Raw genomic sequence first — 56496 nt, forward strand, 5'->3', positions numbered from 1 at the left:
ACCATAAGACCCAAGCATCCCTAACCCCCTGATGATCTCCCCATCCGCCCATATGCATCCCCTTTTATTAAGGGCTTTAAGACCGTTATACAATTGGTCTGTCCTTATTGCGTGTCCAATTGCTGTGTTAATGATTAGTTCCCTGAGTGAGTTGTCCACGTTGTGTCCCTCCCCAAAATAAAAAGCACCCCGAAGGATGCTATGAATTATTCAATCTCTGTTTCGCTTCATCAATTAGAGGAAGCATAAGACGTTTGACACTTTCATGTAGCTGCGTATACTTTTCAAAACGTCGTTGTGCGCTTCTATGTGTCGTTGCTTGTTCATAAAAACTGCGGGCCTTTCTCAATTCTCGTAATTTCTGACGGATTACTTTATTTGTAGCAGAAACAACATTCGAGTTTCCACAATAGGGACAGGAGAAGAATTGAATTACAATTCCTTTCGCTTCTTTTATCTCTCTCACTTCCACAGCATAATATGTTTGGCATTTCTCGCACAAAACATCATTCATTTAACTTTCTCCTCATTGATATGAACTACTTCAATGGCATTCTCCTTTAACCATTGAAATTCATAGCAGTTGATTATTGGATTTCGATAATAGCCCGGCAGTAAAATTAAAACTGTTTCGCTAGGATTTACCCCGTCTAGCATTGCTGGGTTCCTTGAAACAAATTGCGGATATTTATATTGTGGGAATTTCTTTTTCAAATCTTGCCATAGCGTTCTTGCCTGACAAGTGTTTGTTCCTACTATGAAAGTACTTGTACGTTGTTTTGAACAGCCTTTTAAGATTAAGAGTTCCAATGCTCTTCCTCCATATAAAAAAGCACCTATCACACAGGCAGGTGCTTTTCAGTCTTAATTATTGTTGTAGTTCAAGAAACGATGTCTTGCTGCATCTTCACTATACGTTCTTGCGCATCTTTGAAAGACATATCCTCAGCATCATAGAATGTATACTCTGATTTAATCCTGTTGCCCTTGTGTTTAATTTCAGCATGTACAACGACATAAGGAACTCGTTTAACAGTTTTAATATGGTTCGTTTCTTGAGAAAAAGATTCTTCTATCTCTTGTAGAAATCGCTCCATAGACATTACAGTAAGTTCAGCCACAACCGACACCTCCATATAAAAAAGCGACCTCCGCAATGGAAGCCGCTCTCAATTTATCACCTAATACCATCATAACCGCTCTCAGACAAAATGCTTTGCCAAGATCGTGCCAAAAGTGTGCCATTTTTACAATGCTAAAAAATAGATAGAAAGTTCATTTTAATCCTAATTTTTGTTTCACCCATTCCTTAGTCATATCTGCGCCTACACTAGAAAGCACCATAAGAGGAATAGCACTTATTTGTTCACCAAATTTCTCTTTTAATTTTGCATATACAGTTTCATTCCTCAAACTATCTAAGAAATCATGACCTTTATGAGTCAAGCTTCTTGCGTACCAGCGGAAATAAGTAGGCTCTCTTTGAGCGTCTTTTCCTTCTATTAGGCCTGCCTGAGACAGCAACTTCACTTGGTAACTAACTTCTTCAAGAGTTTTCCCATCAACCTCAATAATTCGCCACTGTAAAGGGTTTGTATCTTCTTCTAAATAAAGTAATATTTTACGAATTAAATCCATGTCTCTTTTTATCGTAATCATCCCTTCTTCATCTGCTTTATTCTCCGACAAAAAAGCGACCTCCACAACAGAAGCCGCTCATTTAAATGGATCTTATGTCACACGAAGTCTTTTCAATTCTTCTATTTTCATATTAATTTGATCTTCAATGTCTTCCCGTGTGCCAAAGAACAAAGTAAATAGACTCCCAACATTATGAAATCTCCATGTTGATTTCATATATATATCTATCCCCAATGACTCTGCATGTGCATGGGTTGGATAATCAGGAATAACAAATTCTTTGTCTTGTATATAACTTTGTACAAAATCCCTCATGTCTCCAATATTCTCATGATTGAATACTTCATTTTTCATATTTTCCCCCCTCTCTATTTTTTCCGGTCCTTCTTCTTCCATTATATCACTTTATCCACATTATCCACCAATTCACCATATCTAATAGTCTGTCCAACTGGATAAATCGCTGTATCCCTTGCCCCTCTTGCTTTTCAGCTATTCCCTTAAAATGAGTTGGACATTTTCTCATTATGGTTAATTGAAGAAGAAGAACGCAAAAAAAGACCCACCTCCCATTTGAACAGGTGAGTCTTATAAACCGAAATCGTCCATTGCTTTGTCCATAGCGTCTTGTGTAATTCCGATGTATCTCAATGTAATGTCAGGACTTGAATGGTTGAATATTTCTTGTAATAAGGCAACGTCTTTATGTTTTTTATAATTCCAGTAGCCGAATGTTTTTCTGAGCGTATGAGTACCTATACTATCAAGCCCGACATAGTCCGCTGCCTCTCTCATAATGTTATATGCACTGCTGCGGCTGATTGGTTTGTTGAGTCCTTCTCTACTTTTAAAAAGGTATTCTTGATCATCTTTGTCCTTGATATATTGATCTATCGCTTTTCGAAGAGTTTTGTTTATTTTGATTCTTTTTTCTTTACCTGTTTTTTGTTCTCTTAGCGATACATATTGCTTCCTTACATCCTTCACCCTCAATTCCAGCAGATCGGATATACGCAAGCCTAAATTAATTCCGGCCACAAAAAGCAGCAGGTTTCGTTTGTTTCTCTCACCTAAATACTTCTTGATATAATGGATCTGATCAAGGTCCCTTATTGGCTGAACAAAATTCATGATTTATCCACCTGCTTATATACTTCTTCTCTAAGCGCGAATGCCAGTCTATAATATGCTTTGTTTTTAACACGATAATAATTCCTTTGGCTGAGACCCATTTCAGCGTAAATCTCGTAATCATACATTTCTTCATCCTGCATATAGAGCATTACCAAGATGCGACGCTCTTTTTGCGTAAGACGATTAATGCCCCTTTCAATTCGCTTCATGTATTTTTCCCGTTCAATCTCCCAATCCATTTTTTTAAGTGCTGCATCCTCGGTCGATGAATGAAACTGATTGGAAAAGCTAGGCGGCGTAATGGTGTATGTTGTTGTGATCTTCGGAAGAAAGTCTTCTGGCGTTTGAAGCCTTAACATTTTATACTTTTCTAGTATTCTTTCCATCTTTGCTCTAGTTTTTTCCTCATCGATCTGCGGAATGTCTAAAATTGTTTGATTCAAGATAATTCCCCCTTTATTTTCTGCGCATTGCCCCACCTTTGGCTCTTTTTAAACGCTGCATGTTTTGCCCCATCAACTCTCTTAAATCTCTGTCAGTGAGCTTCTGCGTGTTCTTTTTGGGCTTATCTTTTTTCATGGTGCCGCTCCTTTCCGACAAATAAAAAACGGACACCAACCAGCACCCTTAAAAGGTGTTGATCAGTGTCCGCAGGCTCTCCGTCTTGGACTTATTTAATCTTCTAATGGAATGTCGATTCCGTAATTCTCTCCAAAATCTTCAATGTACTCTTTCAGAAAATCATCTAACTTAGAGTGGAAAAGCATGTCGTCTTCTACACCATATATAAACTTCTCAATGTCTTCTTCGTTTAGTCCTAATTCAGTTAGTCCCTCGCCGTTTTCTAGTTGGTATTTCATGAAAGCCCTAAAGGCTTGTCTTGGATCAATATTCATGTTTATTCTCCTCGTTTTGTTTTTAAAGTGCGGTCTATCCGCTCACCTATTGTGATTAAAGCGGTCTCAGCCTTTGCGGTCGTTAATAGAACCGATTTTCTAAGAAGGCACATCTTGTCTGCTAGTTCTTTGGCTGTTTCAGTTGAATTTCGGATTTCTTCTTCGTAATTCATTTCGCTACCTCCATCTTGTTTCTTCCTCATGATTTCCGGATGCCAGATCCTTTGTTTTCCCGATCGGTTTATAGCACTGCTTGCAATAGGCTTTTGTTCCTCCGTGGTGCGACAGGCCGTCATACATAGCGCCTTGTTCTTCTTCGAGATCGCCGGAAGCGTTGTAGTAGATGTGAGCTGAGCCAGTTATTCTCTCTCTCGTGTAAAAGCCATCAGCGCTCTTGCAATGAGGACATACGATTTTATTTGTCATTTCCTCACCTCGAATGACGGCGTATAAATGTTCCCCTTAACGCCTGTCCAATTGCTGTTCTTGTATATGGTCATTTTGATACGGTGCGTGCCAGCAGTGTGATTTACTGTGTAAAACTCTTTTGCTGGCGTGGCGCTTTTAAATGATCCCACTAGACTAAACCGCTGATCCTTCCAAGTACCGCTCACCTTTTTTTGAAGAGTGAAACGATAATAGACCGTTTCAGAACCCGTTTTACGTGCTGTCACGTCGATTGATTTAGCTCTCGGCGTGTATGAATTGGCGTCAGTTGATACGCTTACTGTATGCCCTCCAATTGTTTTATATCCGCTCGTTACTGCCGCAGCAGACGGCGCATAAAGCACCGCCGCAATAATAATAGTTAGTGTGATTAGTAGTTTTTTCATAAAGTTCCCCTTCCTCATATCAAGCTACCGTCTACAGCCAGCATCATTTCTCCGTCGTTGGTTAAATCCTCAAGGACTTCTTCAAATGGTATAAATTCTTTATCTTCTCCAGGAATGCGGCTGAATTTCGCTGCTGCATATAGTCCTGTTACTTCTTTGATGTTCTCTGCAAGTTCTCCCTCTTCATCATCGGCGACAACATCAGTATAGATTGTCATAGCATTCTCTTTGGTTTTTGCTTTGATCAATGCGTAATATGGATCATGCACCTCATAAAACTTCATTTCCTCGTCTTCGCTTTTAACCTGTTCTTCTAGCAACTGAATGGCCGCTTCTAAATATGTTGTAAAATCAATTGCTTCTTGCTGAGCGTGTTCTAACCATCCTTTTAAGTCGTAGGAAGAGGTTTCAACCTCAACCCCGTACTTTTTCAGGCCTTTTTCCTGTTGTTTATGCAATTTCTCTATGACTGAATAGATAATCGGGTTGTTTTCGTTCATCATGCTTCCTCCTTTAGTGTTTCCATATCAACGTTTAAGACCTGTAGCATCCAAATAAGAGTAGCCATTCCGGCGACAGCTTCTTTATCCGCTCCATCCGATTTCACGCCTCTTTCTCCGAAGTCGTTCATTCGTTCTATGATTTGCCGCTGTTGTTTATTGTTGAGTTTCATTGTGCGCCCTCCAATAACTGTTGCTCAATTGGTAATACCGTCAGGTCATAACCTGATTCAATGAAACTAATGCTCAATTCTCTATTAACATCATTTCCCAAGTGAGTATAAACCTTGTCCATTTCTTGTTTAGAGAAGTTAGTCCCTAAAAATTCGTTGAATATTTGAAGCACTCTCTTTTGCCAGTAGTGACCTACTCCTTTGCAACTTGGTCGAGATAACCAAGCTAAAACCTTACATTTTAAATCAAGGTCTGTTTTGACATCCTCTAATCTAAAATAAATATTTTTGGTTGGAACTAAGATCAACTCATTATTGTGATTAATAAATGCTTTAGGTGATACTTTCTCAGTGATCTCTATGAGTCTATTTAATTCAGTTTTTACGCTCGTCATTCAGTACCGCTCCTGCTGCCGCTTATGATTGACGGCGTTCTTTTCCGTGGCTTTCTGCCATTCTCTGAAACTGTATGGATAATCAACCGTTTCAATAAATCCGATTTCCTTTGCTTTTTCTCTTATTTTTTTGCAACCCTCTTCGCTATATGCCCACATTTCTTTGTAATCTCTGAGATCGCCATATCGACCAGTGATGATGAATTCACGAAAGCTGTTGACCAGCTGCCACATGTTACCTCCATGTGAGAATCCTTTTGCTGGACCATGCCCTAATTCATATGGATAGATCCATTCCCCTGTGTAATCGTCTACGAAGAATACTTTTCCTCGTTTTCCAAATATAAAGCAGGCGACCGAATTTTTTGATTCGCAATAAAATGTTCTATGATCAATGCTTGCTATGAGATTAATCAGCGAGTTTATATCATATATTCTTTTCATCTGTTCAGGTTTTGGCATTTTCCGTTTCCTCCTAAGCCGCTAGGCTGATTATAGATGGTGCAACAGTTCAATTTGCACGCCGTTTAAGCGTTTGTTTGCGATCTTTATATATTCAGGATTCAATTCAATTCCGATAAAATTTCTACTATGCTTGAGTGCAGCTATACCTGTTGTTCCTGATCCCATGAATGGATCCAATACAATGCCATCAACAGGGCAGCCAGCTAATACACACGGCTCTATCAATTCCACTGGATATGTTGCAAAGTGAGCGTCTTTAGTTGGCTTGGTTGCAACTGTCCAAACAGAGCGTTTATTCCGCTTATTTCTGATAGCTCTGAATGCTAAGTCACCATACTTCCCTTTGAATGAACCACGGGGCTTGCCTTCTCTTCTTCCTTGTTGTTCTATTCCGAATGCGCCTCGTGATCCTCTTGGTGGATCCGGAAACGGTTTATAAGCAGCTTCTTCTTTAATCGCTTCATGATCGTAATAATATTTTTGTGATTTTGAGAGAAGAAAAATATACTCATGTGAGCTTGTCGGTCTATCCCTTACACTCTCCGGCATGGCATTTGGTTTGTTCCAAACAATGTCTTTTCTCAGGTACCAGCCATCTTCTTGGAGAGCGAAAGCCACCCGCCACGGCAAACCTATTAAATCTTTTGGTTTTAATCCCGCTATTTTGTTCGATAGATTTATAACGCCGCTAGTTTGTCCGACAGATTGCATATGGTTAATACCTGGATGAGTACGGCCGTTCGCAATTCTTCCACGGCCGCTTCCCGCATAAGCGTCACCTAGATTCAGCCAGACAGTGCCATCATCCTTTAAAACTCTCTTAATCTCTCTGAATAAAGAAACAATCTTTTGAATGTATTCTTGAACGGTTTCTTCTAAACCGATTTGCTCTGTCATTCCGTAGTCTCTTAATCCCCAATAAGGCGGGCTGGTGATCACGGTTTGAATTGTATCCGATGGCAGCGACTGAACAACTTTTATACAATCACCTTGAATGATTTGATTCAGGTCCATGCGGCACCTCCTTCCAGCTGTTAGTTTGCTTTGCTATAATATTTGTTCATATGCTCAGGTACACACATCTCAGGGAGGTTAGCCCTCACCAGCTGCTCTGCGAATGGTGGCGGTACAGCATTACCACATCTAGCAACCTGTTTTGTTTTCGGATAAACATTGCCGTCACAATCACGATCAATTACATAATTAGTTGGAAAACCTTGTGCGGCGAATAATTCATGTGGTTGTAACATCCTCATACCGATATCCACTATTTGATATTCTTCTCCTTTTACGGTGACTAACCCGAATCTATCTTTAGTTGTTATGGTGTGTAATGGCTCGTTTATCTTCTGGCCGACATCTGAACCGTAATATTTTGTTAAAAATGCTTTGACCAAGCCGAATCTATTTGAAGTTGGTATTGTTGCAATTGGTTCGCCTAGCGTTTGGCCCCTGACACCGTTTTCTGTGGTTTCAGTATAGTAAGTAGCAAGAAATGGAGTTACTAATGCATGATGACCACCTGTTGTGTTTACCATGAGTGTTGGTGAAACTAAACAATGCTCCTGTTTAGTTGTGATAGTTGTTAACGGCTTAGTTAATTCGTATTGCAGCCTATCACCAGCGAATCCAGTTTGACCGATACGAACAATAAATGGGTTTGGATTATTAACCACAAAGCGTTGGATGCCCCGTGCAATTCGTCTTAAAGTATTATCCGCAAGTGGCTTTTTCCGATTGAAGATGGATGGTGTTCCTATGCTCCAATCAATAATTTCACCAGCTGTTCTCCACGGTTTCAGCTTTCCGACTTGAACAGATAGACTGTTTGGATCGCCATGTGTTGGCTTCGGCCAAACAATGGGTTTAGAATCACAGCGGGCTATCATGAAAAAGCGTTTCCTGGTTGTCGGTGCGCCATAATCGCAGGCTTTTAATTCTTTGAATTGAACTTCATACCCTAACGCCTCAAGTGATTTTACAAATGATTTAAAGGTTTCGCCTTTTTTCTCTTTGATTGGGTACCCTGCATCATCTAACGGACACCATGTCTGAAACTCTTCTACGTTTTCCAGCATGATGACTCTTGGTTTTACAGCAATGGCCCATTTAACTGCAATCCATGCTAGACCACGAATGTTTTTATCCTTTGGTTTACCGCCTTTTGCTTTAGAAAAATGCTTACAGTCAGGGGAAAACCATGCTAGACCGACTTTTCGACCTTTAACAGCTTCTTTCGGTTCAACATCCCATACGGATTCACAATAATGTTCTGTTTCAGGATGATTCGTTTTATGCATTGCAATAGCAGCCGGATCGTGATTGATGGCTATATCAACTGATAACCCTGTGGCAAGCTCGATGCCTGTGCTTGCTCCCCCGCCACCTGCAAAGTTGTCTACAATGATTTCACGGAATAAATTGAGCTGGTTCATTGCATCAACCCAGCGATCACGATAATTGCCATGAACCCAAGCACCGTTAGTATTACAGGCCCGTTTGATTCCCTTTTCGCCATGACGACATTGCCCTCTATGACCAAGTCTGGGCAATAATCAGCAAGCACTGGTACGAAAAATTTCGGCACGCCTAGATGAGTAGCTGCATCATCAATCGTCATCGCTTGATTTTCACAGGCTTTGACAGCCTGTGAAAGCTCGACATGTTTTGGTAAATTCATGGTATTTCCTCCCCCGCAGGGGATAAACCCCTGCTATCGTTTAGTTTTATAACTGAAATCAAATCTAACTCGGTCAAAACTCCCTTTAATCGTCTCAATGATTGTGTGACCGTGTTCGGGAGCCTCTATGTAATGCGCTGTGTTGTTGATCCCGTCCAGCACGATCACTTGTACCTTGCCTTGTTCAACCAATGTTGTGAAAGGCTCGTTTTTTGTTAATGAGATAGTCTGCGGTCTATTCACAATCTTCACTCCAATGTGATATAATTAAGGTTCCTAAGCTTAATTACTCACATTGAACTGATGTGAATTCTTACCGCTGAGACTCGACGGATTGATCTGTGCGCTGCCAACGCCAGTCTTTACGTTTGAGTCTCTTTTTATATGGTTTTGGCGGGTGCTGCTGCCTATATGCTTCTAGTTCACCCTCTGACATAACCCACGATTTAACTGGACCTGCTTTGTATGGATTCACTACAGTTTCCAATATGCTCACCTCCTTTTACTCGTCACGCTGCGGAACGTTGAGATTATAGATTCTTTCTAGTTCTTCGTCTGATAAATTCTCGCAATAATCGCGACCAACGTTTGCGAGACTCAACCACTCGATCATTAACTCTCTATCGTCACTGGTCATCACTTGATGCCTCCCCTCTTTTTGAGGTGGCGCACGGCTGCTGTCTTGATCCATTTTGGACAATCTTCATACCGCGCAATCACTTCCAATTGCCGTGTTGTCGCTTTCTCAAATGGCAACAAGATGCTCTTTTTCTTCATGCTGCTTGTCTTCCTTTCCAAAAACTCCACCTTTACGTGGTTCGATCTTTCCCAACTCTGCTTGATCAAGTATCAGCAACAGGATGTCATCAACCTTGCGTGCTAAACGGTTCGCTATGTGTCTGACCGGTTCATGGTCCTTCCACATCTTCCGAAAAGCTACGATGTCCCTTTCACACCATATAAAATCGTTTTGCGGGCAAGCGTAGTAAACCGGTTGTTGTTCAAACAGCTTGCGTAAATCTCTTTTTTTGTAGCTCATTGTGCATTTTTTGATATATATAGGCTCGTTTGCGCGGACACCGTTCGGACGCTCCTTGATCTTTCCTCTTTTGCTAAAATCAATCATCAGAATTAACACTTCTTCTTCTGGCCTGCGAAACAGCTCGGCCATTTCACTCAAAGACCTGCCTTCGTACCAGTAATCCAAAAATCGTTTGAGGCCAACAATCGTCCATTCAAAATTGAAATCTTCTAATATGATTCTAGTAGCGTTCACTTTGCAATTTCCTTTCTTCGCCCAACCTCTTTATGCACAATGTGCATGGATGCTGCCAGATTCTTTTCAACATGCCGGTAACGAGGGTTCAAACCATTTACTACTAGGATTTTTCTTTCTGAGCGTGTTGGCTTTCTACCGCCTTTTTTCATATTCAGCGCGCCTCCTTATGTTTTTTATATTCGTTCAGACTTATTTCCAGCTGATCTATTAAACTATCAACCTTCTCAGATGTGATTTTGCTCATGTTTTAAACTCCCTTAGAACGGCAATTCTTCGTCTCGCTTATCAAAAGTATCTCTAAACAAAATGTACTTAGACCTTTTCGTCATGCGTGATACAAGTTTGGTGTCGTACATTTGTTTTAATTTGTCCCCAGTTAAATTGGATGTGTAAATCGTTGCTTTATCCTGTCTAGCTGATGTGACTGCATAAAGTATCTTGTGTATAAAGTTGGTGGCTTCACTCTTTGAATGTTCAGATCCCGTCTCAGCCCCTACGTCATCAATCACCAGATAATCCACATCACCTATAAGACCTGTTACATAACCTTGTGTGAATTTACTTTCTTTGTTGTGGAAAGAGTCTTGGATGGCAAAAGCAGCATCCGCAAGGTTTATAAACAAGCATGATTTGCCCATATCCTCAGGGTTGTCTGGATCAGGCGGCACATTGAGAGCTTTAAGTGCGGCATAGGCTAGATGACTCTTCCCCACTCCTGGATGACCCTGCAGAAAAATATTAAACACTTTTCCTTGTTTCAAATAACCGACAAGCTCCATCATGAGGCGTTTGTTTGCCGTTTCCTCAGGCTCGGTCACTTTGTAATTATCAAACGTCGCTTTAGCAATGGTTCTATCTCGGAAGATACTACGCTTTTCAAGCGTGTTGAAATTCTTGGCACGCTGACTAAGTTCAATCTGACTTTCTAAATCTTTTTGGAGCTTCTTTTCATCCGCATCCAGTTCACATCGTGGACAAACAACCTTTCCGTTGAGGATCATCATACGAACAGGCTTTACAACATCTTCATTTCCACGAGTGAACGTGTGTTTATTGCAGTATTCAGAATGGAAGGTCATTCTTGCGTTTAAGGCTCCCGCTGCCACTGATTTGATGCTCTGCACGTTTTATCACCCCCGCACCTTCATTCAGATATCCTTCAAATTTAGTTCCAAACAAAGTCGTTGGCTGCAAGTACTTATTCATTTTGTCGTCTTTAAGCCATTGATTAGTTTTTGTCAGGATCACTGTTTTAAAGTCTTCAAATCTGAATCCGTCATTCCAACGTGCTTTGATTAATCTTTGTGTAGCAGCAGATGTATGTCTGAAAGACTTCCCTGTTACTTTGTTCAAAAGATCAACAATCAGCTTGAATGGAATTTCAGATTCTTGAGTTTCAGGATTAACAGTCGGGTTGCCCGACAATATATCTTTTAATTCTTTATCTATATCTAATTCTTTATCTATATCTGTTGCGTGACTTGCCGTGACGTTGATCGTGACGTCACGTGACATGTTATTTTTTGGTTCTGCAAGACTTAGTTTTTTTCGTTGTTTTTGCTTTCTCAATCGATTCTGTTCCCTAATCTTTTCGAGCGCATCTAGATTTTGATGCTTTTCCCAATTACATATACTGATAAAATTCTGATCATTAATTTCAATCATTCCGAATTTTCTAAATGTATCTAATGCCATGCGAACAATTCCCAATGGCCTTCCAAAGATGTGTGCTAACATTTCGTCTGTATAAGGCACGTTTTCACTTAGATAAATAAAACCAGAAGCGTTAGTTTTTCCTGCTTGAGCAAGTAATTTAACCCATATAATCAACAGAGTGTCAGATTCAGGCATTTGTTCAATGAGTTTAATTTTCTCATCGTCGAACATCTGGGTACTTAATTTCACCCATTTGACTTCCCCCATCGGTTGATCCTCCTATTTTTTTCTTAATTACCTTTTCAGCTTGAGCTTGTCCTTCAAAAAAAGGTGAAACAGAAGTTTCAAGCCTCTTTATTTTTTTTGTTTTTCTCTTTTTTTACTGGAGTGTAGTAAGGTGCGACAGCCTCGGTAAAAAGCTTTTCTCTGTCTTCTGTTCCAAAGAAAATTTCTCCGACAAACAGATTGCTTTTTTTCTTTTTCTTTCTTTGTGCCATAAAATCACCTCGAAACATAATATGCAATGCGGAGGATAGGACTACCCACCAAAAATATTGGTGTTTTTTGTATAAACTCATTCAATATCGAATTTCATAATGTTCCGTACCTCCTCATAATAAATGTTCCTGTAGGAACTTTGTGATTAAAAAAAATAACCAATACTTAAATTCAACTTATTACAGAATTGTAGAACACTCTTAATAGTCGGGTTAATTTTATAATTCTCTATTTTAGAGATATAGGAGCTTGTAAATCCCGTTAATTCAGCAAATTCAGTAATGGACATTTTCTTTTCTGAACGAATTTGCTTTATTTTGTTACCGAAAATAATCTTAAAATCCAAACTTAAACACCACCTCATAATGTTCCTACAGGAACTTACAAAACAAATATAACATCCTGCCTAACGCATTGTAAAGTTGTTTTTCTAATTTTTTTCCCAGAGGAAAAAACATGTTATAATAGTATGTATAAGAAGCACTACAGAAAGGTGATTGCTGTTTATGGATGATATTAATAAAGTCATAGGGCAAAATCTAGCCGATTTAAGAAAAAGCAGGAGTTTAACACTCGCTCAAATATCAGAAGAAATAGGGGTTACTCATAGTTATTTATCGAAATTAGAAGCTGGAAAAATAAAAAAGCCGTCATTTGAAAATTTAAATACAATTGCAAAATATTTTAACGTTGATCTTTCTTATTTCGTAACAAATAAAGAAGAACTTAAAACAATGAGTGATGAAGAAAAAGAACTCGTTTTCTCCAGAAAGTTAAGCCTAGATCTCATTGAGAAGGCAGATATTATAGATAAACATGGTAATAAAATAACAAAAGATGAAAGAGAATTTATGCTTAATGCACTTGAAAATTATCGAGAATCTAAAGCGAAGTTTTTAGGAAGTGCTTCCGTAGAAGAAGAATGAGATGGTTCTTCTTTTTTTGTTGGTTTTGATACCTTTTTAAGTAATTCCTCATAAATAATTGACATAATATCCCCCTAAACAAGAACATATATTCCCATTATATTGTATTTTTTATCTTTTTGAAAGAGTTTCCTGTTTTTAAGATTTTGCAAAACAGGAAACTTCTCTTTAAAACACGAAAGACGTTACCATTTCTGGTAGCGTCTTTTTTACATGCCTACTTTTACATCTTTAGTTTGATAAACAGTTTCTTTTGCTGACATAGTGGTTTGATACCCTGATACAAACAGAATTACACTGGCTAAAATCAGCACTTTAGTAAATTTTTTCATGCATTCACCTCCTGACTATTAGAGTTTATAGTCTAGTTCCAATTTTTGCAACTCTAATTTAGGAATGTTAGCTCTGAAATACTCACGTTTTTCTGAGAAATAGTGAAGTGATAAAAGAATTTTATCTGCTCTAGCTTCTTTAATTCCATCGAATAAGTACGCATATGGTTTAAGACGCTCATCACTATAATAATCAGATAATACACTGTGATTCTTTAATTTACTGGTAAAATCAGAAACGTTATATCTTGAATCTATACTAGCTTTCCAATAATACTGAAGAATTGCAATTTCCTCTTTATTTTGAATAATCTCATCTACTCTTTCTGGATGCTGCTCCATGAGATTTAAAAATATGTTGTAATACGCAATCGATTTTTCATAAGATGTTAAGAAATAAGAGAGTGCCAACAAATGGTTAGCGGTTATCTCATGGCTTTCACTAACTTTATTTTCAAGAAGTGATTTAGCTGCGAGTCTTGCAAGTTCAACATTGTTTTCTTGCTTTAAATATACATTAGCTAATACCTCATCTATTCTTGCACTGAAGCTTTTCCTAAGAAATGGATCTTTGATTTTGGTAATGTATGATCCTGCTTTACTAATATAAAAGTGGGCCATATCGTATTTCCCTAAATTATAGTAACCGTAGGTTTCAAGGATTAATAATAATGCTTTTGCCTCCATGGATTTAAAATTATTATTACGTAACTTACTGATATGTTGCATGTCAAAGTTTCCTCTATAATTTAGAATCCATTTGTAAAGTGAACAAGGTTCCGGTGTAACCGCTGAGTATTCTACAATCAAGTATCTCATAACATCAAACATTTTCTGTGTATAACAATACTCCAAAGCACAAAACAAATATTTTTTATCAATACCGCTTTTGCAGTAATCTCCCATCAACTCTTTTTCTTTCTCTGGAAGTATGCAATTAACAGCCTCTATCACCATCCAGAAAGCAATCTCTTTTCCGGATAAGAATTTGCTCATGTAGCCCTTAGTAATGCCAATTTTTTTTGCGATATCTAACTGAGTCATTTCAGATGAAATTAAACTGTCTTTGAGAATTTCCCCTATTTCTTTTTTTGCAATTACACTCATATGATCACCTTTCAAAATCAATTTAGCACACTAAAGTCGAAAAAGCTGTCATAAATTGTCGAATAAATATGAATTTTTAATAAGAATTGGCGAACTAATGATTGTATTATAATCCATTTGTGGTATAGGTTTACATATGACTTTTGGTGCAATTTTGTTAAATGTTGTTTTCGTTTGTAAAAGGTTTGCTTAGCATTCGAAATATGATTTCGAACAGTCTTTTCGCTAATAAAAAGCTCGCTTGCAATTTCTTTTGTTGTTTTATCTTGGACGAGCAATTCGAATACTTCTCTTTCTCTTTTGGTTAATAGCGGCTTGGATTGAAACTCTTTCTCCTTCAAGTATTGTAACCCTCCTTGCTAAGGTGAGAGCTCTAGTCTCTATAGAATGGGATTCTGTATAGTCGAGATATCATATGCCGGGTACTTGAGGTAGGTGACGTTAAAATCGAGAATTCCCGCAGATCAGCGTCCAATTTCCTCCCCTTCAAACCGCACAAAAAAGGACGAGTCCCCTATAGAGACATCGTCCTTTATCAAACAAGCTTTTAAAATATCGAAATGGCTCCTGTTAAAAGAGCAATAAGTGTTGTAAACAGGGCTGTGAGTACGGTCCATAGCAGTGCGTACTTTTGCAAATCACCAATATCTTTATTCAGCATACTCACAAGCAGTAATGTGGAAGCGACAAGCGGACTCAGTAAATGGACAGGCTGTCCGATAATAGAGGCGCGCGCAATTTCCACTGGATCAATTCCGTAAGCTGCGCCGGCTTCAGCTAAGATTGGCAGCACCCCGAAATAATAAGCATCATTTGAAAGAACAAATGTAAATGGCATACTCGTCAAAGCGACAATGAGTGGAAAAAATGAGCTGTATGAATCTGGAATCATGTAAATGACCAAGTTAGCAATGGACTCCACCATTTTTGTTCCCGAAAAAATGCCTGTGAAAATTCCTGCTGCAAACACAAGGGTAATGACCGTTAAGGCATTTCCTGCATGCGATAAAATCCGCTCACGCTGATCTTCAACTTTTGGATAGTTGATCATAAGCGCAATGACAAAGCCAATGAGAAAGAGTACAGGAATCGGTACGATATCCAATACAAGTGTGACCATGACAGCAATCGTCAGGAAGAAGTTGACCCAAATCAAGTTTGGTCTCTTCATATCAGCTACGCCATCTTCAATTGATGCCGCCAATTCAGGAGAGATCGAGACCTCTTCTTTATACTGAATCTCGGCTACCCCAATGCGCTTCCGTTCTTTTTTTCCAAGAACATACGCTGTAAAAAGGATAAAAAGACCGCCCCCTATCATCGTCGGGAGTAATGGAATGAAGAATTCCGCTGCATCTAAACCAAGTGCAGCAATCGCACGAGTAGCTGGACCGCCCCAAGGCGTCATTCCACTCATAATGCCTAGTGATAATAATGAAATCGTCCCTAAAATCAGTGGGTTCATCCCAATTCTTAAGAAAAGTGGAAGCATAGCTGATACGGTAATCATGTACGTTGTGGTCCCATCACCATCTAATGCAACAAGCATAGACAAAATCGCTACCCCAAAAGCAATTTTGACCGGATCGCCTTTCACAAGACGTAAAATCAGTTTGATCAATGGGTCAAACAATCCAGCATCCAGCATGACACCGAAAAATAAGATGGCAAATAACAATAAAGCAGCAGATGGTGCAACGGTCTTGAGTCCATCAAGCATCATGTCCCCTAATCCGCTGTAAAATCCACCGATTAATGCAAAGATGATTGGCACAACGGTGAGAGCCACCACCGGATGCATACGTTTTGTCATAATAAGAAATGTAAAAGTCACGACCATCAAGATCCCTAAAATAGCTAGCACTTCATATCCCTCCATCCTCTTCTTTACACGATCCACAAGCGCCCCTTTTGCACTTGCGGCCCGAAATGTTAGCGCTTTCTATTTCAAGGATATAATAGCTTTTTTTATAATGAAAATATCGATTTTTTCGTCTATTCAATAAATTTTTTTTATAATTAGCCTTGCTGACTTCTTAAAAACTCAATGAATGCTTTCACAACAGACAAATGAAGGGAATCTGGCTGGTACATGAGCCATGTATCTCTTAAAACAGGCTGTCCATCTTTATACGAAAGACCTTTTACAAATAGCTCATCACTTGGTCTGAGGCAAATTTCCGGGACAATGGCATAACCTAAACCATGCTTCACCATCTCTTTTGATGTATCTTGCCTGTCTGTCTCCATTGTCACAAGCGGAGGCATCGTGAACGTCTCCTGCCACCATCTGTTAATCAATCGTTTTAATGAACTATCCGTGTGATAGTCAATGAGCGGCAGTTTTGGTAGGTCCTTTAGCTGTATTTCTGATTTTGAAATGATACAAAGGCGTTCTTTATCAAGCAAAAATCGCTCTCCATTCCAGTCGTAATCTCCTCTTAAAATCCCTAAATGTACACTTGATGTCCCTAATAAATCCATGACTTTTGTGCTCCATCCTGTGTTCACCATAAATTGAACATGTGGATACTGCTTAGAAAACTCTCTTAAAATTTCCGGCAGTTTATATTGAGCAAAGTTACTCGACACCCCTAGTCGGATCGTTCCTTTGACCTTTTTTTGCATATTGAGCATGCCATCTTTCGTTTGCTGGAGCTGCTTGAGCATGTCATTTGCGTATTTAGCCAAGTATTCGCCCTCTGATGTAAATTCAATGCCTCGTTTTCTTTTAAAGAAAAGCTTCATGTCAAATTCCTCTTCAAGCTGTTTCAATCGATAACTTAAGGCAGGCTGCGAGACAAATAATTTTTCTGCCGCTTTTGTGATGTTCTTCTCTTCATATAACACCTTTAAAAACCGCCAGTCTTTCTCATCCATTGTGTGCCCTCCTTTTGACCTTGTTATAAAAATATTTTATCAGTTTATCTTAAAATAATGTATTTAACTTATTTCTTATTATACTTTACCATTTTGATTAGATAAATAGTAACTAAACAATTGAGGGTGAGAGCAATGAGAAAAGTTCCAATCACAATCATGCGAGGCGGTACAAGCAAAGGGGTCTTCATTCAAGCCAATGATGCACCATATGAACACGATGAGCTCGAAGCATTTCTATTAGACATTATGGGCAGCCCTGACCGGCTACAGGTTGATGGAATCGGGGGCGGCAATTCTTTAACAAGCAAGGTGGCCATTATCGACAAAGCCACTCGTCCAGATGTGGATGTGAACTATACGTTTGCACAAGTCAGCATCAATGAAAGATTTGTCGACTTTAAAGGAAACTGTGGGAATATCTCATCAGCAGTTGGGCCGTATGCCATCATTAAAGGACTTGTCCAAGCAGTTGAGCCTGTCACAACAGTACGTATTCTGAATACCAACACGAATAAAATCATTGTGGCAGAGGTAGAAGTCGAGAACGGAGAAGTAAAATTTGAAGGACAGGCAGAAATTCCAGGAGTGAAAGGAACAGGTTCTCCCATTTATTTATCCTTTGAGAAACCTGAAGGCGCTGTCACAGGTAAAACCTTTCCGACTGGAAACAAAATGGATACGATCCAGACAAAGTTTGGAGAGATTCCGATCTCAATCGTTGACATTGCAAATCCAATCGCCTTTGTCCGTGCCAAAGATATTCAATTAAAAGGAACTGAATTGCCTGAGGAGTTTACAGACGAATTGCTGGATGATTTAGAAGAGATTCGTTCCATCGCTGCTGAAATGTGCCACTTTGCACCAAAAGAACTGGCCACATTACAGTCTCCAGCTGTTCCAAAGCTTGCGATCATCAGCGAGCCTGCTGATTATGTAGATACAAATGGAATATTGAGAAGAGCAGCAGATATGGACATCATCGTTCGGATGTTATCGATGCAAAGACCGCACCAAGCACTTGCCATTACCGGATCTGTCTGTGTGTCAGCCAGCTGTTTCATGGATCAAACGCTTCCGGCACAGCTTTTTCAAGGTCAAGATGATACACTTCGAATTGGTCATCCTGCTGGTATTATGCAAACTGAAATTGATATCTCACAAAACAGAGTGAAAGTCATTCGAACCGCAAGAGAAATCCTAGATGGAGTGGTCTTTACAAAAAAAGACTACATGGTTCAACCTCAAATAAAAAGAGAAGCATAAATGAGACGTCATCATGTCGACAAAGAGCTAAAATGAACTGATTTTAGCTCTTTGTCTTTTTTTCAGTTTGAAGATCTTAAAGCAACTCCGTTCTAACACCGAATGCAACGGTTTGTCTACACACTCATCGAACAAGAAATTGTCTACTTGGGCGGTGCATCAATATCTCCTGCTGAATGGGCTTTTATATGTCCTTGATCATCTTTTAACTGAATATGACCATAACGGTTCACACCACAGCAAATCCCTTCCTGCCATGTTTGCTTTTCACGATCTAATGAAATACGAAGCGGTTGATTCAGCCGATATAATCGTTTGTTATAGAGGGCTATGAGGGCTTCAAATCCTTCCATTTGCCAGCGTGCATGGTATTTTTCAAAGGCCGCTGCCAAATCTTTCACTAGCTGGTCCGCTTTCACCTCAGTCAGTTCTGATAGGCAAACGGTTTTATACGGAACGTGCTCGGGCTTTGTCTCTACATTGATGCCCACACCGATGTAAATGGCGCTGCGGTCTGCTTCAATTAATGTGCCAGATACTTTCGCTTCATTAATCAATAGATCATTTGGCCATTTGATTGCCAGTTGATCCTCTGCTCTCATGAGTGGTTTGAGTACATCATAAATGGCGAGTGCAGTCAGCGGGGCAATCGTTGATAGGGTGGAGATATCTACTGGCGGTTTTACTGTCATCGTGACAGCCACATTCCCTGTAGGCGTTTCCCACGGTCTGCCAAGCCTGCCTCTTCCCGCTGTCTGCTGCCGGGCATATACAGCAAATGAAGGGGTTTCTCCTTGCTGAATAAGCCTTTTCGCTTCATTATTTGTACTATCAATGGTGTCGTATTGAAAAATCTTCATGTGATCTCCTTTTGTTTCTTCTTCATTATGATTCTTTTATTATAACAAAATGAAGCATTCACCCGTGATTCTTTAATGTCGCTGGGCCTGAAAAGTCTCTTTTTCCTCTTCTGTAAACGGTACAGGGGCACCGGTGTCTTTACTTATTTGCACCATCGTGACTGAGCCTGTAAAACACGGTTCTTGCTGTTCATTTTCTCCTAAATAATGAAGGATGAGAGAGCTTGATCCAACCTTTTCTGGCTTTACATACACACGCAGCCTCTCACCGATTTCCACTTGCTTAATGTAATCACATTGAAGGTTTGCCACGACCGTAATCGTCTCTCTCGCTCGCTTCATTCGTTTATCTACAATTCCCGTTTTTTGAAAGAAGGCAATCCGTGCCTCTTCAAAATACACAAACGGGGTGACATTGTTCATGTGACCAAACATATCCGTTTCTGAAAAACGGACGGTTGTTTCCACATAAAAACGAAACGATGCCCTCCACTCTTCAAACGGCTCTTCAATATATGACGGCAGCCTCATTTGATCCACTCCTTATTCGCAAACAAAACGCCTCTCCCGTATTGGAAGAGGCGTTTGTTATGTTTTGCATCCAGCCTCTTGTAAACACTCATCATGATTGGCAAGGAGGACTGAATGTGATGTTATTCTGCGTGATCGCTTCCGAAGAAGTTACGGAAAGCTTGTAAAGTTGTATCTCGGTTAAGTGCTGCAATTGATGTTGTGAGCGGGATTCCTTTCGGACAAGCCTGCACACAGTTTTGAGAGTTCCCGCAGTTTGCAAGACCACCGTCACCCATAATTTCTTCTAAGCGGTCAGACTTATTCATTGCACCTGTCGGATGTGCGTTAAATAGACGAACTTGTGAAAGCGGTGCAGGGCCCATAAAGGAAGACTTATCATTTACGTTTGGACAAGCTTCAAGGCAGACACCACATGTCATACACTTTGAAAGCTCATACGCCCATTGACGCTTTTTCTCAGGCATTCTTGGTCCAGGTCCAAGATCATATGTGCCATCGATTGGCACCCATGCTTTGACTTTTTTCAATGAATTGAACATACGGCTTCGATCAACCTGCAAGTCTCTCACAACCGGGAAAGTTTTCATCGGCTGAAGACGGATCGGCTGATCTAACTGATCAATCAGTGCTGTACATGACTGGCGAGGCTTTCCATTAATGACCATGGAACAAGCGCCACATACTTCTTCAAGACAGTTCATGTCCCAGTTGATCGCCGTTGTTTTTTCACCTTTTTTATTGACCGGGTTACGTCTGATTTCCATGAGTGCAGAAATGACGTTCATATTCGGACGGTAAGGGATTTCGAATTCCTCATCATAAGGCTTGCCATCTGCTGTATCTTGACGTGTGATAATAAATTGAATCGTGTTTTTTTCACTCATCTTATTTCTCCACCTTTTTCTTCGAGTAATCTCGTTTACGAGGTGCAATTAACGATACATCGACGTCCTCATAGTGGAATGCAGGTTTTTGGTTTTTCCCTTTGAACGTAGCCATCGTTGTTTTTAGGAATTCTTCATCGTTTCTTTCTGGGAATTCCGGTTTATAGTGTGCGCCTCGGCTTTCATTCCGGTTGTAAGCCCCAATCGTAATCACGCGTGCCAGCTGAAGCATGTTGTCAAGCTGACGCGTGAAGGCAGCGCCTTGGTTGCTCCATGAAGCTGTATCGTTGATGTTAATATGCTTATAGCGCTCCATTAGTTCTTCGATCTTCTGGTCTGTTTTTAAGAGCTTCTCGTTGTAACGAACCACTGTAACGTTATCCGTCATCCATTCTCCAAGCTCTTTATGAAGCACATATGCATTTTCTGTGCCATCCATGCTAAGGATGTTGTCCCATTTCTCCTGCTCTTTCTTCACGGCACTGTCGAATGTTGCAGATGATAAATCTTCTGCAGACTTTTCAAGACCGCTAATGTATTTCACAGCATTTGGTCCAGCAACCATTCCGCCGTAAATCGCAGAAAGCAATGAGTTTGCACCAAGTCTGTTTCCGCCGTGCATAGAGTAATCACATTCTCCGGCAGCAAACAAGCCCTTGATATTCGTCATTTGATCATAATCAACCCATAATCCGCCCATTGAATAATGAACAGCCGGGAAAATTTTCATCGGAAGCTTACGCGGGTCATCACCCATGAATTTCTCATAGATTTCAATGATTCCGCCAAGCTTAATATCTAGCTCTTTCGGATCTTTGTGAGAAAGATCAAGGTATACCATGTTCTCTCCGTTGATCCCAAGCTTTTGCTCAACACATACGTCGAAAATTTCACGCGTTGCAATGTCACGCGGTACAAGGTTCCCGTATGCTGGGTACTTTTCTTCAAGGAAGTACCAAGGTTTTCCGTCTTTATATGTCCAAACACGTCCACCTTCACCACGAGCTGATTCACTCATGAGACGCAGCTTGTCATCTCCTGGGATCGCTGTTGGGTGAATTTGAATGAATTCTCCATTAGCATAATGAGCACCTTGCTGATAAACGATCGATGCAGCTGATCCGGTATTAATCATAGAGTTCGTTGATTTACCAAATACGATGCCAGGACCGCCAGTTGCCATGATGACAGCATCTGAACGGAAGGATTCGATTTCCATTGTCGTCAAGTTCTGTGCGACAATGCCTCGGCATACTTCCTCGTCATCTAAGACAGCGCCAAGGAATTCCCAGCCTTCATATTTCGTCACAAGCCCCGCTACTTCATAGCGGCGAACCTGCTCATCTAGTGCGTATAATAACTGCTGACCTGTTGTCGCACCAGCAAATGCTGTACGGTGGTGCTGTGTTCCCCCGAAACGGCGGAAGTCCAGTAATCCTTCTGGTGTTCTGTTAAACATTACACCCATACGATCAAGTAAGTGGATAATGGACGGCGCTGCTTCACACATTGCCTTTACTGGCGGCTGGTTAGCTAAAAAGTCTCCGCCATATACCGTGTCATCAAAATGCTCATAAGGTGAATCTCCTTCACCTTTTGTATTGACCGCTCCGTTAATTCCGCCCTGTGCACAAACAGAATGCGAACGTTTCACAGGTACGATTGAAAATAGTTTAACAGCTGTTCCCGCTTCTGCTGCTTTGATAGTTGCCATGAGACCAGCTAAGCCGCCTCCGACAACGATGATGCTAGAATTACTCATTGTAGCCCCTCTCCCTCTTCTACTAATCTATTTCCTCTTAAACAAAAGCGAAAATTGCTCTTAGCCCTACATATGAAAGCGCTATAAATATACCTAATGTCACATATGTGGAGATTCTTTGTGAGCGTGGTGAAACTGTAATTCCCCAGCTGACAGCAAATGACCACAAGCCATTAGCAAAGTGGAAAATAGTAGATAAAACGCCGACAATATAGAAACCTAGCATAAATGGAGAGCTTAAAATATTCGCCATCATGTCATAGTTTACTTCAGCTCCAAGCTGCGCTTGTATGCGTGTTTCCCATACGTGCCAAGTGACAAAAATCAATGTGATGATACCTGTAATCCGTTGCAGTCTGAACAACCAGTTTCTTAAGTAACTGAAGCGAGACGTGTTGTTTTGTGCCGTAAAGGCTATGTACACCCCATAAACAGCATGATAGATCAGTGGTAAGAAAATCACGAACAGCTCAAGTGCATATCTGAATGGAAGCTGTTCCATAAAGTGTGCAGCTTTGTTAAACGCCTCTGGTCCATTCGTCGCAAAGTGGTTAATCACTAAGTGCTGTACTAAAAATAGACCGACCGGAATGACGCCAAGCAAAGAATGCAATCTCCGATAAAAAAATTCTTTGTTCCCCGACATTACTTTACCCCCTAGTAAAAAAAGTGCAATTGCTTGAAAATTGTCTTACCCCCGCTTCTTTCAATTGTAAGCACTTTATTCAAATTTATTGACAATTTCATTTTACTCCTATGTCAAAAAAGCGTCAAGAAACCGCGTACATAAATTAAAATTTTCCGAAATTTAAAAGTTTTAAATCAAAATTCGTTTTACTACAATAAGAATTTCTTAGACTTCAGGGAAAACTCTGTCATCATATGCCCACATAAGCTATAATAAATTGTTGAAAGAGGGGAGCCATACAATGAATAAATTCGAATCTAACTTAGAACAGCTAAAAGAAATTGAAGTCAATGGATTTGCCTACGAGCTGATACGCGAAGTTCTGCTGCCTGACATTCTTGGTCAGGATCATTCATCTATGATGTATTTTGCGGGTAAACTGCTTGCTCGTAAATTTCCTCAAGAGTCATGGGAAAAGATCCCCGAATTTTTCCATGATGCCGGATGGGGAACTCTCACGATGGTCCATTCTAAAAAACAGGAAATTGAGTTTGAGCTCGAAGGTCCACTTGTATCGAATCGACTCAGCTATCAAAAGGAGCCATGCTTTCAAATGGAAGCAGGTTTTATCGCTGAACAGATTCAGCTTCTCAATGAGCACGTGGCTGAATCCTATGAACAAGTAAAAAAGCGTGCTGATAAAGTCATTTTAACCGTTAAATGGGATTTAAGAGACCCTAGCTAACACTGCTTATGAAAGGCGAGGACTTCGTGTCACGCCTTTTTTATATACCCTTCTATCATAGCATACACACAGAAGCTGGATTTCCTTTCATCAGAAAAACATCTACCCCCATTCGGAGTAGATGCTCCTTGTTCATTTTTTACTTTTTTGATATGTCGTTAAGTATCCCTTCACCTTTTCTGCGTCTGGCTTTAACTCATTTTTTGTTTCGACAAGCGGACTGACTGTGGATGAAGCCTTGTTTTTATGACCTTGATAGAAGTTGACGAATTCCTCTTGATTGATTGAGTAAAGGATGGCTTTTCGTAATTCTTCACTTTTTGCCACTTCGCGTTTAGATGTGTTAAATAATAGATAAGCAACCGCATTGCTCTGATTTTTTTGCAAGGCGAGCTTGCTGTCTTTCTCGACCACATCATATTTTGTTTCAGGAATACCATTAAAAATATGAATTTCACCATTTCGAAGTGCAGACAGTGCACTATCAGGATTTTCAATAAATCGAACGGTGACTTGAGAAATGTTTGGCTCGTTCTCTGTGCCTTTCATATATGCAGGGTTTTTATAAAAAACGGCTTCATAATCGTTTTTATACGATAAAATGTATGGACCACTCGCAAACAATTGATTGTTATACATTTTTCCTTCCGTGATTGTACGCTGATCACCATATGGGATATCCTTTGCTGGATCAAAGGCATCCATATCATATGTGTTTACACGCTCTATCTGTTTCTTAGAAACAATTCCTGCTGATTGATGGGCTAAATAATTTAATACTTGCGGGAATGGCTCTGTTGTCGTGATCTTGACCACTTGATACGCACCTGCTTGATTGTCTGCATCTTCTTTATCTTTCACGAGCTTTTGCACCTTCTGTTGCACATCTTTTTCTAATTCTTCTTTGATCGTACCGCCATTACCAGATGTTGCTTTCAGTTCAGATAGATCGGTAACAACCTCTGCGCTTTGAATATGCTCATGCAATGAGTATGTACGATGGTCTGGTACTGCGTTTTTATCCTTCGCTCTGTTCAGCGAAAAAACCACATCATCTGCACCTACGCGTTCACCCGAATCCATCGCTTTTTTATTCTCCACCTTTGCAAAACGGATATCGTCTCTTAATAAGAAGTAATAATGTGTTTTATCTTTTGCTGCGGCATGATTCCAAGAAAGTGAACCTTTTGATGTGACTTTATCATCATCTGTCAAATTCACAAGTCTTACATACATATTTGTATTCAGTGTATTAATTGATCCATCATTGCCTTTGATCGGATCAAGCGATGTAAGGGAAGCCAGTGCCTGCTGCGTGATGAGCGGATCTTTATTTCTTTTGGATGAATCGTTAAAATCAATTGATTCCCATGCAACTGCCCGAGATTTAGCTAGACGAACGGTCTTCTCATTGATCACACCTTTGTTCACACCTTGAGCTTTCAATGAATTGTAAAGCGGCGCAATATAGGCCTTATCAAAGACGAGACGCTTTTCTAATTCTTGATACGTTTGAATGTATTCGACAGGCGTTTCTGTTGCTGCTTTGTCAATCAATTGATCGATTTGTTTATCTGACATGATGCTGTTATCAGCACCGGTTTTAAACAGGCCACGAACCGCATAATCAGGGTTCCCCGTCACAGTCGTCCAACTCGAAAGAACAATGTCATAATTCCCGGCATCCTTTTGAGCTGTATAGCTGCCATAATCAGGCTGAATATTGAGTTTTACTTTAAATCCACTCTTGACCAATTGATCTCGAACAATATTCAGGTCATCTTCACTGCTACTCATTCCAAGTAATTCAATGGTTTCTTTCGACGCTTGACTACCTTCTTCATTTCCTACACTTGACTTCGTATTGACACAGCCTGCTAATACGAGAAGCAATATGATGAGCAATGGTAATACACTTTTTTTCATAATATTTCCCCCTTGTGTTTTTACATTTCATCTAATTTTGGATCTAACGCATCCCGTAATGCGTCACCTAAAAAGTTAAATGATAAGACAAGCATGATAATGGCGAGCCCTGGAAAAATTGCTAGATAGGCATGAGATTCTAGATAGGTACTCCCCGCTTTTAATATATTTCCCCATTCCGGAATATGAGGTTCAACGCCAAGGCCCAAGTAACTCAAACTACTTGTCGCAATCACTGCCGACCCAATTGTCAAAGTGGCTTTCACAATCATCGGCGCGAGTGCATTAGGGACAATTTCTTTAAAAATAATAGACCAATCACTAGCACCTAATGCACGGGCTGAGTGAACATATTCGAGATTAGAAATCATCATGACATTGGCACGCATTGTTCTGGCATAGGTCGGAATCGCTCCTACACTAAGAGCAATGATCAAGTTCACAATATTGGCTCCAAATGCTGCAATGATCGCGATCGCCAGCAATATGCCAGGGATGGCATAAAGAACATCCAGCAGCCGCATAATGACATGATCTATTTTTGGCGTGTAGTATCCTGCAATCGCCCCCAAAAAACCTCCAATGACAGCTGGAATAAGGGTTGAAATGCAGCCAACGAGTAAGGAAATTCTTGCCCCAAAGACAATTTGCGAAAATACATCACGGCCAAATTGATCAGTTCCAAGTGGATAAGCAAGACTTGGTGTTTGCAAAATAGCACCATATTGATTTTCAACCGCCAAGTCATAATCGAAGGTAAACACACTCCACATTGACAGAGAAAAAACAAAAACAATGAACAACAGTCCTAGCATCGCTGCTTGGTTTCTCGTTATTTTCTCCCAGATGGAACGCCATTTTTCAAAACGATATTTTTTGATATGTCCTGTTTTCACCGCAAGCTGTATCGCAAGAAGAAGAGCAAATACGTTGCCCATCACAGATGAAAACACAAGGGCAATAGCAAAATATGTTCCTGCTACCGGTGATACCTTTCTATCCTCCTGCTTGATGACAAACACAAATACTGCCGTATAAAAGAGACCGATGACAAGCAGAATCAGCATAGCAAGTGGAAAGGAATCCGTTACATAGGGTTTGAATAAATTAAGAGCGGACAAAGCCATGATCACGATATGATTGATCAGCATGTAAAAAGCAAATATATATGCCAGAGATTTTCTTTCTTTTATGAGACTAAAGGCAAAAACGGTGATGATGAGATGACCGGCCAAAAGACTCAACAGCTGCACATAACCTAGACGCCTCGTGAAGGTTTGAATTACACCTGTCTTTTCTAGATCATTCTTCATTTTCCATGTAATACTGACTTGAATAAGCGAAAAGAAAAGGTAAATAAAAGATACACTGAACATCAGTGGCTTCACGGTTTGATTCGCAATATCAACGCTATTTATAAAGAAAAGAATGGTCATGACAATTGATGCAACAGATGTGAATTTTGCGCCAATATACTCGATAGACCTCTTTTTCACGTGATGCTGCTCATGAGAATGAATCGACTTCATCGTTGCTGACATTCCTACACCTACTTCAATATTGTTTCATCTTTGATCTAATACGAGGATCAAAAAATGCATATAAAATATCAATGATGACATTCACGACGGAGATGGTAATCGCCACATATACAACCCCTCCCAAAATACTCGGAATATCAGGAATAAACTGCTTATCAACAATATAGCTTCCAATCCCACTAATGTTGAATACCTTTTCTGTAACAGCCGCTCCTCCAAGCATGCCGCCGAAAAGCAGTCCAATGACGGTAATAATCGGAATCATGGCATTGCCAATTCCATGTCGCCATAGAATATACTGCTGACTTAGCCCCTTTGCTTTTGCTGTAATCATGTAATCTTCATGAATAACTTCGAGCATAGATGACCTGGTCATCCGAGCAATCGAGGCAGTTAACCCCGTACCAAGGACAATGACTGGCATGAGTAACGATAACCAATTTTCTGGGGAATACGTGGCGGGAAGCCATTTCCATTTAATCGAAAAGTTCAAAATGAAAATGAGTCCTTGCCAAAAATTTGGAATAGACAACCCAAGTAATGCGATAAACATGAACGAATAATCAAAAAATGAATACGGTCTTGTTGCAGAAATAACCCCTATTGGAATGGCAATCACAATCGCCATGACGAGTGACCAAACAGCTAATGTGAGCGTGATAGGAAATTTACTCGCTATGCTTGTTGCCACTTCTTCATTTCCGGTAAACGATTTTCCTAGATCAAATGTGAAAAGTCCTTTTAAAGCATTCCAAAGCTGTTGGATATATGGTTGATCTAGACCATATAGGTGATTAAAAGCTGCGATTTGCTCCTTTGTTGCGGATTCTCCAAGAATATTTACTGCTGGATCAAATGGAGAGAAATAGAGAATGGTAAAGACAAGAATGACTACACCGATAATCACCAATACACTCATAAGCAGCCGTTCAACAACATATTTCAAGAATGCATGCCGGTATAAAAAAAGCAGAATGTACATTGGTAAGCCTGGAATCAATGTCACCATAAGAAAAAGCCGGTTAGATAATAGTGAAGCAAAAACCGTGTGAAACGTGACTTTCGACTGACCTTGTTTTTTCAGCTCTTCCTCAACCTTCAATTTCACTGTTTTTTGAAAGGCTTCTTCTGTCCACTGGTGAGTGAGGCTGTCGATCTCATGTGGATCTATTTTTTCATGGAAGAATTCTTTTTTCCTCAACACTTGCTGCTGAATATCCGCTCTCATTTTCTCTTTAACACCGGAAACATCTAAACGAGCCTTCACTTCTTCTAATACATGAATATATGTATCTTGTTTACTCTTATGTAAATAATAAAAAAACACAAACAAATGCACGGGTAAACCAACAATCCACAGCACTAATTGATATGCGCGGCGCGATTGAATGTCTTGAAATATTCGACTAACCCAGGATGGATGAGATACGCCGCCAATCTCATCATGTTTTACAGCTACCATTCTCGACAACCCATCGTTCCCCCTTTCACATGAATGTTCGTTCCAAAAAGTTAATTGCATTATTCCGATCTGTATAGTAAAGTTTATGCTAGCTTCATTTGAAAGTCAATATCCATATCATACAGGTGGTGGAAAAAATTGAAGGATTTAGCACCTCTTCTAACAGTGAAGGATTTACATATATCTTTTCACACACGAGATGGCGAATTAGAAGCTGTCCGTGGCATTAGCTTTGAAGTAAACAAAGGAGAAACACTTGGTATTGTCGGGGAATCAGGAAGCGGGAAAAGCGTAACAGCCCGGAGTATTTTACAACTCCTTCCATCACCTCCTTCTTTTTTAAAATCAGGAAGCATCACCTTTCAGGGGGAAGAACTCACAACAAAAACAGAAAAAGAAATGCAGGCTGTAAGAGGGCGGGATATTGGCATGATTTTTCAAGACCCTATGACGTCTCTCAATCCAACGATACGGATCGGCCCCCAAATCGCTGAAAGCTTGATCAAACGCAAGAAGCTTTCAAAAGAAGAAGCCAAACGACAGGCCATTGACCTGATGAAACTTGTAGGAATTCAGCATAGTAAGGAGCGCTATCAGCAATATCCGCATGAATTTTCTGGCGGTATGCGTCAACGGATCGTCATTGCCATCGCTTTAGCCTCTCAGCCAGCCTTGCTTATCGCAGATGAACCAACAACTGCACTCGATGTGACGATACAAGCCCAAATTTTACATGTGATGAAGGATATTCAAGAACGATTTGGGACATCGATTATTTTCATCACACACGACCTAGGCGTTGTTGCCGGAATGTGTGATCGAGTGGTTGTGATGAAAGAAGGAAAAATTGTCGAATCCAATACAACAGAAGAATTGTTTGAAAACCCTCAGCATGAATATACAAAACAGCTTCTCAATTCTTTGCCTCGTTTACATGAAAAGAAAAAAAACAAGAAAGATTTTGATGCCATACATATCAAACATCATCCGCCTTTACTGAAAGTTAAATCATTATCTCAGCACTTTCAAATCGGTAAAGGGCATGTGCTAAAAGCGGTTGATCAGATTGATTTTTTGATTAAACGCGGAGAGACACTGGGGCTTGTTGGCGAATCAGGTTCAGGGAAATCAACCACTGGTCGAGCGATCCTGCGCTTAAACGAACCAACAGATGGAGATATCTTATTTCAAGGCATTCCAGTCCACCGTCTGTCGAAAAAAGAAATGAAAACGATGCGGCGGCATATGCAGATGATTTTTCAAGACCCTTATTCATCTCTAAATCCTCGCTTTAAAGTGCTGGATATTATCGGACAGGCGCTTGATCTCCACAGGTTAAGCACAAACAACACCGAAAGAAGAAAAAGGGTGGAAGCACTGCTTGAGATGGTTGGCCTCAAGCCGTCACATGCCGATCGGTACCCTCATGAATTCTCCGGAGGACAGCGCCAGAGAATTGGAATCGCAAGGGCGCTTGCCGTCGAACCACAATTGATTGTATGTGATGAACCTCTGTCTGCACTTGATGTTTCTATCCAAGCGCAAATCGTACGCTTATTAGAGGATCTTCAGAAAAAGCTTGGGTTGACTTATTTATTCATTGCACACGATTTGTCGATGGTGAAACATATTAGTGACCGAGTGGCTGTGATGTATGCTGGTAAAATTGTTGAATTAGCCGAAAGTGAGGAGCTTTACAACAATCCGCAGCACCCCTACACAAAATCGTTACTTTCAGCTATCCCTATACCTGATCCTAAAGTGGAAGCAAAGAAGGAAAGGTTCGTTTCGGCAGAACAGATGGACGAAGATCCTTATCATTTACAGAATGCAGAGTTAGTAGAAATATCAAAAGATCACTGGGTTGCCATTCCAACAGCACAATAAAAAAGAGGTGTACCCGCTACAATGGGTACACCTCTTTTGTTGTTTAAGAATGAGCAGCGGCGCTCACCTTTGATAATTCAAACGCATCATGAAGGGCTTCTACCGCTTTCACCATATCTTCACGATCAACGACTGTTGAGACTTTGATCTCAGACGTACTGACCATTTTCACTTGAATGTCTTTTTGAGCTAACACAGCGAACATTTCAGCCGCAACGCCTGGGTTTGAAACCATACCAGAACCCACGATGGATACTTTGGCTAATTTGCTTTCTGTCTCAATCTGCTCATAACCAAGCGCACCTTTGTATTCTTCTAATACTTCAACTGTTTTAGACAAATCATCCGTTTTCACAGAGAAAGAGATGGAGGTCTGATTGGTGCTTGTGACAGACTGAATGATGATATCGACATTGATATTTTGCTTTGCAAGTGTCGTAAAAATAGTCGATAGCGTTGTTAAACCGCTTGAAAGGCCGCATACCGTCACGCGTGTCATCTGATCTTCAAATGCAATGCCTCTTACAACTAAATTTTGTTCCATGGATGATTCCTCCTCAATTAACGTACCCGATTCATTTTCAATACTAGAACGGACTTCTAGTGGGATTTGATAATTTTTCGCAAATTCGACCGCTCTCGGATGCAGCACACCTGCTCCTAAATTGGCTAACTCAAGCATTTCATCGTATGAAATTCCTGCAAGTTTTCGCGCAGACGGTACATAACGAGGATCTGTTGTAAACACACCTGGTACGTCCGTATAAATATCACATTTGTCCGCTTTGAGTGCCGCAGCTAGTGCCACTGCTGTCGTATCTGATCCACCACGCCCAAGTGTTGTAATATGTAGATCATCCGCAATTCCTTGGAAACCTGCTACAACGACGACTTTTCCCGTACTCAGTTCTTCTTGGATTCTTGCTTCATCGATGTCCACGATTCTTGCATTTCCGTGCACCTTCTCTGTTTTCACCCCAGCTTGCCAGCCTGTAAAGGAAATGGCATCATAACCTTTTGCTTGGAGCGCCATCGCTAATAATGAAATGGTCACCTGCTCACCAGTTGTCAGTAGCATATCCATTTCTCTTTTGCTTGGATCATCTGTGAGTTCTTTCGCTAGGTCTACTAGAACATCCGTTGATTTGCCCATCGCAGACACAACCACGACCACATCATTTCCTGCCTCGCGTTCAGCGATGACTCTCTCTGCGACATTGCGAATTTTTTCTGTCGATCCAACAGATGTTCCACCAAATTTTTGTACAATTAGTCCCATGTCTACCACCCTTTTTCAAAAGATCACGTGTGAGAGAAGAGGCTGCGGAGACTGCTCTGTTCACTGCAAATAAAAAAGCAATGAGAGAACAAATCTCCCATTGCTTTAAAATCATCATCAACGATGCAAACAATGAGATAGCCCTCCAAGAAATGAATTCTTGACAGCCCTACATTTCTTCAATGTACAGCCAGCGAATAAAATGAGTGGATTTTATTCACTTCGGCGACGCTCCCCTTTCAGCCCTCTTCCTAGATCCCCTCGATCTCTGAAGGCTTACTCTTGAAGTTCGCACCTCTATCTTCAACAAACAACACGTTCATTTATTAAATTAGTCACATCTTAACAGACTTTTGGAAAAAGTACAATCTATTTTTTTAATGCCTCCATTAAAAGTTCAGCCGTTTGTTTCGGAATACCAGCGTCCTGAAAATCCTGGATAGAGGCTTCTTTCATCTTTTTCACAGAGCCAAAATGTTTAAGTAACTGCTTTTTGCGCTTTTCCCCGATACCTGGGACATCGTCTAGAATAGACTGGAATGCATTCTTCCCGCGCAGCTGCCGGTGAAAACTAATCGCAAATCGGTGCACTTCATCTTGAATACGCTGCAATAAATAAAAGGCCTGACTATTCCGTTCGAGCGCAACAATTTCAAGCGTATCACCCATCATAAGATTCGATGTCCTGTGTTTTTCATCTTTCACTAGACCTGCCACAGGAACAGACAGATTTAATTCATTTTCGAGCACATCTATGGCTGCGTTGATTTGTCCTTTTCCTCCGTCGATTAAAATCAAGTCAGGAAGCGGCAGTTCATCCTTTAACACCCGGGTATACCGCCTTCTAATGACTTCACGCATGGAAGCATAATCATCGGGCCCCTCAACGGTTTTAATTTTGTATTTTCGGTACTCTTTTTTATACGGCTTCCCGTCTTGGAAGACAACCATAGCGGATACGGGGTCTGCTCCTTGGATATTGGAGTTATCAAACGCCTCAATCCGGTATGGCATATAAATATTGAGTGCATCGCCAAGCTGCTCCACTGCACCAATTGTCCGTTCTTCATCACGCTCTATAAGCGAGAACTTTTCTTTGAGAGCGATTTTGGCGTTTTGGTGGGCGAGTAAAAGCAAATCCTTCTTCTTTCCTTTTTTCGGCTGATGAACATTCGTTTCAAGCAATTGCTCAATCATCTCTTGATCGACGCTGTCCGGCACCAAAATTTCTTTCGGCAGAAAGTGGTTGTTTTTTTCATAAAACTGCCCCATAAACGTGAGAAATTCTTCCTCAGGGTCTTGATACATCGGAAATAGGCTGACATCACGTTCGATTAATTTCCCCTGTCTGATGAAGAAGACTTGGACACACATCCAGCCCTTATCATAAGCATAGGCAAACACATCACGATCAGATAAGTCACTCATCGTCATCTTTTGCTTTTCCATCGTTGAGTCAATATATGCGATTTGATCTCTCAGTTCTTTTGCCCGCTCAAACTCTAATTGTTCGGCCGCTTCTTGCATCTTCTCTGTTAATTCTTTCTTGATTTGCTGATGTCCTCCGTTTAGAAATCTTGTGATTTCGTCGACGAGCTGTTTATTCGTTTCTTCAGAAATGTCATACACACACGGAGCAAGACATTGTCCAAGATGATAATAAAGACAGACTCGGTCAGGGAGTGTCGCACATTTTCTAAGTGGATATAAACGGTCGAGCAGCTTTTTCGTTTCTCTTGCTGCTTGTACATTTGGATATGGACCGAAGTATTTCCCTTTATCCTTTTTCACATTGCGGGTGACAATCAGCTTAGGATGACGTTCATTCGTAATTTTAATAAAAGGATACGTTTTGTCATCCTTGAGCATGACATTGTATTTCGGGTCATATTTTTTGATTAAATTCAGCTCTAAAATAAGTGCCTCAATATTTGAAGAGGTGACAATGTATTCAAAGTCTTCGATTTCACTGACAAGCCGCTGCGTTTTGGCATCATGAGATCCTGTAAAATAAGAGCGGACCCTATTTTTTAATACCTTTGCCTTTCCCACATAAATGATCGTATTTTGTCTATCTTTCATTAAGTAACAGCCTGGTTGATCAGGTAAGACTGACAGCTTTTCTTTGATCAATTTGTTCATATTTTCATCCGTCCTTGTTTTCCTCTTTCACTCCTTCTAGTGTATCACGAACATTTGTTTTATACCACGATGAAAGAAAAGCGGCTCTCGACTATACGAGAACCGCTTTTGAGATCATGCCACGCGGGCATCGATCGGTTTATAGATGTTTGTTTACAAGCTCAGCTAATGCTTCTTTTGGTTTGAAACCAACAGACGTTTCGACGACTTCACCGTCTTTTAAAACAAGAAGTGTTGGGATACTCATAACGCCGTATTTACCAGCAGTTTCTTGGTTATCATCCACATCAATTTTTACAATTTTCATTTTATCGCCCATTTCTTGATCAAGTTCTTCAAGAACTGGAGCAATCATTTTACAAGGTCCGCACCAAGGTGCCCAAAAGTCTGCAAGAACAACACCTTCTGCAGTTTCTTGTGAAAATGTTGCGTCAGTAGCTTTTACGATTGCCATTATTCATTCCTCCAATGTAAATTATGCTTTTTAGTATAGCATCTACCAATGTGACTTGCGAATGAAATGCTTACGAATCATTTTTTATGAAATGAATTAAAAAACAAACCGTATGATCGCACCAATAACAACAATCGCACCGATGATCATCAGAATGGTTCTAAGCATATGACATGACTCCCTTTCCGCTTCATTTACAATGTATGATGCCCCAACATTCTTCTCATCAAACATTGAAATATGCGATCAAGCCAGATCGACGGTCAACATTACAACCGACATAGGCGGCAGATCAATAGTCAGCTCGCCGTGCTTAACAGCAAATTGCCGAAAGTCCGCAGGCTGAACGGAATGAGGATCATCGAACGTGTTGTGCGCATTCATCCGATCAGCAGTCAGCACACGGCCAGTGACCTTCGTTTTTGCATCGATTCCCTCTATCGCTAGAGATACGTCTGCTTTTTCATGGGGATTCACATGACATAAACTAATATGCATCTTGTCAGATGACCGCGAGGCTGACACACTGACTTGAGGGATTTTTTCACCCCGGCGTTCATATGAAGGGACATTCAATTCTACTTCAAGCGCTTCTTCTTCTTGATGCACTTGAAACATATGAAATACGTGATAGGTAGGTGTCAGGAGCATCTTTTCGTCCTGCGTTAACACCATCGCTTGCAGCACATTGACGGTCTGGGCAATATTCGCCATATGAATCCGCTGGCAATGGCGATGAAAAATATGAAAATGCAAGGCACAGACTAGAGCATCTCTTAATGTGTTTTGCTGATACAAAAACCCTGGATTTGTCCCCGGTTCTGGATCATACCATGTCCCCCATTCATCAATAATCATCCCGATTCGCTTGTCTGGGTCATAACGATCCATGATCTCTCCGTGATCTACAACAAGCCGCTCCATTTCAGACGCCTTTTTCAGCGTTGTAAACCACTCATCCTCATCAAAATCAGTCGCTGACCCTTTCTTCTCCCATGTTCCTGGGACCGTATAGTAATGCAAACTGAGCCCATCCATCCATGGCGCTGCAAGCTCCATTAACACTTTTGTCCAATTCACATCATTTGAATTCGCACCACATGCGATTTTGTAAATGCGCTGACCAGCAAACTCTCTCACATACGTTTGGTAGCGTTTATATAAGTCTGCATAATACTCTGGCGTCATATTTCCACCACATCCCCAGCTTTCATTGCCTACACCAACATACGTCAGCTCCCACGGTTCTTGTTTTCCATTTTGAATCCGCCAATCCGACATAGGTGTCCCTTTAGGAAATGTGATATATTCAATCCATTCTGCTAATTCTTGAACAGAGCCGCTTCCAACGTTTCCACAAATATAAGGCTCACATTCAAGTAATTCACACAGTCTCATAAATTCATGTGTACCAAACGCATTTGATTCAACGGTGCCACCCCAATGAGTATTCACCATCGGCTTTCGTTCACTCAGATCACCGACGCCGTTTGCCCAATGATACTCGTCTGCAAAACAGCCGCCCGGCCACCTCAGCACCGGGATATGTAAGGCTTGAAGTGCCTTTAGTACATCGGTACGAATCCCCTCAATATGGTCAATCGATGATTCTTTCCCTACCCAAATGCCGTCATAAATTCCTCTTCCTAAATGCTCTTGAAAGTGTCCATAGATGTGTTTAGAAATGCGTCCAATCACTTCATTCACTTTTACTGTCCCATTCACTTGTAAACCGCTCCTTTGTTTCGTGATGACATACAAAAAAACCCAGAATACCTAGGCATTCTGAGTGTATGAGCGTTAAGAATGGATATTCATCTTTTTTAACTCTTCATTTAAAAGCGGAACGACTTCGAATAAGTCACCGACAATTCCGTAATCGGCAATTTTGAAGATTTCAGCTTCTGGGTCTTTGTTGATCGCAACAATGACTTTACTGTTGGACATACCGGCTAAATGCTGAATAGCTCCTGAAATCCCGCAGGCAATGTAAAGGTCAGGTGTGACCACTTTACCGGTTTGACCAATTTGCAGGGCATAATCGCAGTAGTCAGCGTCACATGCACCACGCGAGGCACCGACTGCTGCGCCAAGCGTTTGGGCAAGTTCTTTCAGCGGTTCAAAGCCTTCTTTGCTCTTGACCCCCCTGCCTCCTGCGACAATGACCTTCGCTTCAGATAAATCTACACCTTCTGATGTTTTTTTAATGACTTCCTTCACGATCGTTCTTAGATTTTGAATATCGACAGAAACTGGCGTCACTTCTCCGCTGCGTGACGCATCACGCTCCAGCGGTGCCACGTTGTTTGGACGGATAGTAGCCAAAAGCAGACGATCTGTTGAAATGACTTTTTCAAAAGCTTTTCCTGAATAAATCGGTCTAGTGAAAACAAGATGTTCACCGGTAACGCTTACATCTATTGCATCTGAAATTAAGCCTGTTTGCAGGCGTGCAGCTATTTTTGGTGACAAGTCTTTTCCGATCGATGTATGACCGAACAGCACTGCATCAGGATTGACTTGATCTAATATTGCTTGAAGCGCCTGCGCAAAACCATCAGACGTATAATAAGAAAGATGCGGGTGCTCAACGATCATCACATGATCCGCTCCATAATAAAGCAGTTCATCCGCTTGGTCTTTGACGTGATCCCCTATTAAAACGCCAATCACTTCACCGCCATCAGCCACCTCGTGAGCGGCAGCAATCGCTTCAAAAGTCACATTTCTTAATTTACCGTCACGACTTTCTCCAAGTACAACAACTTTTTTACTCATCCTTTAAGCTCCCCCTTGTTCTCGTGATATCGTAAAGTGGATGTTTAGATGACTTTTGCTTCATTTCTTAGCAGGTCTGTCAGTTCCTTGACCTGATCCTGAAGCTCGCCGCTCAGCACCTTGCCACCCTCTTTTTTCTCCGGTAAAAAACGTTCAATGGTTTTGATTTTATATGGCACATCGTCTTCATCTAGATCTAGATCTAGATCGTCTAATTCTAATTCTTCTAAAGGCTTTTTCTTTGCCTTCATGATGCCTGGTAACGATGGATAACGAGGCTCATTGAGACCTTGCTGCGCGGTGACCACTAGCGGGAGCTCGGCAGAAATCACTTCCACATCCCCCTCTGCATCTCGCTCAATTGAAGCAGTGTCGCCGTCGATTTGAATACTTGTAATGGTTGTGACATATGGAAAGCCGAGTAATTCAGCAAGACGCGGGGCCACCTGTCCAGACCCGCCGTCAATCGCTACATTCCCTGCTAAAATTAAGGAAGCTTCTTTATCTTTGAAATAGTGATATAGAATCGTAGAAGCGGAAAACTGATCCCACTCCTCCAAATCATCTTCAACATTTAATAAAACGGCTTGATCGCAGCCCATTGCAAGTGCTGTTCTAAGCTGCTTCTCCGCATCTTCATTGCCAACTGTCACGACCGTTACTTCTCCCCCGTGCTCATCCCGAAGCTGAATCGCTTCTTCAATTGCGTACTCATCATAAGGATTAATAATGAACTCTGCCCCATCTTCTTGAATAGCACCAGACTGAATAGAGATTTTCTCTTCCGTGTCAAACGTACGCTTCATTAAAACAAAAATATTCATTCATTTCTCCCCCTTGTGTCGTACTAATCCCTTATTCCCCTTTAAAATTCGGTTTGCGCTTTTCGATAAAAGCTTGGATGCCTTCTTTGGCATCATTCGACTGGAACACCTCAGCAAACTTTTTGGCTTCCAGCTTCATTCCGCCATCATATGAGTACACTTTTGTCGCATTCAATAACTCAAGCACATACTCAAGCGTTTTAGGGCTTTTCGCTGCAAATTTCGCAGCCAATGTTTTGGCTGATTCCAGCGCTTCTTCTTCTGTTTCCGCAAGTTTTGAAACAAGTCCGCAAGCAAATGCTTCTTCTCCTGTAATCGGCTCAGCTGTCCCCATCATTTCAAGTGCTTTAGCTGATCCAACATAGCGAGGCAGGCGCTGCGTTCCGCCGAATCCTGGGATAATACCGAGATTTAATTCCGGCAGTCCCAGCTTTGCATCTTTTGTTGCGATTCGAATATCACACGACATCGCCAACTCAAGCCCGCCGCCTAATGCTGCCCCGTGAATGGAAGCAATCACCGGCTTTGGACATTGTTCAATTCGTTCAAACACTTGCTGTCCTCTGTCTGCAAGGCTGGCATAATCAGACTCTTCCTGCAAGGTCGTAAATTCTTTAATATCAGCACCTGCTGAGAAAAATCTACCTTCTCCATGAATGACAATAGCTCTCACTTCACTGTTTTGTTCAAGCTGATCAAACATGTCATTGAGTTCAGTGAGAAGCTGAGAAGATAAGGCATTTGCAGGTGGGTGTTGAATCGTGATGAGTGCTGTCTGTTCGTCTTGGTGTAAGCTAAGTATTTTTTCCATGTCAATCATCCTTTTTCAATTGTCTTTAAGATTGATGTATTCCGTTTAAGAGAAGATCATGTACACTTTCTGCGAGTGCAGGCAGGTCATACTTTTGATCATTCATGACCCATGTTGTAGCGGTTTCGTCAATCGTCCCAAATACCATTTGTCTCGCTAAGCGGACATCTAGATTTTGTCTAAATTCTCCTGTCTTCTTTCCTTCGGCTAAAATGGAGTCTAGCATATTTAAATACCCTTTCAGCACCTCATTGATTTTTTGGCGCAGTTCAAGGTTTGACTGCCTGAGTTCAAGCTGTGTCACAAGGGCCAAATGATGGTCTTGAGATAGCAAGCGAAAGTGTTCTCGAATGAGGAGAAGAAGCTTTTCTTTGGCAGACGGTTTCTTTTGAATATCTGTTTCCATCCGTTCGATGAATTGTCCCATTTTTTCTTTGAACAACGAGATCAAAATGTCCTCTTTGTTTTTGAAATAGAGATAAATGGTTCCGTCTGCTACCCCTGCTTGTTTGGCAATCTTTGAAACTTGTGATTGATGGTAGCCGTTCTCTGCAATCACCACAACGGCTGCATCAATAATTTGCATGTACTTCGGTCTTTTCTGCTTCAATGTGCTTCGTCCCTTTCTAAATTGAATGAGCATTCATTCATAACTTTATGTTAAAAAGAAACGAGTGATTTGTCAAGTGATGTTCTTCTTTCTTTTCAACCTTTAGCATACCAGAGCAGACACGTACAATTCAAATCATCCGGCCGCTTGACCGGATGATGCTGGTTCATTCTCTCATCGATCGACTGGTTCTTCTGTTGAAGATGATTGCTTTCTTTTTTCTTCTTCAATTAACACTCTGCGCAAGATTTTCCCTACAGCCGTTTTAGGCAGTGATTCCTTAAATTCGTAGACACGCGGCACTTTAAATGAGGCAATTCTTGTTCTAACAAAACGATCCAGTTCATCCTCTGTTACATAGGCATCCTTTTTCGGGACAACAAAGGCTTTTACTGTTTCCCCTCTATACGGATCTGGAATACCCGCCACAACCACTTCTTGTACAAGCTCATGCTCATAAAGGGCTTCTTCAACCTCTCTTGGGTAAATATTATAGCCGCTCGCGATGATGACATCCTTTTTCCGGTCTACGATATAGAAAAAACCATCCTCATCCATATACCCAATGTCTCCTGTGAAAAACCAGCCGTCTCTTAACACTGCCGCTGTCTCCTCCGGCTGATTCCAGTATCCTTTCATGATTTGAGGACCTTTGACGATAATCTCTCCGTGCTCATATGGCGCTTTGAGTCCACCCGTTTCTTCACAATAAATACCGGCATCTGTATTCGGCCAAGGGCACCCGATACTTCCTATTTTGTTCGCTCCCCATAAGAAATTGGCATGAGTGACAGGAGAAGTTTCTGAAAGTCCATACCCTTCCACCAGCCTTCCTCCTGTTAGTTTTTCAAAACTCTGTTTGACTTCAACAGGAAGAGCGGCCGATCCGCTTAAGCATGCGGTGATGGATGATAGGTCATACTTTTCAATATTCGGATGATGAAGCAGGGCAATATACATCGTTGGTGCTCCTGGGAACAGCGTCGGTTTCTGTTTTTCAATGGTCTTCAAGGCATCCGCTGCATCAAAACGCGGAAGAAGAATCATTTGATGGCCTTCTTTGACTGCAAGGTTTAGCACGGTCGTCATGCCGTATACATGAAAGAACGGAATGATCCCAAGAATCCGTTCTTTTCCGCGGTTCGTTTTATACATCCAGGATGCACACATTTCTGTATTGGCTACTATATTTTCGTGTGTGAGCATGACCCCTTTTGGTAAACCGGTCGTTCCGCCTGTATATTGCAAAACTGCGACATCCTCTTTCGGTTGAAAGGATATTTGCGGAATCCGTTCTCCTGACGATTCTTTCATGATCTGTGAGAAATGATGAATGGTCTCACTCTTCTCCACTTGGATGACCATGTTGTTTTTCCTTCGCTGGACAATCGGAAACAATATGTTTTTCGGAAATGGCAAGTAATCTTGTAATTTTGTGATGATCAAATGTTCCATACTTGTCAGCGCTTTCATTTTATAGGCCTTTGGATACAGTAGATCGAGAGTGATCAGCACCTTAGAGCCGCTGTCCTCCATTTGATATTCCAGTTCTTTCTCCGTATAAAGCGGATTGGTTTGAACGACAATGCCGCCTGCTATTAAAACCGCATAATAAGAAATCACCGATTGCGGGCAGTTTGGCAGCATAATCGCTACTCTGTCGCCTTTTTTGACACCGATGTCAATCAAATGACTGGCTAATTTCAGTGCATCTTCTTGTAACTGCTGGTAGGTGATGTTTTTTCCTAAAAAATGAATGGCTGTATGCTCAGGTGCTGCCTCTGCGGAGCTGAATAAGTAAGATTGCAACGTTTCATTTGGGATGGTGAGTTCGTGGGGAATTTGATTCGGGTAATGCAGAAGCCAACGTTTATCTGACTGCATAAAAACCCTCCTTCCTGAACTTTCGTACTATTTTATTATAGCAAACTTTTCCTTATGGCTGTTTGCTTTTTTCAAATCGAGCTCGTTCCATGACACATCTTCATTTTTTCGCCGGTGTTTCTATAGAGGCTCTTTTCCCTTCATGATGCCACTTTTCGTATAATCCACCGATCGCACGAAATGACTCATGGACTCTCTCCACAATCTGTTTATGGATACTAGGGTCATTAGGTAAATGTGTGTGGATGTTGTCCACTTGATATTGTCTCATCATGTCTAGATACACAGTTAGAAAGATGGTGTCTTCTAAAATCCAATAAACGACTTCATCCGCCTCTTTTGTTCTTTTATGAAGCACTTTAATCCCTCGTTCATATTGAATAAGAATATAGCCGGCTGGATCAATTTCAATATAGGGGCTCAAATCATCAAAAAAACCAGTCGTTTGAAAAGGACGTGCAATATACGGTTCATATATGTCTTGGGGAAGAGATGTCTTTTTGAGACAACTGTCAATGCGCTTTATGAGTTCGTCTTTTTGCAAGATTTGATTCATTCTGATTCGCCGCCTTTGATGAGTGAAAAGCTGTCAAGGTTTTCCCTGACAGCTTTCTAGAATGTATTCTTCATTTTACAGGAACATGTAAACGGCACCAATAACCGCAAAAGTGCAGGCAACTACAATTAATATTTTGGCTAGTTTTTCCATGTCGTCTCCTTAAATGCCGGCTGCTACTACATAAGACAGCCCAACAGAAATAATGAGTGAAATAAACCCGACCGCTCTATTATCATTCTCAATCTCTTTGTCTACTTTAAATCGTGGTGTTAAAAATTCAAAAATGAAATAGCTGACGAGCAGCATCACAAAGCCGTATACGCCCCATCCGACCATTTGAAGAAGCGAGTTGTGCTGGGCGATGGAATGCTGAAAGACATTGGCAATCCCAAAAATCTTCCCGCCGGTTGCCATAGCAACAGCTAAGTTCCCCCGCTGAATCTCTTCCCAGTTTTTATAGGAGGTCACGAGTTCAAATATGGTAAGAAATAAGACAAGACATAGGACGGCCACGCTGTAATAGGCGGCAATTTCCACAAGTTCATTTTCCCAAAAGGCTTTCATGCGTTTTCTCCTTTTTACTTTAATTCGACGATGGTGACGCCTGATCCTCCCTCGCCTTGTTCTCCAAAACGAGCATTTTTTACACTACGGTGCTGTTTTAATAATTCCTGGACCCCTTTTCTCAAGGCGCCAGTGCCTTTACCGTGAATGATCGACACACGCGGATAGCCAGCTAAGACGGCATCATCTAAGTATTTCTCGACTCTGCTTAAGGCATTCTCATAACGCTCTCCTCTTAAATCAAGCTCAAGTGATACATGATAGTCTTTTCCTTTGACCGCCGTGATGGCTTTCTCTTGTTTAAATTCCGGTGCTGATTTGATAAATTCCATATCTTTTTCTTTTACTTTCATTTTTAGAATGCCCATTTGGACACTCCATTCTTTGTTACCCGTTTGTTCGATGAGCGTTCCTTTTTGGCCAAACGTCAGCACTTTGACTTCATCGCCTGGCTTTAGCTGTCTTGCTGCTTTTTTCACCGGCTCTGGTTTTTTCTTACGGTCAAACTCAGGGACAGTTTCTTCAAGACGCTTTCTCGCATCAATGAGTTCATGTTCTTTGAATGAACGATGCTCACTTTTAATGGACCGAAGCTCTTGAATAATCTCTTCTGCTTCTTTTGTTGCTTGTTCAATTTTTTCTGCCGCTTTTTGTTCGGCTTCTTCAAGCAGTTTGTCCTTTTGTTCATTCCATTCAAGGATTTGTTTTTGCAGTTCTTTATGGAGCTTCTCTGCTTCTTTTCTATAGAATTCCGTCTCATGCAGTTCTTCTTCTGCTTGTTTTTTGCTGTCTTCTAATGAAGCAATCATCTGATCGACTTCATTATGTTCTGCGTGCATATCTGCTTTTGCACGGTCAATTAAATGATGAGGCAGTCCTAGACGCTTGGAAATTTCAAATGCATTACTTCGTCCCGGCACCCCGATGAGCAAGCGATATGTAGGGGATAAGGTTTCAATATCAAACTCTACACTCGCATTTGTGACGCCTTCTCGGTTATATCCGTATGCCTTCAGCTCAGGATAGTGAGTCGTTGCGATGACGCGCGCATTTGTTTGATGAACTTCATCTAAGATGCTCATCGCAAGTGCTGCACCTTCAGCAGGATCTGTCCCCGCACCTAATTCATCAAATAACACGAGTGAATTAGACGTCAAATGCTTTAAGATATCCACAATATTGACCATATGAGATGAGAATGTACTCAAGCTCTGTTCAATAGACTGCTCGTCTCCAATATCAGCAAAGACTTGATCGAATACAGCCACTTCTGATCCTTCTTCGACTGGAATATGAAGACCTGCCTGCGTCATCAGCGTAAGAAGTCCGAGTGTTTTTAAAGTGACGGTCTTACCGCCTGTATTTGGACCTGTGATGACGATCGTAGAAAAATCTTTGCCCAGCTCAATATCATTTGCCACAACCTGATCTCGGGGCAATAGGGGATGTCTTGCCCGTTTTAAATAAATCTCCCCTTGGTTATTCACAGTAGGTTTTGTGGCTTTTTCTGCTTTTGCATATTTGGCTTTGGCGAAAATAAAATCTAATGTCTGAAGTTCATTCACATTATGAAGCAATTCATCAATGTGCTCTGACACACTCGCTGTCAGCATTTGCAAAATCTTTTCAATCTCTTGCTTTTCTTTTAGGCGAGTTTGCTGCAAGGTGTTATTTAAATCTACGACCACTTGCGGCTCAGTAAAAAGAGTTGCGCCTGAAGAAGATTGATCGTGAACAATCCCTCCATAATTCGAGCGGTACTCTTGTTTTACGGGAATGACAAACCGATCATTACGAATCGTCACAATGGTGTCTGACAGCATTTTCGAGGCAGATTGTGAACGAATCATTGATTCTAATTTATCTCGTACTTTTGATTCTAGTGATCGTAACTGCGTTCGTATGGTGCGGAGGGCTGGCGTTGCGTGATCAAGCACTTCTCCATTATCACCAATACAGCTTTCTATTTCTTTTCTCACGTCTGGCAGTAAAATCAGCGATTCTGCATATGTATGAAGACGGGGTATCTCTACTCCGTCCTCATACATAGAGGCGAGAAAGTGCTTCATGTTTTTTGTGGTATATAACAGCGCCGCAATTTCCATCAGCTCAGAAGGGCTTAATATACTGCCTATTTCTGCTCGTTTGACGCCTCGTCTAATATCCGTTAACCCGCCAAACGGCGCAGATCCTTTTAAACGAATCACATCTTGTGCTTCTGCTACCTCTTCTAGCAGATGCTGAATGCTCTCGATATCTGTGAGTGGTATTAAGTCCTGCGCTTTTTCTTTCCCTAAAGTCGAAGCAGTATAGGACATGACTTTTTCTTTTACTTTATGAAATTCTAATGATGCTAACACTTTTTGTTGCAGCATGGTCCAGCCTCCTAACGACTACCTGTCACGCGTTAAAAACTTTTTCATCTCATTGAGTGAAAATGTATTCACGACATTTGCTTTTGGTGTCCAGCCCTTTCTTGCAGCTGTGACACCGACGTCCATATGATCGAGCATGGCGATGTTGTGTGCATCTGTGTTGATCATGATGTTCACACCCGCTTCGTTTGCTTTCATTAAATGCTCTGTTTTTAAATCAAGTCTTGACGGGTTGCTGTTGAGTTCCAGTGCAGTGCCCGTTTTTTTCGCAAGCTCTATGAGCTGATCAATATTTAAGGCATAGCCGTCTCGTCTACCGATCAAACGGCCAGTTGGATGAGCAATTAAATCCACATGCTGATTATTCAAGGCATTTTCTAGGCGCTCCATAATGACTTCCTCCGGCTGAGAGAAGCTAGAATGAATAGACGCAATGACAAAATCCATGTCTGCTAGAAAGTCATCATCATAATCTAACGATCCATCCGGCAGAATATCCATTTCGACCCCTTTGAAAATGTGAAAATGCTCGAATTCTTGATTCAGCTTGTCAATTTCTTTTGCTTGCAAACGCAAACGTTCTTTTGTTAAACCGTTTGCTACTTTTAAATATTGTGAGTGGTCTGTGATCGCCATGTATTCATAGCCTTTTGCGATACATGCCTCTGCCATTTCGCGAATAGAAAAAGCGCCATCACTCCATGTCGAGTGCATATGAAGATCGCCTTTGATATCTTTTCGGTCTACAAATTGCATACTTTCTTTATACGTATCAATCTCTGCTCCGGTTTCACGAATTTCTGGCGGAATGAGCGGAAGTTGGAAATGTGCATAAAAAGCGCTTTCGTCTTCAAATGTTTTCACATCCCCAGTTTCGATCGTTTCAACCCCATATTCACTAATACGCTCACCGCGCTCCTTCGCAAGCTGGCGCATACGAATGTTATGATCTTTTGAGCCAGTGAAATGGTGCAGTGTTGTTGCAAATTGGTCTGTTGTCACAAGCCGGAAATCTACACTGATTTCAAAATCAAGTGCAAGCATGACCGATACCTTCGTATCACCGCTCGCAATGACATCTTTGACATCATCAAGAGCAACAAGTTGTTCTCTCACTTGTTCAGGATTATCAGTCGCAATGATGTAATCTAAATCTTTGACCGTTTCACGCGCACGTCTTAAACTACCCGCTCTTGAAAAGCGGATGATTCCCTCCATCTGTTCCAGCGCATGATCAATTCGTTCTGCCACATCTAATGCAAAACCAATTGGCAGTCGTTCTGGCTGCTTTCCTGCCTCCTCAAGAGCGGCAAGAATCTTTTCTTCTGTTTTTTTGCCAAACCCAGCAAGCGTTTGTACTTTTTCCGCTTCACATGCTTCTTTTAAAGACTGTGCATCGTGAACACCAAGCTCTTGGTAGAGCTTAGCAATCTTCTTCCCACCGAGTCCTTGCAATTTTAAGAGCGGGACAAGTCCTTCAGGCACTTCTTTTTTTAATTGTTCGAGTGTTTCAGACTGTCCTTTTTCGATATACTCTGTGATCACAGCAAAGGTTCCTTTTCCAATGCCGGGTAATGCTAATAGGTCATCTATTTGAGAAAGACTGCGGTCATCTTGTTCCAGTGCCGCAGCTGCTTTACGAAAGGCAGAAATTTTAAAAGGATTATCTCCTTTTAGCTCCATATAGACTGCAATTGTTTCAAGAAGTTTGATAATATCTTTTTTATTCATCTCTCATCCTCCAGCCGCTTTGGCATCTTCCTATATAAATATACAAACTTTCCCTTCATCCTACAACTTTCTGTCATGGAATGAGAAAAAACTTCTCCAAGAAAGGAGAAGTTCTTAAACTCCATACGTCGACCAGAGGCCTTTGACAAGACCGGACAGGTAAGGGGTGCTATTTACGATCACATCTGCTAACATTGATTTGCTCATCATGGCTTGAAGCGCATCGACTGGAAGTAATGCAGCCACAAACAATAGAATAAACACAAATAGATAGGTTTCAAGAAATCCTAAAACAGCGCCAAGTAGTTTGTTGACCTGTTTAATCACAGGGATACTTGCAATGGTTGTGAGCAATCCGCCGATGATAGCGAGCAGGATTTTGGTCAAGATAAACAGAATGATAAACGCAATGGTATTATAATAAGCTGTTTCTAGATTCCCACTAAAGAAAGCGAGCTGCGCTTGACCGCCGCTAAAATTAGGTGCTGGAATCCACGTAAGCTGTGGTGCAAGTGACTGATAAAACATAGAAGCCACTAAAATAGAAACAACAAAGCTAATCAATTTAATAAATTGAAGAATAAACCCGCGTTTTAGACCGACAAGCGTTCCCATAAGAAGCAAAAACAAAATGATGATATCGATCACGGTAATTTCATTCCTTTTCTTTTAGATGAAGCTCTAGTTTTTCGTATTGCTCTTTTAATTTCAAGTAGTCGTGGACGACATTGACTGCTGTCAGTACAGCTAATTTGTTTATATCAAGGTATGGATTTTTTTCATTGATTTCTCTCATTTTATCATCAACAATTGAAGCAACATGTCGCATATGCATCTTCGTTTCTTGGCCGATGATCGTATAGGACTGTCCGTAAATCTCAACTGTTGTTTTCGTTTTACCGCCGTCAGACAACGTTTCTCCTCCATTCCACGAGAATCCTAGTCTCTATCATAACATGTTTAGACATTGAATGGAAAGACGAGCCCTTCCCTGTTATGGTACACTTTAGAAATCAATGATATCAAGGTAAAAAGGAGTTATCCACTGTGCCCCAATCCGTCTTAAAAGCAACATCAGAAGACATGAAAAAAATGAAGAGCGTGTACGCTCAGCATTTAACTGACACTTTGCCGCCAGGCGCTCTTTTTCAAGCAAAGGTTCCCGGCTGTACGATTACAGCCTACAAATCTGGAAAAGTACTGTTCCAAGGACAAAAGGCAGAAGCTGAAGCGAGTCAGTTCAACCATTTACAAACAGCTGAAACAAAAAGCAAAAAAACACCATCCATCACACAGTACAGCCCACCACCCGGCATTGCTTCCATGTCGGTTATTGGCTCAGATGAGGTCGGTACTGGCGATTATTTTGGACCCATTACGGTCTGTGCGGCTTATGTTGATTCCAGTCAGCTTGCTCTCATGAAAGAGCTCGGGGTGAAAGACTCAAAAGGACTAAAAGATCCGCAGATTATCAACATTGCCAAAGACTTGATCAAAACCATCCCGTTCAGCCTTCTCGTGCTTCGGAATGAAAAATACAATGCGATGCAGGAAAAGGGCATGAGCCAAGGGAAAATGAAGGCACTGCTTCATAACCAAGTCATCACCTCCGTGCTAGAAAAACTGGATGGCAAGAAACCAGAAGCCATTCTCATTGACCAATTTGCCGAACCAGGCATTTATTTCAGGCACCTTGCGGGGAAAAAGATCATTCGGGAGCGTACATATTTTAGTACGAAAGCAGAAGGCATCCACTTATCGGTTGCTGCAGCTTCTATTATTGCAAGGTATGCTTTTTTAATTGAAATGGATAAATTATCAAAAGCAGCGGGCTTTGACATTCCAAAAGGGGCCGGTCCGCATGTTGACAAAGCGGCAGCAAAGCTGATGAAACATCACGGCGAAGAGGCTTTACGCCAATTTACAAAACTTCATTTTGCCAACACCCAAAAAGCGAAAAAATGGTTATAATCAAAAAAGAGCTATCGCCCATAAAGCGATAGCTCTTTTTATTATCCGCGCAAGACGGCTTGATACGTATCTTCTAATGCTTTCAATACGTTTGTATGAACAGCCGTGACTTCTTCCTCGGTCAACGTTTGTTCTGGGTTTAAATATTGCAGAGAGAATGCAACAGATTTCTTGCCTTCTTCCATATGCTCACCCTCATACACATCAAAGACGGAAAGGTCTGTGAGCAATTGGCCGCCAGCTTCATAAATGACTTGCTCCAGCTGTCCGCTTGAAATATGCTGATCGACGACAAGTGCGATGTCTCTTGTCACTGCTGGGAATCTCGGAATAGCCGTATATTTCATATCCTCTGTTTCAGACGTCATCACATCTGTTAAATCAAATTCAAATACATACGTTTCTTTTAAATCTAATTCTTTTTCCACTACTGGATGAAGTGCAGCTACAAAGCCAATCACTTTTCCATTTAAATGAACATCGGCTGTACGTCCTGGGTGAAGGCCCTCACGCTCTGCTTGAACATACGTGATCTCTTCTGATACACCAAGCTTTTCAAACAGCCCTTCTGCAATACCCTTCGCTACATAAAAATCGACAGCTTTTTTCTCGCCCTGCCAAAGATTTTTATGCCAAAGACCTGTTAACGCACCTGCCACATGCTCTTTCTCTACTGGTTTTGCGCCTTCCGTTTCCGCTAAGAAAACAGAACCTGTTTCGTAAAAGGCAAAAGAATCAGCTTGTCTTGCTAAGTTATATGCGACAGAATCAAGTAAGTTTGGCAGAAGGCTTTGTCTCAGCACACTTCGTTCCTCACTCATTGGCAGGGAAAGTCTTGTTTGATAAGCTGGATTTAAAGCAAAGACTGTGGACTTATGCTGATTCGTTAATGAATACGTAATCGCTTGAGAAAGCCCTGCGCCCTCTAAGAAACGTCTCACCTTTCTGCGCTTCACTTGGTATGGCGTGAGACCGCCAACGGTACCAGCTGTCGCAGGCAGTGTAGATGGAATATTGTCGTATCCGTATAATCTCGCGACTTCTTCAATGAGGTCCTCTTCAATCGTAATATCCATTCTGCGGGAAGGAACCGTTACGACAAGCACATCATTTGATTCACCCACAGTAAAGCCTAGTTTGTTGAAAATCTGAATCATATCTTCTTTTGAAATGCTCATACCAAGCACCTTGTTCACACGCTCAGTTGATACGTGGATGACATTCATACTTGTTTCAAGGTGGTTTTCCTCAACTGTACCGCTTAGCACTTCACCGCCTGCATAGATGCTGATCAATTGCGCTGCTCTTTCGGCTGCTGATGTCGTCCGCTGCGGATCGAGCCCTTTTTCAAATCGTGTGCTTGATTCACTGCGAAGCCCTAAGTCTCTAGATGCTTGACGGACGGTTTGACCGTTGAAATATGCCGCTTCTAAAAGAATCGTTGTCGTCTCATCACGCACCTCTGATTCAAAACCGCCCATGACACCTGCAACAGCATGCGCTTTTGTGCCATTTGTAATGACAAGATGCTTCGAAGACAATGTACGTTCTTGTTCATCCAGAGTTTGAATCATTTCATTTTCAGCCGCTTTACGTACGACCACCTGCTTTGAACCAAACCGGTCATAATCAAAGGCATGTAGAGGTTGACCGTATTCAAGTAAGACAAAATTCGTAATATCCACGACGTTGTTAATTGGGCGGATACCTGCATTCATCAATCTTGTTTGCATCCAAAGCGGTGCTGGTCCAATCTTTACACTTTTAATGATCTTCGCTGCATAAAGTGGATTCGCTTCTTGATCCTCAATTTTAACAGAAATATAGTCTGCTGCTTTTTCAGAAGAAGTGTCATGCGCTGTATCAGGAAGCTTGATGTCTCTCCCTAAAATGGCGGCAACCTCATAAGCCACTCCTAGCATATTAAGGGCATCGGCACGGTTTGGTGTTAAGCCAAGTTCAAGTACCGCGTCATCTAATTGAAGCGCTTGAAGGGCATCATCTCCTGGTTTCACGTCATTCGGGAAAACAAAGATACCTTCTGCATATTCTTTTGGTACGAGCTTGCTCTCTACGCCTAATTCTTGCAGAGAACAAATCATGCCATGAGACTCTTCACCGCGCAGTTTTGCTTTTTTAATTTTAAAGTTTCCAGGAAGAACTGCACCAACCGTTGCGACAGCCACGTGCTGTCCTTTATCCACATTTGGAGCCCCGCATATAATTTGCACCGGTGCGTCTTCGCCGATATCAACAAGACATTTGTTTAATTTATCCGCATTCGGATGCTGTTCACGTTCAATGACGTGTCCAACGACAACACCTTTGATGCCTTCGCCTTTATACTCAACGGCTTCCACTTCAATTCCGCTTCTTGTGATTTTCTCTGCTAATTCATCCGGCTGAATGCCTTCTAAATCGACATAGTCCTCTAACCATTTATATGAAACAAACATGTTGATTTCCTCCTCTTAGTCCTGCTTAAATTGCTTCGTGAATCTAATATCATTTGTGTAGAAATGACGAATGTCATCTATGCCGTATTTCAACATCGCAATTCGTTCAACACCCATTCCAAAAGCAAAGCCTTGATAACTATCTGGATCAAATCCGCTCATTTTCAATACATTCGGGTGTACCATTCCTGCACCTAAAATTTCAATCCAGCCTGTTCCTTTACATACAGAACAGCCTTTCCCGCCGCATTTAAAGCATGACACATCAACTTCAACGGAAGGTTCTGTGAATGGGAAAAAGCTTGGGCGCAGTCTAATTTCACGATCTTCACCAAACATTTTTCTTGCGACTGTCTCAAGCGTCCCTTTGAGGTCACTCATGCTAATATTGTGATCGACCACAAGTCCTTCAATTTGCATGAATTGATGGGAGTGAGTGGCATCATCGCTGTCACGTCTATATACCTTACCAGGGCAGATGATTTTCACAGGGCCTTGGCCTTTATATTTCTCAAGTGTACGTGCTTGAACGGGTGATGTTTGCGTTCTCATGAGTGTGTCTTCAGTAATATAGAAGCTGTCCTGCATATCACGTGCCGGATGTTCTTTTGGAAGATTGAGCGCTTCAAAGTTATAGTAATCTGTTTCTACCTCTGGGCCCTCTTCAACGGTATAGCCCATGCCGATAAATAAATCTTCAATATCTTCTACGACAATCGTTAATGGATGTCTTGCCCCGATTTTGATCGGACTTGCTGGTAATGTGACATCAATGGTTTGAGAAGCCAGTTTCTTTTTCACTTCTTCTGCTTCTAGCTGCTCATTTTTTTCAGCAATGGCACCAGCAATCTGCTCTCTCACTTCATTTGCAAGTGCGCCCATTTTTGGTCTTTCTTCAGCGGAAAGCTTGCCCATTCCGCGCAGCACTTCTGTAATCGGACCTTTTTTCCCTAAATATTGAACACGAATATCATTGACTTCTTTGAGCGAGCTGGCTGCTTCTACCTTCGCTATCGCTTCTGTTTCAAGCTGTTTTAACGTTTCTTGCATGAGTGTTATCCTCCTTTTAATATACAAAACCGTCTGAATAAACGGGTGTTTGATTGTTTGAAGACAATAAAAAAACCCGCCCCTCCAAAAAAGAAGGGACGAGTTGTGGTCGCGGTACCACCCTTGTTAAGCACAAATATATGTGCGAATAAGCTTCATTGACATAACGGAATCAAACGAATCCGGTCCACCTTTACGCAAAACCTGCGGTCCCGGTGACAACTCCAGAGGTGAATTCCTGTTTCAGCATTCCTTAAATGCACTTTCAGTCTACGATGCATTCTCCCTAATAGGACGCTCCGTGAAACAATCTTCCTCTATCATGGTTTTTAAAATATTAGTTTCATTATAGTGAAAAATAGGACGTGATGCAACACTATCCGCGCAAATGATAGACAAGAACTGCTGCTGCCACAGCCACATTTAATGATTCCGCTTGTCCGTACATCGGAACATATAAATTTTGATCTGTCATTTGAAGAATCTCTGGATCAATACCTGCTCCCTCGTTGCCCATAATTAACGCAAATGGACCTTCTGATGCTATGTGTCTATACTCTTTCGCATCTTTTAAAGCACTCCCATATACGGGTATACCTTGCGCCTTTAATGCTGGAATTGTCTGTTGTAGTGTTTGTTTTAAGATAGGCAGGTGAAAATGAGACCCTTGTGCTGAGCGGAGCGTTTTTCCGTTAAACGCATCAACGGTTCCATCCCCTAGGACCACAGCATCAAGACCCGCTGCATCTGCTGTCCGAATAAGTGTGCCTAAATTCCCCGGATCCTGCACTGCATCTAACAGAAGCATTCGTTCATACTTTTTCTCCTCAAATACAGGAATTGTACAAACCGCTGCGATTTGCTGAGGTGTTTCCGTTTCCGTCATCGCAGTAAAAGCCTCTTCACTTAATTCATACAACTCAATGTCAGGCTCGATGTCAGCAGGGAGCATATCAGGCGTTGCGACCATCAACTCTTTCACAACCCCGCTTTTTAATGCTTCTTCTACTAAGTGTTTTCCTTCAACAAGGAACAGCCCTGTTTTCGTTCGTTCTTTTTTTGTATGGAGCTTTTTCCATTGTTTAATGTGTGCGTTTTTAGCTGATTCTATATATTTCAAGCGACTTTAACTCCTTTAAATATCATGAATTTATTATATCTCAAGCACACTACATAATAAACCTGTCTTTGAGACAGAATAGGGCTATCACCATCAAAAAAGGAGTGTGGGCAATGGATTTTAATTTAAGAGGCGCAGTGATTCAAAACATTACTGGCCATAATCAAGAGCAGCTTGAGCATACGATTTTAGATGCGATTCAAAGTGGCGAGGAAAAAATGCTGCCAGGGCTTGGCGTTTTGTTTGAGGTGTTATGGCAAGAGGCATCAGAAGATGAAAAAAATGAAATTCTTGAAACATTAGAGCAGGGCTTAAAGCCTGAGCATCAGCAATAACAAGAAGCCGGTTTGCTTATCTCTGAGCAAGCCGGCTTTGTTCATTTAGCCAGTGATTGGCGTCTCCATTCGAAGAGCTGGATCGCGCCAAATCTCGATCCACTTTTTAATAGCGAACACGATAATGACAAAACCTAAAATCAGCATAATCATCGAAAGCACGGCATTCAGTACACTGTAGCCAGATGCTTCAGGATTGAGATAGACATTCGCAACCATCCAATAACCCGCATAATTCACCGTCACATATAAGTAAGCAAGTGGAATTAAACAAGTCAACATATACCGTCTTTTATCCGCAATTTTTAATACAACCGTCGCCCCAATGATTAATCCGACCGAGGCCATTAATTGGTTTGACACGCCAAAGAGTGCCCAAATGGACCCAATGTCTCCAGAGTAAAGCAAGTATCCCCACATAAAACAAGCAAGTGCACTTGCAAAGACTGAACCTGGTAACCAGTCATTTCGTTTCAGCGGTTTATATGCTTCTCCAAAGAAGTCCTGGATCAAATATCGCGCGACACGGGTTCCTGCGTCAATCGCCGTTAAAATAAAGACGGCTTCAAACATAATCACGAATTGGAAGAAATAAGAGGCCAAATGACTAAAGAACGGAATACCCGTAAAGATGTACGCCATCCCTACAGCTAATGTAACAGCTCCACCTGTTCTTCCTTCTAAGTCAAGACCGATTTCTTTGCTTAGTTGAGGAAGATTCTCGACACTCATACCAAGCGTACGGAACACTTCAGGTGTACTATTAATTGCAAAATAATCTCCCGGATGAAGCGCAGTAGCGGCAATTAACGCCATGATTCCCACTAAACATTCTACGAGCATCGCGCCAAACGCCACCGGCTTCATATCACTCCAACGATCTAGCATTTTTGGCGTTGTGCCTGAGCCAACAAATGCATGAAAACCAGAAATCGCGCCACAAGCAATGGTAATTGAAATAAAAGGCCATACAGGTCCAGCTAAGACAGGCCCTCCTCCATTTACAAACTCCGTAAACGCCGGAAATTGGATGGTTGGATTAACCACAAAGATTCCCGCAATCAGCGCGATGAAAACACCAATTTTCATAAAACTGCTTAAATAGTCTCTTGGTGCCAAAAGCAACCAAACCGGCAGGGCCGCAGCAAAAAAGGCATAGATTGGCAGAGCAAGAGCAAGCGTTTTTGTATCAAGTGTTAACAAATCTCCAAGTGCTGTTCCTTGAATATTCGGCCCAAGGAATACCCCCAACATCAGTAATATGAATCCCGCAGATGTCGCCAGCTTTAAATTGCCAGTCTTTTTATAATAAAGGCCGACTCCCATCGCTATTGGAATGGTAATACCAACTGCAAAGGTTCCCCAAGGATTTCGTTCTAAAGCATGAAGCACAACCATGGACAGTCCTGCCATTGTAATTGTAATAATAAATAACATGGCGAGCCCTGTGCAAAATCCTGCCACAGGACCAAGCTCCTCTTTCGCTACCTCGGATAGTGATTTCCCCTTTTTTCGCATCGAAGCAAACAAGACCACAAGATCATGAACAGCTCCGCCAATCACCGCTCCAATTAAGAGCCAAAGGAGACCAGGTAAATACCCAAATTGTGCGGCTAAAATCGGACCAACTAATGGACCAGCAGCGGCAATTGCAGCAAAGTGATGCCCAAATGTGACCCATTTGTTTGTTGGCACATAATCTTTCCCATCCTCGAGTGCATGAGCCGGTGTAGGATGATCATCTGTGACCTTTAATACCTTCAACATCATAAACGTGCCATAGAGGCGATAGGCAATCGCTAAAATACACATCGATCCTATCACAATTGAAACCGCATTCATTTAACCATCCCCTTTGTATAAACAATTTGTTACAAATATAACATAAATTGATTGATTTTTCTTTCTTTTAAAACCTAGTTGACAAATAGGAATAATTGATTTAATCTAAAATAAGCTTCACCTACTTCCATAAACTCTCTTTTGACAGAGCCTCAATTGGCTCTGTCCTTTTTATTGATTTCATCTTACATAAATACAAGATAGATCACATGTGCCTTCCTCACTAGAAAAATATCACTTCATTTACTGAAAACAGTTCTTTTGACACAACTTACATTCCAAAGTTCATTTCCTGGGAAATTCAACGCAATTAAAAAACCTTTCCCCATACTGAGGAAAGGTTTCATCATTAAGAACCGTACGTAATTTGTTCGACCGTTTTTTGATCAAGTCTTTTGATGACTTCTGTTAAAAGCTTCACCGCATTTTCATAATCATCTCGATGAATCATGGCTGCATGGGTATGAATATATCTGCTTGGAATCCCGATGGATAGTGATGGAACGCCATGACCTGTTAAGTGAATACCTCCAGCATCTGTTCCTCCACCTGGCATGGAATCATATTGATAAGGAATGTTTAATTCATCTGCAGTTTGGACAACAAAATCGCGAAGCCCTTTATGAGAAACCATGGAAGCGTCGAATACAACAATCGTTGGTCCTTTGCCAAGTTTGCTTGTTGCTTCTTTTTCAGTAATACCTGGTGTATCACCTGCTACTCCAACATCAATAGCAAATCCAATATCAGGCTGGATTGTAGCTGCAGCTGTTTTAGCTCCGCGTAAGCCAACTTCCTCTTGGACAGTTGCTACACTGTAT

The 56496-nt window shown here is 41.3% G+C and carries 66 protein-coding genes, 1 pseudogene and 1 riboswitch (2 of these 68 cut by a window edge); of the genes and pseudogenes, 6 read left to right on the forward strand and 61 right to left on the reverse strand.

What is annotated here, in order from left to right:
* From NSQ52_RS13150 to NSQ52_RS13285, 28 genes are all read right to left on the reverse strand, one after another.
* On the reverse strand, positions 1–159 hold the 5' end (the start) of the coding sequence (locus tag NSQ52_RS13150; RefSeq protein ID WP_268431088.1) for a hypothetical protein. The gene continues 198 nt to the left of window position 1, outside the view; only the first 159 of its 357 coding nucleotides appear in the window; the start codon lies at positions 157–159; the stop codon falls past the left edge of the window.
* Positions 160–199: 40 nt separating this feature from the next.
* A complete protein-coding gene (locus tag NSQ52_RS13155; protein WP_340959224.1) occupies positions 200–514 on the reverse strand; it encodes a transglycosylase in 315 nt (104 codons plus the stop codon).
* A complete protein-coding gene (locus NSQ52_RS13160; protein WP_268431092.1) occupies positions 511–810 on the reverse strand; it encodes a hypothetical protein in 300 nt (99 codons plus the stop codon). Before NSQ52_RS13160 ends, NSQ52_RS13155 begins: the two co-directional genes overlap by 4 nt.
* A gap of 71 nt (positions 811–881) precedes the next feature.
* The gene (locus NSQ52_RS13165; RefSeq protein ID WP_268431095.1) at positions 882–1121 is read right to left on the reverse strand and encodes a hypothetical protein; all 240 of its coding nucleotides are present in this window, start codon (positions 1119–1121) and stop codon (positions 882–884) included.
* 154 nt (positions 1122–1275) lie between these two features.
* A complete protein-coding gene (locus NSQ52_RS13170) occupies positions 1276–1689 on the reverse strand; it encodes a DUF2513 domain-containing protein (RefSeq protein WP_342473428.1) in 414 nt (137 codons plus the stop codon).
* A gap of 42 nt (positions 1690–1731) precedes the next feature.
* On the reverse strand, positions 1732–2037 hold the full coding sequence (locus NSQ52_RS13175; protein ID WP_342473429.1) for a hypothetical protein: 306 nt from the start codon (positions 2035–2037) through the stop codon (positions 1732–1734).
* A gap of 192 nt (positions 2038–2229) precedes the next feature.
* The gene (locus tag NSQ52_RS13180) at positions 2230–2772 is read right to left on the reverse strand and encodes a site-specific integrase (RefSeq protein ID WP_111292423.1); all 543 of its coding nucleotides are present in this window, start codon (positions 2770–2772) and stop codon (positions 2230–2232) included.
* Positions 2769–3218: an ArpU family phage packaging/lysis transcriptional regulator gene (locus tag NSQ52_RS13185; RefSeq protein ID WP_342473430.1), complete on the reverse strand. Its 450-nt coding sequence runs from the start codon at positions 3216–3218 to the stop codon at positions 2769–2771. The genes NSQ52_RS13180 and NSQ52_RS13185 overlap by 4 nt, the downstream gene beginning before the upstream one ends.
* A gap of 13 nt (positions 3219–3231) precedes the next feature.
* Positions 3232–3354 (reverse strand): hypothetical protein, encoded by a 123-nt coding sequence (locus tag NSQ52_RS13190; RefSeq protein WP_255222346.1) that lies wholly within the window; start codon positions 3352–3354, stop codon positions 3232–3234.
* A 95-nt stretch (positions 3355–3449) separates the two neighbouring features.
* Positions 3450–3671 (reverse strand): hypothetical protein, encoded by a 222-nt coding sequence (locus NSQ52_RS13195; protein ID WP_323648272.1) that lies wholly within the window; start codon positions 3669–3671, stop codon positions 3450–3452.
* A 2-nt stretch (positions 3672–3673) separates the two neighbouring features.
* Positions 3674–3844 carry a hypothetical protein gene (locus NSQ52_RS13200; RefSeq protein ID WP_342473433.1) on the reverse strand — a complete coding sequence of 57 codons (171 nt, stop codon included), beginning with the start codon at positions 3842–3844 and terminating at the stop codon, positions 3674–3676.
* Positions 3845–4093: 249 nt separating this feature from the next.
* Positions 4094–4504 carry a hypothetical protein gene (locus NSQ52_RS13205; RefSeq protein ID WP_342473435.1) on the reverse strand — a complete coding sequence of 137 codons (411 nt, stop codon included), beginning with the start codon at positions 4502–4504 and terminating at the stop codon, positions 4094–4096.
* Between the two features lie 14 nt (positions 4505–4518).
* A complete protein-coding gene (locus NSQ52_RS13210; protein ID WP_144626641.1) occupies positions 4519–5004 on the reverse strand; it encodes a hypothetical protein in 486 nt (161 codons plus the stop codon).
* Positions 5004–5177, reverse strand: a complete 174-nt coding sequence (locus NSQ52_RS13215) for a hypothetical protein (protein ID WP_186365700.1) — start codon at positions 5175–5177, stop codon at positions 5004–5006. Before NSQ52_RS13215 ends, NSQ52_RS13210 begins: the two co-directional genes overlap by 1 nt.
* Complete coding sequence (locus NSQ52_RS13220; protein WP_144626639.1) at positions 5174–5572, reverse strand: hypothetical protein; 399 nt, start codon at positions 5570–5572, stop codon at positions 5174–5176. Before NSQ52_RS13220 ends, NSQ52_RS13215 begins: the two co-directional genes overlap by 4 nt.
* Positions 5573–6034, reverse strand: coding sequence for a hypothetical protein (locus tag NSQ52_RS13225; RefSeq protein WP_144626636.1), 462 nt, complete (start codon positions 6032–6034; stop codon positions 5573–5575).
* 30 nt (positions 6035–6064) lie between these two features.
* Positions 6065–7051 carry a site-specific DNA-methyltransferase gene (locus NSQ52_RS13230; RefSeq protein ID WP_144626635.1) on the reverse strand — a complete coding sequence of 329 codons (987 nt, stop codon included), beginning with the start codon at positions 7049–7051 and terminating at the stop codon, positions 6065–6067.
* 20 nt (positions 7052–7071) lie between these two features.
* Positions 7072–8472: a DNA cytosine methyltransferase gene (locus NSQ52_RS13235; protein WP_342473438.1), complete on the reverse strand. Its 1401-nt coding sequence runs from the start codon at positions 8470–8472 to the stop codon at positions 7072–7074.
* Positions 8469–8717 (reverse strand): hypothetical protein, encoded by a 249-nt coding sequence (locus NSQ52_RS13240; protein ID WP_342473439.1) that lies wholly within the window; start codon positions 8715–8717, stop codon positions 8469–8471. The genes NSQ52_RS13235 and NSQ52_RS13240 overlap by 4 nt, the downstream gene beginning before the upstream one ends.
* Before the next feature lie 33 nt (positions 8718–8750).
* On the reverse strand, positions 8751–8960 hold the full coding sequence (locus tag NSQ52_RS13245) for an XtrA/YqaO family protein (protein ID WP_035701916.1): 210 nt from the start codon (positions 8958–8960) through the stop codon (positions 8751–8753).
* Positions 8961–9030: 70 nt separating this feature from the next.
* Positions 9031–9204 carry a hypothetical protein gene (locus NSQ52_RS13250; RefSeq protein WP_342473440.1) on the reverse strand — a complete coding sequence of 58 codons (174 nt, stop codon included), beginning with the start codon at positions 9202–9204 and terminating at the stop codon, positions 9031–9033.
* Between the two features lie 15 nt (positions 9205–9219).
* A complete protein-coding gene (locus NSQ52_RS13255) occupies positions 9220–9408 on the reverse strand; it encodes a BH0509 family protein (protein WP_342473441.1) in 189 nt (62 codons plus the stop codon).
* Between the two features lie 54 nt (positions 9409–9462).
* Positions 9463–9993, reverse strand: coding sequence for a hypothetical protein (locus NSQ52_RS13260; RefSeq protein ID WP_342473442.1), 531 nt, complete (start codon positions 9991–9993; stop codon positions 9463–9465).
* Positions 9990–10145, reverse strand: a complete 156-nt coding sequence (locus NSQ52_RS13265; RefSeq protein WP_342473443.1) for a hypothetical protein — start codon at positions 10143–10145, stop codon at positions 9990–9992. Before NSQ52_RS13265 ends, NSQ52_RS13260 begins: the two co-directional genes overlap by 4 nt.
* Positions 10146–10253: 108 nt before the next feature.
* Positions 10254–11120 (reverse strand): ATP-binding protein, encoded by an 867-nt coding sequence (locus NSQ52_RS13270; protein WP_340959194.1) that lies wholly within the window; start codon positions 11118–11120, stop codon positions 10254–10256.
* Complete coding sequence (locus NSQ52_RS13275) at positions 11059–11919, reverse strand: phage replisome organizer N-terminal domain-containing protein (RefSeq protein WP_340959192.1); 861 nt, start codon at positions 11917–11919, stop codon at positions 11059–11061. Before NSQ52_RS13275 ends, NSQ52_RS13270 begins: the two co-directional genes overlap by 62 nt.
* Before the next feature lie 77 nt (positions 11920–11996).
* Entirely contained in the window at positions 11997–12149 is a 153-nt protein-coding gene (locus tag NSQ52_RS13280) for a hypothetical protein (RefSeq protein WP_162837039.1), read from the reverse strand.
* A 146-nt stretch (positions 12150–12295) separates the two neighbouring features.
* On the reverse strand, positions 12296–12514 hold the full coding sequence (locus NSQ52_RS13285) for a helix-turn-helix transcriptional regulator (protein WP_047945322.1): 219 nt from the start codon (positions 12512–12514) through the stop codon (positions 12296–12298).
* Positions 12515–12656: 142 nt separating this feature from the next.
* Between NSQ52_RS13285 and NSQ52_RS13290 the strand changes: the two genes are divergently transcribed.
* Entirely contained in the window at positions 12657–13076 is a 420-nt protein-coding gene (locus NSQ52_RS13290; protein ID WP_342473445.1) for a helix-turn-helix transcriptional regulator, read from the forward strand.
* Positions 13077–13285: 209 nt separating this feature from the next.
* On the opposite strand, the gene NSQ52_RS13295 is transcribed toward NSQ52_RS13290, so the two are convergent.
* The 5 genes and pseudogenes from NSQ52_RS13295 to NSQ52_RS13315 all read right to left on the reverse strand — a co-directional run bounded on the left by NSQ52_RS13295 (position 13286) and on the right by NSQ52_RS13315 (position 17395).
* Positions 13286–13408, reverse strand: a complete 123-nt coding sequence (locus NSQ52_RS13295) for a hypothetical protein (RefSeq protein ID WP_259407143.1) — start codon at positions 13406–13408, stop codon at positions 13286–13288.
* Between the two features lie 18 nt (positions 13409–13426).
* On the reverse strand, positions 13427–14515 hold the full coding sequence (locus tag NSQ52_RS13300; RefSeq protein ID WP_047945320.1) for an AimR family lysis-lysogeny pheromone receptor: 1089 nt from the start codon (positions 14513–14515) through the stop codon (positions 13427–13429).
* A gap of 191 nt (positions 14516–14706) precedes the next feature.
* Positions 14707–14856, reverse strand: a pseudogene (gerE, locus tag NSQ52_RS13305) (spore germination transcription factor GerE); the annotation flags it as partial.
* A gap of 206 nt (positions 14857–15062) precedes the next feature.
* A complete protein-coding gene (locus NSQ52_RS13310) occupies positions 15063–16379 on the reverse strand; it encodes a citrate:proton symporter (protein ID WP_017358236.1) in 1317 nt (438 codons plus the stop codon).
* A gap of 155 nt (positions 16380–16534) precedes the next feature.
* A complete protein-coding gene (locus NSQ52_RS13315; RefSeq protein WP_007501609.1) occupies positions 16535–17395 on the reverse strand; it encodes a LysR family transcriptional regulator in 861 nt (286 codons plus the stop codon).
* A 135-nt stretch (positions 17396–17530) separates the two neighbouring features.
* Between NSQ52_RS13315 and NSQ52_RS13320 the strand changes: the two genes are divergently transcribed.
* Positions 17531–18661 carry a PrpF domain-containing protein gene (locus NSQ52_RS13320; protein WP_017367811.1) on the forward strand — a complete coding sequence of 377 codons (1131 nt, stop codon included), beginning with the start codon at positions 17531–17533 and terminating at the stop codon, positions 18659–18661.
* Positions 18662–18804: 143 nt separating this feature from the next.
* Here the strand turns inward: NSQ52_RS13320 and NSQ52_RS13325 are convergent, their stop codons facing one another.
* The 5 genes from NSQ52_RS13325 to NSQ52_RS13345 all read right to left on the reverse strand — a co-directional run bounded on the left by NSQ52_RS13325 (position 18805) and on the right by NSQ52_RS13345 (position 23347).
* Positions 18805–19521, reverse strand: a complete 717-nt coding sequence (locus NSQ52_RS13325; protein WP_342473446.1) for a biotin--[acetyl-CoA-carboxylase] ligase — start codon at positions 19519–19521, stop codon at positions 18805–18807.
* Positions 19522–19593: 72 nt separating this feature from the next.
* Positions 19594–20052 (reverse strand): thioesterase family protein, encoded by a 459-nt coding sequence (locus NSQ52_RS13330; RefSeq protein WP_007501614.1) that lies wholly within the window; start codon positions 20050–20052, stop codon positions 19594–19596.
* 122 nt (positions 20053–20174) lie between these two features.
* On the reverse strand, positions 20175–20939 hold the full coding sequence (gene sdhB, locus NSQ52_RS13335) for a succinate dehydrogenase iron-sulfur subunit (RefSeq protein WP_017358239.1): 765 nt from the start codon (positions 20937–20939) through the stop codon (positions 20175–20177).
* Between the two features lies 1 nt (position 20940).
* Positions 20941–22701 carry a succinate dehydrogenase flavoprotein subunit gene (sdhA, locus tag NSQ52_RS13340; protein ID WP_008345971.1) on the reverse strand — a complete coding sequence of 587 codons (1761 nt, stop codon included), beginning with the start codon at positions 22699–22701 and terminating at the stop codon, positions 20941–20943.
* A 37-nt stretch (positions 22702–22738) separates the two neighbouring features.
* Complete coding sequence (locus NSQ52_RS13345; protein WP_007501622.1) at positions 22739–23347, reverse strand: succinate dehydrogenase cytochrome b558 subunit; 609 nt, start codon at positions 23345–23347, stop codon at positions 22739–22741.
* A gap of 283 nt (positions 23348–23630) precedes the next feature.
* Between NSQ52_RS13345 and NSQ52_RS13350 the strand changes: the two genes are divergently transcribed.
* A complete protein-coding gene (locus NSQ52_RS13350) occupies positions 23631–24074 on the forward strand; it encodes a YslB family protein (RefSeq protein ID WP_008345974.1) in 444 nt (147 codons plus the stop codon).
* A gap of 132 nt (positions 24075–24206) precedes the next feature.
* Here NSQ52_RS13350 and NSQ52_RS13355 read toward each other — a convergent pair whose 3' ends face one another.
* From NSQ52_RS13355 to NSQ52_RS13365, 3 genes are read right to left on the reverse strand one after another with little or no spacing between them, the layout of a single operon-like run.
* On the reverse strand, positions 24207–26000 hold the full coding sequence (locus NSQ52_RS13355) for an ABC transporter substrate-binding protein (protein WP_096881713.1): 1794 nt from the start codon (positions 25998–26000) through the stop codon (positions 24207–24209).
* Between the two features lie 20 nt (positions 26001–26020).
* Positions 26021–27541, reverse strand: coding sequence for an ABC transporter permease (locus tag NSQ52_RS13360; protein ID WP_342473449.1), 1521 nt, complete (start codon positions 27539–27541; stop codon positions 26021–26023).
* A 13-nt stretch (positions 27542–27554) separates the two neighbouring features.
* Entirely contained in the window at positions 27555–29012 is a 1458-nt protein-coding gene (locus NSQ52_RS13365) for an ABC transporter permease (protein ID WP_186365918.1), read from the reverse strand.
* A gap of 129 nt (positions 29013–29141) precedes the next feature.
* On the opposite strand from NSQ52_RS13365, the gene NSQ52_RS13370 reads away from it, so the two are divergent.
* Positions 29142–30890, forward strand: a complete 1749-nt coding sequence (locus tag NSQ52_RS13370; protein ID WP_058336559.1) for an ABC transporter ATP-binding protein — start codon at positions 29142–29144, stop codon at positions 30888–30890.
* 43 nt (positions 30891–30933) lie between these two features.
* Here NSQ52_RS13370 and NSQ52_RS13375 read toward each other — a convergent pair whose 3' ends face one another.
* From NSQ52_RS13375 to zapA, 15 genes are all read right to left on the reverse strand, one after another.
* Positions 30934–32169, reverse strand: a complete 1236-nt coding sequence (locus NSQ52_RS13375; protein WP_342467521.1) for an aspartate kinase — start codon at positions 32167–32169, stop codon at positions 30934–30936.
* A 130-nt stretch (positions 32170–32299) separates the two neighbouring features.
* A riboswitch (Lysine riboswitch) is annotated at positions 32300–32477 on the reverse strand.
* 61 nt (positions 32478–32538) lie between these two features.
* Complete coding sequence (uvrC, locus tag NSQ52_RS13380; RefSeq protein ID WP_041506756.1) at positions 32539–34311, reverse strand: excinuclease ABC subunit UvrC; 1773 nt, start codon at positions 34309–34311, stop codon at positions 32539–32541.
* A 139-nt stretch (positions 34312–34450) separates the two neighbouring features.
* Positions 34451–34765 (reverse strand): thioredoxin, encoded by a 315-nt coding sequence (gene trxA / locus NSQ52_RS13385; protein ID WP_007501629.1) that lies wholly within the window; start codon positions 34763–34765, stop codon positions 34451–34453.
* 246 nt (positions 34766–35011) lie between these two features.
* A complete protein-coding gene (locus tag NSQ52_RS13390; protein ID WP_342473450.1) occupies positions 35012–36490 on the reverse strand; it encodes an alpha-N-arabinofuranosidase in 1479 nt (492 codons plus the stop codon).
* Between the two features lie 75 nt (positions 36491–36565).
* Positions 36566–37543, reverse strand: a complete 978-nt coding sequence (locus NSQ52_RS13395; RefSeq protein ID WP_017358243.1) for an electron transfer flavoprotein subunit alpha/FixB family protein — start codon at positions 37541–37543, stop codon at positions 36566–36568.
* A 44-nt stretch (positions 37544–37587) separates the two neighbouring features.
* Positions 37588–38367, reverse strand: a complete 780-nt coding sequence (locus NSQ52_RS13400; protein WP_342473452.1) for an electron transfer flavoprotein subunit beta/FixA family protein — start codon at positions 38365–38367, stop codon at positions 37588–37590.
* Between the two features lie 31 nt (positions 38368–38398).
* Positions 38399–39178 carry an enoyl-CoA hydratase gene (locus tag NSQ52_RS13405; RefSeq protein ID WP_039964089.1) on the reverse strand — a complete coding sequence of 260 codons (780 nt, stop codon included), beginning with the start codon at positions 39176–39178 and terminating at the stop codon, positions 38399–38401.
* Between the two features lie 25 nt (positions 39179–39203).
* On the reverse strand, positions 39204–39788 hold the full coding sequence (locus tag NSQ52_RS13410) for a TetR/AcrR family transcriptional regulator (protein WP_024718637.1): 585 nt from the start codon (positions 39786–39788) through the stop codon (positions 39204–39206).
* A gap of 174 nt (positions 39789–39962) precedes the next feature.
* Complete coding sequence (locus tag NSQ52_RS13415; RefSeq protein ID WP_073413715.1) at positions 39963–41672, reverse strand: AMP-binding protein; 1710 nt, start codon at positions 41670–41672, stop codon at positions 39963–39965.
* A 100-nt stretch (positions 41673–41772) separates the two neighbouring features.
* The gene (locus NSQ52_RS13420) at positions 41773–42228 is read right to left on the reverse strand and encodes an Imm63 family immunity protein (RefSeq protein WP_007501636.1); all 456 of its coding nucleotides are present in this window, start codon (positions 42226–42228) and stop codon (positions 41773–41775) included.
* 162 nt (positions 42229–42390) lie between these two features.
* Positions 42391–42795 carry a DUF350 domain-containing protein gene (locus NSQ52_RS13425; protein WP_007501637.1) on the reverse strand — a complete coding sequence of 135 codons (405 nt, stop codon included), beginning with the start codon at positions 42793–42795 and terminating at the stop codon, positions 42391–42393.
* A 14-nt stretch (positions 42796–42809) separates the two neighbouring features.
* Positions 42810–45167 (reverse strand): endonuclease MutS2, encoded by a 2358-nt coding sequence (locus NSQ52_RS13430; protein WP_342474117.1) that lies wholly within the window; start codon positions 45165–45167, stop codon positions 42810–42812.
* 21 nt (positions 45168–45188) lie between these two features.
* Positions 45189–46901, reverse strand: a complete 1713-nt coding sequence (polX, locus tag NSQ52_RS13435; RefSeq protein ID WP_331832391.1) for a DNA polymerase/3'-5' exonuclease PolX — start codon at positions 46899–46901, stop codon at positions 45189–45191.
* 114 nt (positions 46902–47015) lie between these two features.
* Entirely contained in the window at positions 47016–47549 is a 534-nt protein-coding gene (locus NSQ52_RS13440; protein WP_342473453.1) for a CvpA family protein, read from the reverse strand.
* A 7-nt stretch (positions 47550–47556) separates the two neighbouring features.
* Positions 47557–47814: a cell division protein ZapA gene (zapA, locus tag NSQ52_RS13445; protein WP_008345998.1), complete on the reverse strand. Its 258-nt coding sequence runs from the start codon at positions 47812–47814 to the stop codon at positions 47557–47559.
* 134 nt (positions 47815–47948) lie between these two features.
* On the opposite strand from zapA, the gene rnhC reads away from it, so the two are divergent.
* Complete coding sequence (rnhC, locus tag NSQ52_RS13450; protein ID WP_082627008.1) at positions 47949–48872, forward strand: ribonuclease HIII; 924 nt, start codon at positions 47949–47951, stop codon at positions 48870–48872.
* 41 nt (positions 48873–48913) lie between these two features.
* Here the strand turns inward: rnhC and pheT are convergent, their stop codons facing one another.
* The 3 genes from pheT to NSQ52_RS13465 all read right to left on the reverse strand — a co-directional run bounded on the left by pheT (position 48914) and on the right by NSQ52_RS13465 (position 53498).
* Entirely contained in the window at positions 48914–51328 is a 2415-nt protein-coding gene (gene pheT, locus NSQ52_RS13455; protein ID WP_342473454.1) for a phenylalanine--tRNA ligase subunit beta, read from the reverse strand.
* A 15-nt stretch (positions 51329–51343) separates the two neighbouring features.
* Positions 51344–52378 (reverse strand): phenylalanine--tRNA ligase subunit alpha, encoded by a 1035-nt coding sequence (gene pheS, locus NSQ52_RS13460; protein ID WP_041506748.1) that lies wholly within the window; start codon positions 52376–52378, stop codon positions 51344–51346.
* A 376-nt stretch (positions 52379–52754) separates the two neighbouring features.
* Positions 52755–53498, reverse strand: a complete 744-nt coding sequence (locus NSQ52_RS13465) for an RNA methyltransferase (RefSeq protein ID WP_024718644.1) — start codon at positions 53496–53498, stop codon at positions 52755–52757.
* Between the two features lie 113 nt (positions 53499–53611).
* Here NSQ52_RS13465 and sspI point away from each other — a divergent pair, with 113 nt between their 5' ends.
* Positions 53612–53833 (forward strand): small acid-soluble spore protein SspI, encoded by a 222-nt coding sequence (gene sspI / locus NSQ52_RS13470; RefSeq protein ID WP_008346010.1) that lies wholly within the window; start codon positions 53612–53614, stop codon positions 53831–53833.
* A 45-nt stretch (positions 53834–53878) separates the two neighbouring features.
* Here the strand turns inward: sspI and cstA are convergent, their stop codons facing one another.
* Both cstA and NSQ52_RS13480 read right to left on the reverse strand, forming a co-directional pair.
* The gene (cstA, locus tag NSQ52_RS13475) at positions 53879–55675 is read right to left on the reverse strand and encodes a carbon starvation protein CstA (protein WP_342473455.1); all 1797 of its coding nucleotides are present in this window, start codon (positions 55673–55675) and stop codon (positions 53879–53881) included.
* A gap of 349 nt (positions 55676–56024) precedes the next feature.
* Positions 56025–56496: the 3' portion of a M42 family metallopeptidase gene (locus tag NSQ52_RS13480; RefSeq protein ID WP_017358255.1), read on the reverse strand. It continues 617 nt past the right edge of the window; 472 of the gene's 1089 nt are visible here — the last part of the coding sequence; the start codon falls outside the window, past its right edge; the stop codon is at positions 56025–56027.

Source organism: Bacillus sp. FSL W8-1141 (genome assembly GCF_038593205.1).
Taxonomy (GTDB): domain Bacteria; phylum Bacillota; class Bacilli; order Bacillales; family Bacillaceae; genus Bacillus; species Bacillus altitudinis.

What these genes read in the sequence shown, in the direction of transcription:
- NSQ52_RS13200 (WP_342473433.1), bottom strand. Translation starts at nt 3,844, where the DNA reads ATGAATTACGAAGAAGAAATCCGAAATTCAACTGAAACAGCCAAAGAA.
- NSQ52_RS13265 (WP_342473443.1), bottom strand. Translation starts at nt 10,145, where the DNA reads ATGAAAAAAGGCGGTAGAAAGCCAACACGCTCAGAAAGAAAAATCCTA.
- NSQ52_RS13425 (WP_007501637.1), bottom strand. Translation starts at nt 42,795, where the DNA reads ATGAAAGCCTTTTGGGAAAATGAACTTGTGGAAATTGCCGCCTATTAC.
- NSQ52_RS13175 (WP_342473429.1), bottom strand. Translation starts at nt 2,037, where the DNA reads ATGGAAGAAGAAGGACCGGAAAAAATAGAGAGGGGGGAAAATATGAAA.
- NSQ52_RS13290 (WP_342473445.1), top strand. Translation starts at nt 12,657, where the DNA reads ATGGATGATATTAATAAAGTCATAGGGCAAAATCTAGCCGATTTAAGA.
- NSQ52_RS13315 (WP_007501609.1), bottom strand. Translation starts at nt 17,395, where the DNA reads ATGGATGAGAAAGACTGGCGGTTTTTAAAGGTGTTATATGAAGAGAAG.
- NSQ52_RS13215 (WP_186365700.1), bottom strand. Translation starts at nt 5,177, where the DNA reads ATGAAACTCAACAATAAACAACAGCGGCAAATCATAGAACGAATGAAC.
- NSQ52_RS13420 (WP_007501636.1), bottom strand. Translation starts at nt 42,228, where the DNA reads ATGAATCAAATCTTGCAAAAAGACGAACTCATAAAGCGCATTGACAGT.
- NSQ52_RS13330 (WP_007501614.1), bottom strand. Translation starts at nt 20,052, where the DNA reads ATGAGGCTGCCGTCATATATTGAAGAGCCGTTTGAAGAGTGGAGGGCA.
- trxA (WP_007501629.1), bottom strand. Translation starts at nt 34,765, where the DNA reads ATGGCAATCGTAAAAGCTACTGACGCAACATTTTCACAAGAAACTGCA.
- NSQ52_RS13190 (WP_255222346.1), bottom strand. Translation starts at nt 3,354, where the DNA reads ATGAAAAAAGATAAGCCCAAAAAGAACACGCAGAAGCTCACTGACAGA.
- NSQ52_RS13415 (WP_073413715.1), bottom strand. Translation starts at nt 41,672, where the DNA reads ATGCAGTCAGATAAACGTTGGCTTCTGCATTACCCGAATCAAATTCCC.
- polX (WP_331832391.1), bottom strand. Translation starts at nt 46,901, where the DNA reads ATGAATAAAAAAGATATTATCAAACTTCTTGAAACAATTGCAGTCTAT.
- NSQ52_RS13400 (WP_342473452.1), bottom strand. Translation starts at nt 38,367, where the DNA reads ATGAATATTTTTGTTTTAATGAAGCGTACGTTTGACACGGAAGAGAAA.
- sdhB (WP_017358239.1), bottom strand. Translation starts at nt 20,939, where the DNA reads ATGAGTGAAAAAAACACGATTCAATTTATTATCACACGTCAAGATACA.
- NSQ52_RS13255 (WP_342473441.1), bottom strand. Translation starts at nt 9,408, where the DNA reads ATGGATCAAGACAGCAGCCGTGCGCCACCTCAAAAAGAGGGGAGGCAT.
- NSQ52_RS13300 (WP_047945320.1), bottom strand. Translation starts at nt 14,515, where the DNA reads ATGAGTGTAATTGCAAAAAAAGAAATAGGGGAAATTCTCAAAGACAGT.
- NSQ52_RS13360 (WP_342473449.1), bottom strand. Translation starts at nt 27,541, where the DNA reads ATGTCAGCAACGATGAAGTCGATTCATTCTCATGAGCAGCATCACGTG.
- pheT (WP_342473454.1), bottom strand. Translation starts at nt 51,328, where the DNA reads ATGTTTGTTTCATATAAATGGTTAGAGGACTATGTCGATTTAGAAGGC.
- sdhA (WP_008345971.1), bottom strand. Translation starts at nt 22,701, where the DNA reads ATGAGTAATTCTAGCATCATCGTTGTCGGAGGCGGCTTAGCTGGTCTC.
- NSQ52_RS13345 (WP_007501622.1), bottom strand. Translation starts at nt 23,347, where the DNA reads ATGTCGGGGAACAAAGAATTTTTTTATCGGAGATTGCATTCTTTGCTT.
- sspI (WP_008346010.1), top strand. Translation starts at nt 53,612, where the DNA reads ATGGATTTTAATTTAAGAGGCGCAGTGATTCAAAACATTACTGGCCAT.
- NSQ52_RS13285 (WP_047945322.1), bottom strand. Translation starts at nt 12,514, where the DNA reads ATGAGGTGGTGTTTAAGTTTGGATTTTAAGATTATTTTCGGTAACAAA.
- NSQ52_RS13155 (WP_340959224.1), bottom strand. Translation starts at nt 514, where the DNA reads ATGAATGATGTTTTGTGCGAGAAATGCCAAACATATTATGCTGTGGAA.
- NSQ52_RS13355 (WP_096881713.1), bottom strand. Translation starts at nt 26,000, where the DNA reads ATGAAAAAAAGTGTATTACCATTGCTCATCATATTGCTTCTCGTATTA.
- NSQ52_RS13235 (WP_342473438.1), bottom strand. Translation starts at nt 8,472, where the DNA reads ATGAACCAGCTCAATTTATTCCGTGAAATCATTGTAGACAACTTTGCA.
- cstA (WP_342473455.1), bottom strand. Translation starts at nt 55,675, where the DNA reads ATGAATGCGGTTTCAATTGTGATAGGATCGATGTGTATTTTAGCGATT.
- NSQ52_RS13325 (WP_342473446.1), bottom strand. Translation starts at nt 19,521, where the DNA reads ATGAAGATTTTTCAATACGACACCATTGATAGTACAAATAATGAAGCG.
- NSQ52_RS13280 (WP_162837039.1), bottom strand. Translation starts at nt 12,149, where the DNA reads ATGGCACAAAGAAAGAAAAAGAAAAAAAGCAATCTGTTTGTCGGAGAA.
- NSQ52_RS13375 (WP_342467521.1), bottom strand. Translation starts at nt 32,169, where the DNA reads ATGGGACTAATTGTACAAAAATTTGGTGGAACATCTGTTGGATCGACA.
- NSQ52_RS13210 (WP_144626641.1), bottom strand. Translation starts at nt 5,004, where the DNA reads ATGAACGAAAACAACCCGATTATCTATTCAGTCATAGAGAAATTGCAT.
- NSQ52_RS13275 (WP_340959192.1), bottom strand. Translation starts at nt 11,919, where the DNA reads ATGGGGGAAGTCAAATGGGTGAAATTAAGTACCCAGATGTTCGACGAT.
- uvrC (WP_041506756.1), bottom strand. Translation starts at nt 34,311, where the DNA reads ATGAACAAATTGATCAAAGAAAAGCTGTCAGTCTTACCTGATCAACCA.
- NSQ52_RS13225 (WP_144626636.1), bottom strand. Translation starts at nt 6,034, where the DNA reads ATGCCAAAACCTGAACAGATGAAAAGAATATATGATATAAACTCGCTG.
- pheS (WP_041506748.1), bottom strand. Translation starts at nt 52,378, where the DNA reads ATGCAAGAAACGTTAAAACAGCTTGAAACAGAAGCGATAGCGAAGGTA.
- NSQ52_RS13295 (WP_259407143.1), bottom strand. Translation starts at nt 13,408, where the DNA reads ATGAAAAAATTTACTAAAGTGCTGATTTTAGCCAGTGTAATTCTGTTT.
- NSQ52_RS13220 (WP_144626639.1), bottom strand. Translation starts at nt 5,572, where the DNA reads ATGACGAGCGTAAAAACTGAATTAAATAGACTCATAGAGATCACTGAG.
- NSQ52_RS13180 (WP_111292423.1), bottom strand. Translation starts at nt 2,772, where the DNA reads ATGAATTTTGTTCAGCCAATAAGGGACCTTGATCAGATCCATTATATC.
- NSQ52_RS13195 (WP_323648272.1), bottom strand. Translation starts at nt 3,671, where the DNA reads ATGAATATTGATCCAAGACAAGCCTTTAGGGCTTTCATGAAATACCAA.
- NSQ52_RS13230 (WP_144626635.1), bottom strand. Translation starts at nt 7,051, where the DNA reads ATGGACCTGAATCAAATCATTCAAGGTGATTGTATAAAAGTTGTTCAG.
- NSQ52_RS13205 (WP_342473435.1), bottom strand. Translation starts at nt 4,504, where the DNA reads ATGAAAAAACTACTAATCACACTAACTATTATTATTGCGGCGGTGCTT.
- NSQ52_RS13405 (WP_039964089.1), bottom strand. Translation starts at nt 39,178, where the DNA reads ATGGAAAAAATACTTAGCTTACACCAAGACGAACAGACAGCACTCATC.
- NSQ52_RS13240 (WP_342473439.1), bottom strand. Translation starts at nt 8,717, where the DNA reads ATGAATTTACCAAAACATGTCGAGCTTTCACAGGCTGTCAAAGCCTGT.
- NSQ52_RS13350 (WP_008345974.1), top strand. Translation starts at nt 23,631, where the DNA reads ATGAATAAATTCGAATCTAACTTAGAACAGCTAAAAGAAATTGAAGTC.
- NSQ52_RS13395 (WP_017358243.1), bottom strand. Translation starts at nt 37,543, where the DNA reads ATGAGTAAAAAAGTTGTTGTACTTGGAGAAAGTCGTGACGGTAAATTA.
- NSQ52_RS13320 (WP_017367811.1), top strand. Translation starts at nt 17,531, where the DNA reads ATGAGAAAAGTTCCAATCACAATCATGCGAGGCGGTACAAGCAAAGGG.